Source organism: Microcoleus sp. S36a_B3 (genome assembly GCF_036700745.1).
GTDB lineage: Bacteria > Cyanobacteriota > Cyanobacteriia > Cyanobacteriales > Microcoleaceae > Microcoleus.
The window spans coordinates 1-43,459 of sequence record NZ_JAUBPN010000016.1; the positions used below are offsets into that span (position 1 = coordinate 1).

The 43,459-nt window shown below is 45.2% G+C and carries 43 protein-coding genes and 1 pseudogene; 24 read left to right on the forward strand and 20 right to left on the reverse strand.

What is annotated here, in order from left to right:
* Positions 1-75 precede the first annotated feature (75 nt).
* A complete protein-coding gene (locus QUA01_RS17770) occupies positions 76-423 on the reverse strand; it encodes a GAF domain-containing protein (RefSeq protein ID WP_228050361.1) in 348 nt (115 codons plus the stop codon).
* A 1,037-nt stretch (positions 424-1,460) separates the two neighbouring features.
* Positions 1,461-3,356, reverse strand: coding sequence for an ATP-binding protein (locus tag QUA01_RS17775; RefSeq protein WP_194070920.1), 1,896 nt, complete (start codon positions 3,354-3,356; stop codon positions 1,461-1,463).
* Positions 3,357-3,465: 109 nt separating this feature from the next.
* Between QUA01_RS17775 and QUA01_RS17780 the strand changes: the two genes are divergently transcribed.
* On the forward strand, positions 3,466-3,789 hold the full coding sequence (locus QUA01_RS17780) for a hypothetical protein (protein WP_333091357.1): 324 nt from the start codon (positions 3,466-3,468) through the stop codon (positions 3,787-3,789).
* A 573-nt stretch (positions 3,790-4,362) separates the two neighbouring features.
* Here the strand turns inward: QUA01_RS17780 and QUA01_RS17785 are convergent.
* Together QUA01_RS17785 and QUA01_RS17790 are read right to left on the reverse strand one after the other, a co-directional pair.
* Positions 4,363-4,590: a hypothetical protein gene (locus tag QUA01_RS17785; RefSeq protein WP_194011332.1), complete on the reverse strand. Its 228-nt coding sequence runs from the start codon at positions 4,588-4,590 to the stop codon at positions 4,363-4,365.
* Between the two features lie 25 nt (positions 4,591-4,615).
* Positions 4,616-4,978 (reverse strand): hypothetical protein, encoded by a 363-nt coding sequence (locus tag QUA01_RS17790; protein WP_333091359.1) that lies wholly within the window; start codon positions 4,976-4,978, stop codon positions 4,616-4,618.
* On the opposite strand from QUA01_RS17790, the gene lepA reads away from it, so the two are divergent.
* From lepA to QUA01_RS17810, 4 genes are all read left to right on the forward strand, one after another.
* Positions 4,953-6,767: a translation elongation factor 4 gene (gene lepA, locus QUA01_RS17795; protein WP_333091360.1), complete on the forward strand. Its 1,815-nt coding sequence runs from the start codon at positions 4,953-4,955 to the stop codon at positions 6,765-6,767. The genes QUA01_RS17790 and lepA overlap by 26 nt on opposite strands.
* A 118-nt stretch (positions 6,768-6,885) precedes the next feature.
* Positions 6,886-7,062, forward strand: coding sequence for a hypothetical protein (locus tag QUA01_RS17800; protein ID WP_333091361.1), 177 nt, complete (start codon positions 6,886-6,888; stop codon positions 7,060-7,062).
* A 403-nt stretch (positions 7,063-7,465) separates the two neighbouring features.
* On the forward strand, positions 7,466-8,404 hold the full coding sequence (locus tag QUA01_RS17805) for a UDP-glucuronic acid decarboxylase family protein (RefSeq protein ID WP_333091362.1): 939 nt from the start codon (positions 7,466-7,468) through the stop codon (positions 8,402-8,404).
* 332 nt (positions 8,405-8,736) lie between these two features.
* Positions 8,737-10,125 (forward strand): UDP-glucose dehydrogenase family protein, encoded by a 1,389-nt coding sequence (locus QUA01_RS17810; protein WP_333091365.1) that lies wholly within the window; start codon positions 8,737-8,739, stop codon positions 10,123-10,125.
* Between the two features lie 166 nt (positions 10,126-10,291).
* Here the strand turns inward: QUA01_RS17810 and QUA01_RS17815 are convergent, their stop codons facing one another.
* A complete protein-coding gene (locus QUA01_RS17815; protein ID WP_194011320.1) occupies positions 10,292-10,762 on the reverse strand; it encodes a hypothetical protein in 471 nt (156 codons plus the stop codon).
* Between the two features lie 281 nt (positions 10,763-11,043).
* Here QUA01_RS17815 and QUA01_RS17820 point away from each other — a divergent pair, with 281 nt between their 5' ends.
* The 3 genes and pseudogenes from QUA01_RS17820 to QUA01_RS27460 all read left to right on the forward strand — a co-directional run bounded on the left by QUA01_RS17820 (position 11,044) and on the right by QUA01_RS27460 (position 12,945).
* Positions 11,044-11,262 carry a helix-turn-helix domain-containing protein gene (locus tag QUA01_RS17820; RefSeq protein WP_194070913.1) on the forward strand — a complete coding sequence of 73 codons (219 nt, stop codon included), beginning with the start codon at positions 11,044-11,046 and terminating at the stop codon, positions 11,260-11,262.
* Between the two features lie 964 nt (positions 11,263-12,226).
* Positions 12,227-12,481 (forward strand): annotated as a pseudogene (locus QUA01_RS27455) (transposase).
* 305 nt (positions 12,482-12,786) lie between these two features.
* Positions 12,787-12,945, forward strand: a complete 159-nt coding sequence (locus QUA01_RS27460) for a transposase (protein WP_442921559.1) — start codon at positions 12,787-12,789, stop codon at positions 12,943-12,945.
* Between the two features lie 295 nt (positions 12,946-13,240).
* Here the strand turns inward: QUA01_RS27460 and QUA01_RS17825 are convergent, their stop codons facing one another.
* Positions 13,241-16,063, reverse strand: coding sequence for a diguanylate cyclase (locus tag QUA01_RS17825; protein WP_333091368.1), 2,823 nt, complete (start codon positions 16,061-16,063; stop codon positions 13,241-13,243).
* A 447-nt stretch (positions 16,064-16,510) separates the two neighbouring features.
* Here QUA01_RS17825 and QUA01_RS17830 point away from each other — a divergent pair, with 447 nt between their 5' ends.
* The 4 genes from QUA01_RS17830 to QUA01_RS17845 all read left to right on the forward strand — a co-directional run bounded on the left by QUA01_RS17830 (position 16,511) and on the right by QUA01_RS17845 (position 22,045).
* Positions 16,511-17,194, forward strand: coding sequence for a class I SAM-dependent methyltransferase (locus tag QUA01_RS17830; RefSeq protein ID WP_333091369.1), 684 nt, complete (start codon positions 16,511-16,513; stop codon positions 17,192-17,194).
* A 419-nt stretch (positions 17,195-17,613) separates the two neighbouring features.
* Positions 17,614-18,159, forward strand: coding sequence for an RNA 2'-phosphotransferase (locus QUA01_RS17835; RefSeq protein ID WP_333091370.1), 546 nt, complete (start codon positions 17,614-17,616; stop codon positions 18,157-18,159).
* Positions 18,160-18,229: 70 nt separating this feature from the next.
* Positions 18,230-19,438, forward strand: a complete 1,209-nt coding sequence (locus QUA01_RS17840; RefSeq protein WP_333091371.1) for an AAA family ATPase — start codon at positions 18,230-18,232, stop codon at positions 19,436-19,438.
* Positions 19,439-19,834: 396 nt separating this feature from the next.
* Complete coding sequence (locus QUA01_RS17845; protein WP_333091373.1) at positions 19,835-22,045, forward strand: PAS domain-containing sensor histidine kinase; 2,211 nt, start codon at positions 19,835-19,837, stop codon at positions 22,043-22,045.
* A gap of 204 nt (positions 22,046-22,249) precedes the next feature.
* On the opposite strand, the gene QUA01_RS17850 is transcribed toward QUA01_RS17845, so the two are convergent.
* Positions 22,250-22,384: a hypothetical protein gene (locus tag QUA01_RS17850; RefSeq protein WP_333091374.1), complete on the reverse strand. Its 135-nt coding sequence runs from the start codon at positions 22,382-22,384 to the stop codon at positions 22,250-22,252.
* Between the two features lie 41 nt (positions 22,385-22,425).
* Here QUA01_RS17850 and QUA01_RS17855 point away from each other — a divergent pair, with 41 nt between their 5' ends.
* Entirely contained in the window at positions 22,426-22,719 is a 294-nt protein-coding gene (locus QUA01_RS17855) for a TIGR03792 family protein (protein WP_333091375.1), read from the forward strand.
* A 100-nt stretch (positions 22,720-22,819) separates the two neighbouring features.
* On the opposite strand, the gene QUA01_RS17860 is transcribed toward QUA01_RS17855, so the two are convergent.
* Positions 22,820-22,954, reverse strand: coding sequence for a hypothetical protein (locus QUA01_RS17860; RefSeq protein WP_255512998.1), 135 nt, complete (start codon positions 22,952-22,954; stop codon positions 22,820-22,822).
* 421 nt (positions 22,955-23,375) lie between these two features.
* Here QUA01_RS17860 and QUA01_RS17865 point away from each other — a divergent pair, with 421 nt between their 5' ends.
* The 4 genes from QUA01_RS17865 to gmk all read left to right on the forward strand — a co-directional run bounded on the left by QUA01_RS17865 (position 23,376) and on the right by gmk (position 28,261).
* Positions 23,376-24,206 (forward strand): hypothetical protein, encoded by an 831-nt coding sequence (locus tag QUA01_RS17865; RefSeq protein WP_333133132.1) that lies wholly within the window; start codon positions 23,376-23,378, stop codon positions 24,204-24,206.
* Between the two features lie 288 nt (positions 24,207-24,494).
* Positions 24,495-26,597 (forward strand): M3 family metallopeptidase, encoded by a 2,103-nt coding sequence (locus QUA01_RS17870; RefSeq protein WP_333091380.1) that lies wholly within the window; start codon positions 24,495-24,497, stop codon positions 26,595-26,597.
* A 755-nt stretch (positions 26,598-27,352) separates the two neighbouring features.
* Positions 27,353-27,619 (forward strand): extracellular matrix/biofilm regulator RemA, encoded by a 267-nt coding sequence (gene remA, locus QUA01_RS17875; RefSeq protein WP_194011293.1) that lies wholly within the window; start codon positions 27,353-27,355, stop codon positions 27,617-27,619.
* A 78-nt stretch (positions 27,620-27,697) separates the two neighbouring features.
* Positions 27,698-28,261: a guanylate kinase gene (gene gmk / locus QUA01_RS17880; protein WP_194011294.1), complete on the forward strand. Its 564-nt coding sequence runs from the start codon at positions 27,698-27,700 to the stop codon at positions 28,259-28,261.
* Positions 28,262-28,387: 126 nt separating this feature from the next.
* On the opposite strand, the gene QUA01_RS17885 is transcribed toward gmk, so the two are convergent.
* On the reverse strand, positions 28,388-29,122 hold the full coding sequence (locus QUA01_RS17885; RefSeq protein WP_333091382.1) for a hypothetical protein: 735 nt from the start codon (positions 29,120-29,122) through the stop codon (positions 28,388-28,390).
* Positions 29,123-29,228: 106 nt separating this feature from the next.
* Between QUA01_RS17885 and xseA the strand changes: the two genes are divergently transcribed.
* Together xseA and xseB are read left to right on the forward strand one after the other, a co-directional pair.
* Positions 29,229-30,389 carry an exodeoxyribonuclease VII large subunit gene (gene xseA, locus QUA01_RS17890; RefSeq protein WP_333091383.1) on the forward strand — a complete coding sequence of 387 codons (1,161 nt, stop codon included), beginning with the start codon at positions 29,229-29,231 and terminating at the stop codon, positions 30,387-30,389.
* 5 nt (positions 30,390-30,394) lie between these two features.
* On the forward strand, positions 30,395-30,622 hold the full coding sequence (xseB, locus tag QUA01_RS17895; protein WP_106149016.1) for an exodeoxyribonuclease VII small subunit: 228 nt from the start codon (positions 30,395-30,397) through the stop codon (positions 30,620-30,622).
* Positions 30,623-31,069: 447 nt separating this feature from the next.
* Here xseB and QUA01_RS17900 read toward each other — a convergent pair whose 3' ends face one another.
* From QUA01_RS17900 to QUA01_RS17915, 4 genes are all read right to left on the reverse strand, one after another.
* A complete protein-coding gene (locus QUA01_RS17900) occupies positions 31,070-31,279 on the reverse strand; it encodes a CsbD family protein (protein ID WP_106149015.1) in 210 nt (69 codons plus the stop codon).
* Positions 31,280-31,542: 263 nt separating this feature from the next.
* Entirely contained in the window at positions 31,543-32,379 is an 837-nt protein-coding gene (locus QUA01_RS17905) for a PHP domain-containing protein (protein WP_333091384.1), read from the reverse strand.
* Between the two features lie 356 nt (positions 32,380-32,735).
* Positions 32,736-33,017: a hypothetical protein gene (locus QUA01_RS17910; RefSeq protein WP_194011298.1), complete on the reverse strand. Its 282-nt coding sequence runs from the start codon at positions 33,015-33,017 to the stop codon at positions 32,736-32,738.
* A 130-nt stretch (positions 33,018-33,147) separates the two neighbouring features.
* Complete coding sequence (locus QUA01_RS17915) at positions 33,148-33,309, reverse strand: hypothetical protein (protein WP_194068761.1); 162 nt, start codon at positions 33,307-33,309, stop codon at positions 33,148-33,150.
* A 191-nt stretch (positions 33,310-33,500) separates the two neighbouring features.
* Between QUA01_RS17915 and QUA01_RS17920 the strand changes: the two genes are divergently transcribed.
* Complete coding sequence (locus QUA01_RS17920) at positions 33,501-33,827, forward strand: hypothetical protein (RefSeq protein WP_333091387.1); 327 nt, start codon at positions 33,501-33,503, stop codon at positions 33,825-33,827.
* 319 nt (positions 33,828-34,146) lie between these two features.
* Here QUA01_RS17920 and QUA01_RS17925 read toward each other — a convergent pair whose 3' ends face one another.
* A complete protein-coding gene (locus QUA01_RS17925) occupies positions 34,147-34,611 on the reverse strand; it encodes a hypothetical protein (protein WP_333091389.1) in 465 nt (154 codons plus the stop codon).
* 55 nt (positions 34,612-34,666) lie between these two features.
* On the opposite strand from QUA01_RS17925, the gene QUA01_RS17930 reads away from it, so the two are divergent.
* Positions 34,667-35,287: a histidine phosphatase family protein gene (locus QUA01_RS17930; protein WP_333091391.1), complete on the forward strand. Its 621-nt coding sequence runs from the start codon at positions 34,667-34,669 to the stop codon at positions 35,285-35,287.
* A 53-nt stretch (positions 35,288-35,340) separates the two neighbouring features.
* Positions 35,341-35,712 (forward strand): VOC family protein, encoded by a 372-nt coding sequence (locus tag QUA01_RS17935; protein ID WP_333091538.1) that lies wholly within the window; start codon positions 35,341-35,343, stop codon positions 35,710-35,712.
* A 123-nt stretch (positions 35,713-35,835) separates the two neighbouring features.
* Here the strand turns inward: QUA01_RS17935 and QUA01_RS17940 are convergent, their stop codons facing one another.
* Both QUA01_RS17940 and QUA01_RS17945 read right to left on the reverse strand, forming a co-directional pair.
* Positions 35,836-36,126, reverse strand: a complete 291-nt coding sequence (locus QUA01_RS17940) for a hypothetical protein (RefSeq protein ID WP_194011304.1) — start codon at positions 36,124-36,126, stop codon at positions 35,836-35,838.
* A gap of 46 nt (positions 36,127-36,172) precedes the next feature.
* Positions 36,173-36,844 carry a phosphoribosyltransferase gene (locus QUA01_RS17945; protein ID WP_333091393.1) on the reverse strand — a complete coding sequence of 224 codons (672 nt, stop codon included), beginning with the start codon at positions 36,842-36,844 and terminating at the stop codon, positions 36,173-36,175.
* A gap of 260 nt (positions 36,845-37,104) precedes the next feature.
* Between QUA01_RS17945 and QUA01_RS17950 the strand changes: the two genes are divergently transcribed.
* Positions 37,105-37,782 (forward strand): uracil-DNA glycosylase, encoded by a 678-nt coding sequence (locus QUA01_RS17950; RefSeq protein ID WP_333091394.1) that lies wholly within the window; start codon positions 37,105-37,107, stop codon positions 37,780-37,782.
* Positions 37,783-37,889: 107 nt separating this feature from the next.
* On the opposite strand, the gene QUA01_RS17955 is transcribed toward QUA01_RS17950, so the two are convergent.
* The 3 genes from QUA01_RS17955 to tyrS are packed head-to-tail and all read right to left on the reverse strand — an operon-like array spanning position 37,890 to position 40,476.
* Positions 37,890-38,474 (reverse strand): hypothetical protein, encoded by a 585-nt coding sequence (locus QUA01_RS17955; RefSeq protein WP_333091396.1) that lies wholly within the window; start codon positions 38,472-38,474, stop codon positions 37,890-37,892.
* A gap of 37 nt (positions 38,475-38,511) precedes the next feature.
* Entirely contained in the window at positions 38,512-39,222 is a 711-nt protein-coding gene (pyrF, locus tag QUA01_RS17960) for an orotidine-5'-phosphate decarboxylase (RefSeq protein WP_333091397.1), read from the reverse strand.
* Between the two features lie 42 nt (positions 39,223-39,264).
* Positions 39,265-40,476: a tyrosine--tRNA ligase gene (gene tyrS, locus QUA01_RS17965; RefSeq protein ID WP_333091399.1), complete on the reverse strand. Its 1,212-nt coding sequence runs from the start codon at positions 40,474-40,476 to the stop codon at positions 39,265-39,267.
* Between the two features lie 334 nt (positions 40,477-40,810).
* Between tyrS and QUA01_RS17970 the strand changes: the two genes are divergently transcribed.
* A complete protein-coding gene (locus QUA01_RS17970; RefSeq protein WP_333091402.1) occupies positions 40,811-42,730 on the forward strand; it encodes a transglycosylase domain-containing protein in 1,920 nt (639 codons plus the stop codon).
* A 263-nt stretch (positions 42,731-42,993) separates the two neighbouring features.
* Here the strand turns inward: QUA01_RS17970 and QUA01_RS17975 are convergent, their stop codons facing one another.
* Entirely contained in the window at positions 42,994-43,317 is a 324-nt protein-coding gene (locus tag QUA01_RS17975) for a DUF1825 family protein (protein WP_194065282.1), read from the reverse strand.
* Between the last annotated feature and the right edge of the window lie 142 nt (positions 43,318-43,459).

A 43,459-nucleotide genomic window follows, 5' to 3' on the forward strand; every position in this document is an offset into this window, starting at 1 on the left:
TCGTGTGTTTTTTGAGCTTAACCTAAAAATTGCCTTTTTTTTGATTTTTGATTCAGATTCCAATAACTTTTGTAGCTAGGCGAGCCTCGCGTCCCTCTTCCAAAACTGTCCGAAGTATTGTTTAAAGGACTCTATTACCACCGGTTCGAGGGTGGCTAGAGATTGAATGAAATGAGGTGCTGACGTCAGCGAGATTTCCATTCCCAGCATGGGTAGAAATGGTTCTTGACAGTATTCAGTAGCTACTTTGACTTGCAGGCTAGAATTTGGGTAGGGACACATGATGCAACGGCTGACGCCTAGTGTTTGTCCCAGACTGTTAACTGTTTGCTGCCAAATAGTATCGAGATCCAAGCTTCGACGAATCTTTCTGCCAATTTGGAGTAAAAGTTTTTGCGATTGAGCTGATATTTGCTGATTCATAGCAACCCTTTTTGTACCAGACTAGCAACCAGTTTACCACTGCACCCATAGAGCAGGAATTTACTGAATTTGCCCGACTCCGGCTGTCCTACTTGGGACTTACGTAATTACACTCAAATTTTGACACAGGCAGTTAAAGATTACTACCTAGTCTCAGTTGCTTTACAGGGTCTTTATGATTCTCACATACAATTTGGAGTGCCAAGTTTTCTCGATGGTCGTTTGCATTAGAGGATTGGCAACCTTAATCAGTCCTATAGGTTGACATTAAGTTTTTGTAAGGTGGGCTATTTGAGGGGTATATTCGGCTGTGTAAATCCTCATGGAGACTGACACAGAGGAGCTTTGAGCCGTACCCATCGGATTCGGGTGATGGAAATTCTGGGTGAGACCCCTCATCGACGGGGGCGATCGATCTGAGTCCAAAACACCAAATGATATCAATTCCGGTTGCACTCGTTATGATGTTAACTGTTAACTGTTAACTGTTAACTGTTAACTGTTGACTGTTAACTCTTGACTGTTAACTCTTGACTGTTGACTGTGAATTTACTATTCCGATGAAAAGAGGATTTGATATGAGGGAGTTTGACTGCGGATAAAGTAAAAATTAATACTGCTGTTGGCAATATAGTTTGTGTGCGATAAAATCACCTAATATCGATAACTTTTATTGACGAGACGGAAGTAATATTAATTCCGGTTGTACTCATACATGATGTTCACTGTTCACTGTTCACAGTGAATTTACTATTCCGATGAAGAGATGATTTGATATAAACCATGCACGAATAGCTATATTTTACTTATTTCCTATTCCTGATTCCTGATTCTTAATTCCCTCAAGATCCATCCTTGAAACTTGTTAAATATCCGTAAGTTTGCTATTGCCTATCCTACAGATAAAGGTTTTGTATCCAAGACTATAAATCCTTCTGGCTTATTCCTGATTCTTCCTATCGATTACCTCCGTTAAATATTGTATACTTCGATTACGCTGAACTTCTTTCTTCCTTCAATGTGCCGATTGCCCCTAGTTAATTTTTAAAGAGTGGTTCTTGATAAAGCGGCACAGTAAAAGTAACAGTCGAACCTAGTCCTTCCCCCATACTGTAAAAATTTACTTTACCCCCCATTGCTTCTATTAGTCTTTGAGAAATAGCCAATCCTAAACCAGTGCCGCCGTACTGCCTGGTGCGATCGCCGTCCACTTGAAAAAACGACTCAAATAATTTATCTTGTTTGTCGAGAGAAACCCCAATTCCAGTATCAGCAACTCGGATTTTCACCATTCCGGGAAACTGCTGGTTGTAAAAAGTTACCTTTTTTTTGATAACTTCGACACTGATGCGAATTCCCCCTTCTCGGGTAAATTTAATTGCGTTGCCGCTGAGATTCAATATTACCTGAAGCAGGCGTTGGTAGTTGCCGTATACCACAATTTCGTCCTCGGCTGCGGGGATTTGAATTTGAAATTGCAATCGCTTTTGCTGCACTTGAACTTGTGTAAAATTCTCAACTTGCTGCAACAGTTCGCCGAGTTTGACGGGAGCGAAGTCTAACTCCATTTTGCCGGCTTCGATTTTAGCGATATCCAAAATATCGTTAATCACATTGAATAAGTGTAAGGCCGATCGATAAGCTTCTTCGATAAATTGGTGTGCTTCTTCGGGGTCATCGGCCATGCCGTCTAGAAGCAGTTTCAGGAAGCCGAGGATGCCGTTGAGGGGCGTGCGGAGTTCGTGGGAAGTATTGGCAAGAAATTGACTTTTAAGTTGAGAAAGAGCGACGGCTTCGGCGCGGGCTTGTTCTAATTCTTGGTAAAGTGTAGCGTGGGCGATCGCGCTGCCGACTTGAGCGACTAACTCGCGGGCGAATTCGAGCTCGATTGGACTCCAAGAAGGGGAACTGCCGCAGCGGTGCAAACATATCAGGGCATTGGGTTGTTCTTCATAGGAAGTAGCTGCTACGAGCGCGGAATGGCGATCGAACGGATCGGCGACGGGGGAGGCGTAATCGACTGCTACGGGTTTTAAAGTGGCTAAAGTTTGAATCCACCCAGGCTGTTCGGCGGCGCGGAGTTCTAATCCGAGCATCGAAGAGTAAGGTTCTTGCCGGTACTCAGCTACTACTTTAAAAGTTTTCGATTGGAGACTGTCGATTTGATTTCTCGAAAGCGGGGGCGAGCAATCGCTGGCAATTAATTCTTGTAATTCGGGGGTACAGACTGGAAAATTGTGTTGATTTTCTGAGGCTATGTATGGCGAAAATTCGATTATTTCACTTTGTTTGTGGGAGGAGCAGATGATGCAGCGACTTGCATTTAAAATTTGACCAAAACTGTTAGCTATTTGCTGCAAAATTGTCTCTAGATCGAGGGTTTTATGCAGATTTTTAGCGATTTCGGAGATAATTTTGCGGTCGATTTCCGAGTAGGAAGGGAGGCTGATACCGATGCGATTCGCTGAATACAGCATTTGTTCGCGATCGTCCGGGGTAGATGACAATGCTGGATCTGGGATGAATTCTGGGGCATCTGCCGACAATTCTGCGGGTTTGTCAGACAGCAGCCTTCCCATAACTAAGACTTTTGCAGCTTTACCGTTTGAGTCGATCGCCGGAGTGACTGTCAAATCGAACAGAAAATATTGTCCGGCGTGACAAAATGGATAGCTGAACCGTTGCGGTACAAGGGTTTCGATCGCCCGCTGCAGCAGATCGAGATAAGGTGCGGGGGTGATTGGTTGCAGGGTTTCGCTGAGGGGGCGATCGACAATTTGTTCTGCACTGAGGTTGTACTGTTCGGCTTTTTGCCAGTAAAAAGATAGATATCGACCCGTTGCGTCTTGGGTAAATACTAATTCTGCCCCTAACTCTTCAAAAAAGGCTGTAGAGGCGAGGCTCGATCGCCGGAAATCCGTGTTAGAGTCCATCAGATTAGGGATAAAAGTAATTCGGATTTTTGAGTATTGAGTTTTTATAGCAAGAAGCAGAAGGCAGAAGGCAGACTTCTGTTGCAATCGATCGCATGGGGAAAGTGCAATGCGAGAATGTCCTAACCGTCAGGGCGGTGGCGATCGTTTAAAACTCAAGACTCAAAATTGTTTTGGGCTTCGATCGTTAAGTTGTGAGTTATGGAAGAAGAAAGAAGGAAGTTCGGCAACGGATTGTGTAACGGATGTCAAGGATTTCAGTCCGATGGAAGTCGGAAGATGGAAGATGAATTCGCTTGTTTTGGATTTAACGGATGTAACGGATAGGAAGAATGAAAAAGCAATCTTCCTATCGTGTTTTAGTAATGGCAAAACCTCCTATTTTTCGGGCGCGTTTGCTATATCGAGCCAATACAAAAATGTTGGTTTTTAAATTAATTATTCATAGCTGGCAACTCACAATTTACAAATTTTTTAGGCTGATTCCATTGGGTTTTGAGGTATATCGTGTCCTGTCGATTGACCGAGCTAAAATTGGTTCATAGTGCGGACGACCGTCCGTTTTCTGGTTACGGACTCCCAGACGTACTACGAACCATTTTTGTTGCGATCGTAGACCTGACATGATATTATTAATGAGTTTACCAATAATATTTTTTTATTTCTAACTCAACTCAAAACTCAAAATTATTTGCGATCGGCAGTTTTGGGTAATTCAACTATAAAAATTAAGATTTAGGAATTAGTAGCGCGCACGGATTAACGATATAGTTGGAAAATTACGCCAAAATTTGAGGGTGCGAACAAATCAAGCCGGGGAATCGATCGCGCATTTTTTGCTTCATAAAAAAGAAAACTTCCGAGGTTGTGAGTTGGCCGGCGCGAGTTCGGAAAAACCTCTAGCTTTCGCGGCAAAATCTGCCGGTTCTCGAAGCCTGATTTTGGGCGGGCGAGATCTAATTTCACAGCCAGCAGATTTGCGGGCGCTGTCTCGGGCGAGAGAAACTCAGTCGTTCCACTCACCGCGGGGCGGGATTGGGGGGTTGCGGCGCAAGCTCATAGCGCGATCGTCTTCGCGGCGTTCGCCTCTGAGCCACTGCTTGATTGCTGTTTCAATTACTTTGTTGGGGTCATTGGTCAAGTGCTTAATTTGGTCTAGCAGTTCAGGATCGATATGGATGGACAGTTCCACTTTTTCTGATGAACTGTGGGAGGATATACTTGACTCGCTCATAGTTAAAAAATCCTAGTTTTAATTCTTAAGTTTCAATTCCTTCTAGGAATTTACGCTTTTTTGTTGTGAAGGAAGTGTTTTGAAGGAAGTGATGCGTTACTCCTAGTAGAGATTCGCAGCGGATCAAAACCTGTATTTTGTACACCCTGACCGTCCCGCTTCCATAATTTGACCAAATTATCTGGTTGTTGTCAACCGCCAGCTTGTTCTCACCAATGTTTTTGAGGTGGCGAAGGCCCGGGAGTAGAGCAACCTGACTGGATTGGAGGTTTGAGAGGGGATGTTGGCGATCGGCTTTTCCCCAACCGTTCAACAGCTTTCTGTACAATACAACAAAAGTCAATATTTTGCCGATAGGTTTTATGACTAACGTTCCTGTATCTCGCATTCGTAATTTTTCGATTATTGCTCACATCGACCACGGAAAATCCACTTTGGCCGATCGCCTGTTGCAGCAAACTGGGACTGTGCAGGCACGGCAGATGAAGGAGCAGTTTTTAGACAATATGGATCTCGAACGCGAACGCGGCATTACGATCAAGCTGCAAGCGGCTCGGATGAATTATACTGCCAAGGACGGTCAGGAGTACGTGCTCAATCTGATCGACACTCCCGGACACGTAGACTTCTCCTATGAGGTTTCGCGATCGCTGGCTGCTTGCGAAGGGGCGCTGCTGGTGGTTGACGCATCTCAAGGCGTAGAAGCACAAACCTTGGCAAATGTCTATCTTGCCTTGGGAAATAATTTGGAAATTATTCCGGTTTTAAATAAAATTGACCTGCCGGGGGCGGAACCGGAACGGGTAAAAGGGGAAATTGAAGAAATTATCGGTCTGGACTGTAGCGGGGCGATTGAGGCTTCTGCTAAGGAAGGAATTGGTATTGATGAGATTTTGGAGGCGATCGTCGAAAAGGTGCCGCCGCCGCAGGATACTGTTGATAAACCGCTGAGGGCGCTAATTTTTGACAGTTATTACGATGCTTATCGCGGGGTAATTGTGTATTTCCGGGTGATGGACGGAAGTGTTAAAAAGGGCGATCGGGTTTTGTTGATGGTTTCGGGGAAGGAATATGTCATTGATGAATTAGGAATCCTTTCACCGACTCAAGTTCAAGTAGACGAACTGCACGCGGGGGAAGTTGGTTATCTGGGTGCGGCAATTAAGGCAGTAGCTGATGCTCGCGTCGGCGATACGATTACTTTGGTCAAGAAGCCTGCACCGGAGCCTTGGCCGGGTTATACGGAGGCTAAGCCGATGGTTTTTTGCGGCTTGTTCCCGATCGATGCTGACCAATTTCCCGACTTGCGGGAAGCTTTAGAAAAACTCGAACTCAACGATGCGGCGCTTTCCTACGAACCGGAAACTTCAAGCGCGATGGGATTTGGTTTTCGCTGCGGTTTCTTGGGTTTGCTGCACATGGAAATTGTGCAGGAAAGACTGGAGAGAGAATACAATTTGGATTTGATTGTTACGGCTCCTTCTGTGGTTTATCAAGTCACAACAATTAAAGGAGAAGTGTTAACAATTGACAATCCGAGTCACTTGCCAGATCCTCAGTATCGGGAGAAGATTGAGGAACCTTATGTGCGGGTAGAAATGCTGTCGCCGGAAAACTATGTGGGGACGCTGATGGAGTTGTCTCAAAATCGGCGGGGCATTTTTATGGATATGAAGTATCTGAGTCAGGGGCGGACTACGCTGGTTTATGAGTTGCCTTTGGCGGAGGTGGTGACGGACTTTTTCGATCAGATGAAATCGCGATCGCGCGGTTATGCGAGTATGGAGTATCACATCATCGGTTATCGCGAAAATCCGTTGGTGAAGTTGGACATTTTAATTAATGGCGATCCGGTTGATGCTTTGGCGATGATTGTGCACCGGGATAAGGCTTATAATGTGGGCCGCGGTTTGACGGAAAAACTCAAGGAGTTGATTCCGCGCCATCAGTTTAAGGTGCCGATTCAAGCAACAATTGGTGCTAAGGTGATTGCTTCGGAACATATTCCGGCTTTGCGGAAGGATGTGTTGGCGAAGTGTTACGGCGGCGATATTTCGCGGAAGAAGAAGCTGCTGCAAAAGCAGGCGAAGGGTAAGAAGCGGATGAAGTCTGTTGGTACTGTGGATGTGCCACAGGAGGCTTTTATGGCTGTGCTGAAGCTCGATCGCGATTCGTAGTTTGTATGTAGGTATTTTGTTGGGGACAGGCCGTCGGGCCTGTTCCCAACGGGAGCATCTCAGTTTTGAATTTATAGTGCGATATTAAGAACTCGCACGCTCAATAAAAAAATGCTTTTTGCCAAACACCAGATGCTCCCATCGCATTGACGCAGGTGTCAAAGCAGCCATCGCTCAAGCAATTGAAAAACATCGCAGACTAGGACAATCAATTAGAATCTGGCGTGACGGTAAAATCGTGACTTTAACCGCTGCTGAGATTCCACCAAGAGCCGACAGCGACACTGCTTTTTAGCCTTGAGAAACCGGGTTGTTTACGGAAATACTTGATTTGACGCTTTAACAGTCGTCAAAAACCCGGTTTTTTGGGTATTTATGCGTAACTCCTTAGATAACTACACACAGAAGCGATCGCATAACAAACAACCAATAATCAATAACTTAAAACTGATTTATTGTCAACAGTATTTTCCCGAAAATATTCAAGCTTTAATAAAAATTGCTAGGTGACATTTGCGAATTATAGCACTTTGTTCAATATATTTGAAAATGCTAAGTTAATTAAAGATTTGATGAAAGAGACGCATAAGTGTTTACATAGGCGATCGCAATTTTGTTATTCTGTTAGCAAGTTTCATTCGATCGACTGAATTTTTGTACCACAGTCCTACCCCCTAAACAGAACGGCAGTTTCCACAATGAGAATTTTAGTCACAGGCGGTGCGGGTTTCCTCGGTTCCCACCTAATCGATCGCTTAATGGCCCAAGGAGACGAAGTAGTCTGCCTGGATAACTTTTACACCGGGACTAAACGCAATATCCTCAAATGGCTGGACAACCCCTACTTTGAGCTGATCCGCCACGACATCACCGAACCGATTAGGTTAGAGGTAGATCAGATTTACCATCTCGCCTGTCCAGCTTCCCCTATACACTATCAGTACAATCCTGTCAAGACAATTAAAACAAACGTCATCGGCACGATGAATATGTTGGGATTGGCCAAACGGGTAAAAGCAAGATTCTTTCTCGCTTCCACTTCCGAAGTGTACGGAGATCCTGACGTACATCCACAAACAGAAGATTATCGCGGCAACGTTAATTGTATCGGAATTCGCAGTTGTTACGACGAAGGCAAACGAGTAGCTGAAACCTTATCTTTTGATTACCACCGTCAAAATGGGGTAGACATTCGAGTTGTGCGAATCTTCAATACCTACGGCCCCCGGATGTTGGAAAATGACGGCAGAGTTGTCAGCAATTTTATTGCTCAAGCTTTACGAAATCAGCCGCTGACTGTTTATGGCGACGGTTCCCAAACCCGGAGTTTTTGCTACGTTTCTGATTTGGTAGAAGGATTTATTCGCTTGATGAATAGCGACAAAATTGGGCCGATGAATTTGGGGAATCCAGGCGAATACACTATCTTGGAGTTGGCACAAAAAATTCAAAACATGATTAATCCAGGGGCAGAAATTATCTTCAAACCTCTGCCGGAAGACGATCCAAAACAGCGACAACCGGATATTACTCGTGCTAAAACTTGGTTGGGGTGGGAGCCAACCGTGCCCCTGGATCGAGGTTTAGAATTGACTGTGAAAGATTTTCGCGATCGCATCGAGGGAAACCAACAGTAGAGATAGGGAGAGGGGGAGAGGGGAAGAGGGGGAGAGGGGGAGAGGGGAAGATGAAAATATAGGGTACAAGAATTTTCTACTTATCTCTTCCTTCTTATCTCTTCCTTCTTATCTCTTCCTTCTTCCTTCGTCCTTCTTCCGACGGACTTACATCCGTTACATCCGTTACATCCGTTACATCCGTTACATCCGTTACATCCCGTACATTGCTCGTTGCCGAACTTCCTTCTTCCTTCTTCCTTCTTATCTCTTCCTTCTTCCTTCTTCCTTCTTCCTTCTTCCTTCTTCCTTCATTTCCATCTGATTAATTCACTAACTTTGAGGACATTTATATGCGTGTTTGCGTCATCGGTACAGGATACGTCGGCTTAGTTACCGGCACTTGCTTAGCACACATCGGACATCACGTTATTTGCGTAGACAACAACGAAGAAAAAGTTAAATTAATGAAGTCTGGACAGTCGCCAATTTTTGAACCCGGACTGTCTGAATTAATGCACTCTGCCTCTCAATCTGGCAACCTAGAATTTACTTCAGATTTAGCAGCAGGAGTGGCTCACGGGGACATTTTATTCATTGCCGTGGGAACCCCTCCTTTGCCTACGGGGGAAAGCGATACTCGCTACGTAGAAGCGGTGGCGCGCGGCATTGGAGCTCACCTCGACGGCGATTACAAAGTGCTTGTCAATAAATCCACGGTGCCCATCGGTTCGGGGGATTGGGTGCGGAGGATTGTATTAGATGGTTTGGCTGAACGTCAAAAACCTCAAAGCGGTGATGGGGCTACTGGTGAGGAAGTAGCAGCAAAAACTGGCGTGCAATTTGATGTGGTTAGCAATCCAGAGTTTTTGCGGGAGGGCTGCGCTGTTCACGATACGTTTAATCCCGATCGCATTGTTCTCGGCAGCAACTCTCAGCGAGCTATTGATATGATGCTAGAGTTGTACAAGCCGATTGTCGATCGCAAGTTTGCCGAAAATCAGTCATTGGCGGCAGTACCTGTCGTGACAACAGATATCAGTTCGGCGGAGATGATTAAGTACGCAGCTAATGCTTTTTTGGCTACGAAGATTAGCTTTATTAATGAAGTAGCTAATATTTGCGATCGCGTTGGTGCAGATGTTACCCAAGTAGCCAAAGGTATCGGTTTAGATTCGCGAATTGGCGGCAAGTTTCTGCAAGCCGGCATCGGTTGGGGCGGTTCTTGTTTCCCCAAAGATGTTTCAGCTTTAGTTCACACTGCTGAGGATTACGGCTACGAGGCACATTTGCTCAGGGCGGCGGTGGAAGTTAACGAACGCCAGCGCTTGATTGCTATTGAGAAATTGCAGCAAGTTTTGAAGATTCTTAAAGGTAAAACAGTCGGACTTTTGGGTTTGACTTTTAAGCCGGATACTGACGATTTGCGGGATGCTCCTTCGCTGAATTTAATCGACAATTTGAACCGATTGGGAGCGAAAGTTAAAGCTTACGATCCGATTGTTTCTCAGACTGGAATGCGTCACGGTTTGTCGGGAGTTTTGGTAGAAACAGATCCCGAAAGATTGGCTGACGGTTGCGATGCTTTGGTGTTGGTGACTGATTGGGAACAGTTTCGCAGTTTAGATTATGAAAAAATGGCGAAGTTGATGGATCATGCGGTGATGATTGATGGCCGCAATTTCTTAGATAAGAAGGTTTTAGAAGCGGCTGGTTTCCAATATGTGGGAATTGGAAGGTAAGAAAGAGTTTTGAGGATCATCTAAATCCTGTAGGGGGCGCCGCAGCGCACCTTACATTTACTCGAAGATCGGAAAGAGAACAATAGAAGAGGGCGGGCACTCTTGACACCGCCCCTACAGAAATCAAAGGTGTCGAACAATCGCGGGTTTACTCGACGCGCCTGCTTTAAAAACTTTCCATTAATGTTTTTTCTTGAGCGTAAACATCGCGTAGTTGTTGCAGTGCTGAGGCTGAAATTACCGATTTAACTGTAGCGACTAATTTACCCCATTCCAGCAAGCTGTCAACTGAAACAGCCGCTTTGAAGTTGTACGTATAAAATTTAGTCCAAAATTCTGGTGCTTGGGTGCGTTTCCAGCGTTTGTACCATCCGAGAAAATCTTGAGCGCAGGCTGGTTTTACTTCTAAGATTGGGGGGAAATCGGCGTAGCTGACGAATCTACTGAGGCCTTTGGCGTGTACGTACACCATGTTGTGACAGCATTCGATCCGGTAAATTTGGTCTGGTGTGATGTTGAATAAAAGCGCTACTGTTTCTTCGGTGACAAATCTCGATCGCGGATTGACGACTGACGATTTGTGAATAATTTTTGATGTGCCGATCGCTAACGATCTTAACTGATTGTCTGATATCATTGTAGCTGCGTATCCTAGTGGTAGGTAAATCTATCTGTTAGGTGCGAGTGACAGAAATTATCTGTCGGAATTAATTTTAACTGGCGATCGACTTTAGTTTCGCTGACTCAGCCACAAAATGGATACAAGCCCCGACTCCCGCAGCTAACAGCCCCAAATTTTAGATGCTTGTTCCCGATCGTAGATTCCTGTGTGAAATCAATCTAAAATCTAAAATTGACTGACTGACCGATCGCCTTTTGATACAATATACTAAATCCAAAATTTTGTAAATACTGAATATGAGCAAAGGCTTAGTCAGGTTGCGGGTTAGAGAGTTGGCCGCCGAGAAGGGATGGACGCTCAAGGAGGTTGCGGAGCGATCGGGCGTGGGCTACAGTACGATTAGCAATTATGCCCGATCTCAGGGCATGGCGATGGTTGATTTTGCGGCAGTCTACAAGTTGGCTCGCACCTTTGATGTGATGATTGAAGATTTTGTGGAAATCATGGAAAAATAGGTGCTGTTGGGCGATCGAGCATTTGGTAGAGATTGTAGCAGTTTTAAATCGGATAAACAACAGTCCCCTAATTAGGAATATACAGTGCCGTTTGCCTACCATAAAAACATCCCAAAAACTTGTCGGGGATGGCTCGCCGACATCTCACAAATCCACGTAAAATCTCACAAATTGGCCCCCAGCACACGATCAATTCATATCAACATCTTACCCAATTAATTAATCGTACATTTTAATTACTTGTGGGTGGGTGCGGGTTTTTCAGATGATTCATTTTTAGGTTCTTCCTTACTTACTATGCTAAATCAATAGCTAAACAAGTGAAAATATCTGAACAAATATATAGAAAAGTAAATCAAGTCCTTGTCAAGCTTGACCTGCAGGGCTAGTTTAATTGTTAATTCTCAAAGAGCCACAAGAGTTTTTGAGAGCGAATTACAGTCATGACCACAAAAAAGGGTACTAAAGTTCTAACAGAACTTCTGAATATACAAGGAATTAAAGTAACTCAAATAAGTCAACTAACAGGAATTAGAATAATATTACAGGTGGAGTCAATCTATAGAGAAAGTCATTGTCATCATTGCGGACAAAAAGTAATAGATTACATCAAAATCATCGATATGTAGTAAAAGATTTATCGTGGGGAGAGCAGCCTCTATTTTTAGAAATAAACAGGCGACAGTTTAAATATAAAAAATGTGGCCAACCATTTAGCGAAAAATTGGACTTTATGAACAACCAAAGAACTTATACAAAACGACTAGCAAATACAACAATCAAGTCAGTGTTGTCGAGTGATATTCACAGTGCAGCAAAACAACGAGTAGTCACAACAGAAGAAATAGAAAGAATGTTGTCAAATGCTTTATAAAAATTATCATCAAAACCATCAAATTAAAAAAAACTAGGAATTGATGAAATAGCTTCAATCAAAGGTCAAGGAAATTACTGTACCGTATTAATCGATTTAGAAACATCTAAATTAATTACAATTGTCAAAGGAAGAACACAAGCTGAAATAGAGCCAGTCATTAATTCATGGTATTCAGAGGTTTTAGAACAAATATAAGAAGTGAGTATAGATTTGTGGGAATGTTACCAAACCCTAGAACAAAAACTTATGCCAAATACTCAAGTAGTAGCGGATAGATTTTATGTAATGGTACAAGTTAACAAGGAGTTAGACACACAAATAAAGCGCGAAAAAAGGCAATAATAGATTTAACTAAAAAATCAAAATTCTCCCCAAAAACAGCAGAATGTCAACAAGCATTAGAGAGAATAAACGACAGTAAATATTCATTATTAAAAAATGAAGACGATTTAAATGAAAAGCAAAATATCAAATTAATGGAGATCAAGAAATTTGTTTTAATATGGCATAAATGCAAAATTAAAAGAAAATTTCAGACAAATATTTGAAAAGAAAAGAACAAATTGGTTGAGCGGATTGTTGAGGATTGGGATCGGGCATCAAAGAGCCAAACAATATTTTCCTGATAGTGTGAAGACTATTACCAATTGGCTTTACGGAAGATAAATGCTTACTTTAATAATAGGACGACAAGTAGTTTTGTTGAGGGCATTAACAACAAGCTTAAGTTAATAAAGCGTTATGCATATGGCTTTAGAAATTTTAAAAACTACAAAAATAGATGTTTGCTGTCCTGGGCATTTTAATTGTTAATTTGGCATAGTAAGGAAGGAAGGAAGGAAGGAAGAAAGAGCCAGTAAAAACCACCATTAATCAGTTCCTATTTTATCTAAAAAGTCATTACAAAGCGTGTCTATAGCTTCTAAGAACGGTGAATTTATCTCAAAATATAGTCACCACTGATGAACAGTGTTCAATAAAATGCGTTCCCCCTGCACTCAATCGCAGACAAAATTGAATTATCTGCGTCCATCGGTGTTAATCCGCTGGAAATCTGCGGTTGACAGAGCGAATATTTATGCAGCCCAACTCTAATAACTATTATGCTTCAAATGTGGCAACCGAAACCCGATCGCGCCCTGCAGCTTTCGCCCGATAAAGCGCCTCATCGGCGATCGCAATTAACGCCCCCGGCTGCGACATCGGTGCTGGAATGCAGCAAGCCACACCCAAACTCAGCGTCACGTATTCGCTGACACTAGACTTGGCGTGAAGTATCTCTAAATCTCTCACCTGTTGGTTGATAATTTCAGCTACGCAAGCGGCACCATCAATATCCGTATTCGGCAAAACTATGGCAAATTCTTCTCCACCGTAACGCGCAACTAAATCAGCCGATCGCTTTACCGAACGCTGGAGAACCGCAGCCACCTGTCGCAAACATTCATCCCCCGCTTGGTGCCCGTAAGTATCGTTATAAAGTTTGAAATAATCGATATCGCACATAATCAAAGACAGCGGTGCTTCTTCCCTCGCCAAACGTCGCCATTCCGTATCGAGATAGTCATTAAAAAAGCGACGGTTTCTTACTTCAGTCAAACTGTCGTAAGTTGCCAAATATTGCAAGGATCTATTCACCGTTTCTAACTGCCGTTTTTGCTGCAGCAACTGACGATTGAGCACCGTTAATTGCTGTTCGGCTGCGTGGGTTCTGAGCAAATTTCTTACCCTCGCCAGCAATTCCCTCTCGTCAAAAGGCTTTGCAATATAATCGTCAGCACCCGCATCCAAACTTTCGATCCGAGCTTCCATCCCCGATCGCGCTGTCAAAAAGATTACCGGAGTCGAATTCAATTCTGGCGTATTCCGAATCTCCTTGAGCAGATCGAGTCCATTTTGTCGGGGCATGATTTGGTCGCTCAAAATCAAATTTGGGCGCAATTGTTTAGCTTTTTCTAAACCTTCAATTCCATCCACAGCCACGGCAACTCGATAGTACGGCATTAATAAATTTTGAAGGTAATCTAGTAAAAAATTGTTATCTTCTACTACGAGCAACAGGGGTAATTCTTGTCTATTATTTGTTGATTTATTTGGATAAATTGTGCGGTCAAAATTCTTAGAATCCGGCGGCGAGGACGGAGGCGCGATCGCCCGGACATTTCCCGCGCCGCAATCTTGGCAGCTAAATCCATTCTGTCCAGCCAATTGGACGATCGCGCTCACCAACTGATGCGGGGACACAGGCTTCGACAAATACCTCTGAAACCCCGCAGAGAGCGCCGATCCATCGTCATCCCCCAGGTCTTCCGTGAGCGCCAACGCCGGCAGCAGTTCCCTGTGCTGGGACATTTCCATTGCTCTGACGCGACGGATCAAATCGCAGCCGTCGGCTTCCGACACCGCCATATCGCTCACCAACACGTCTGGCCGCGACTGTTCCAACTCGGCGATCGCTTCGCCGGCGCTAGCCACCGCCGTTACCTTAGCTCCAAATGCTTCCAGACCAGTTTTCATACATTCGCGGATCTCGGCGCTGCTTTCAACCACCAACACTTGCTTTCCCGCTAGGGGTTTGGAACCCTGTCCAGATATACTTTCCATTGCGCCCAGCGCAGCATTGTGAGCGATCGCATTGTTGCTGTTCGGCACCGGTAGCTGCACCTCAAATGTAGCCCCCTGTCCGATTCCGGGACTCTGGCCACAAACATTTCCCCCGTGCAGTTCCACCAACTGCCGCACAATGGAGAGTCCCAAGCCGAGCCGGTTTTGTTCCTTGGTTTGGAAGCTATCTGTGGGGCGGAAGTAGTCAAAGATGTACGGCAGATATTTGGGGTCAATCCCGCAACCGCTGTCGCTGACGCGAATCAGCGCGCCCGACACAGTAGACTCGATCTGTATTTGGACTAGACCGGGGGCGGAATCCGGGGTAAATTTGATGGCGTTAGCAAGTAAATTCCAGACTACTTGCTGCAAGCGTTCTGCATCTCCCAAAATGTAGGTGACAGCGGGGTCAAAATCTGTTTCAATGCGGATGTTTTTGGCTTCGGCGGCGGGGCTGAGGGTGTCGATCGCCGATTCCACGACAGACGGGAGGTGAACCCTGCCGACGTTGAGGTGTATTTTTCCGCGCAGCAGCCGCGAAAGATCCAGGAGATTATCTATTTGCAGGTTCTGCAGTCTGGCGTTGCGCTCGATGATTTCCAAAGCGCGGCTGGTAGTGGCTTCGTTTAACTTGCGCGATCGGGCTAGCTGTACCCATCCCAAAATCGCGCTCAGGGGCGATCGCAGTTCGTGGGAGGCGACTGCCAAAAATTCGTCTTTTGCCCGGTGGGCTTGGACTTGGGCTGCTTCAACAGCTTTGCGATCGGTGATGTCGAATCCGATCGCCAAATACTGACAGGGTTTTCCCTGAAAATCCAACAGCGGAACTACTGCTGCATAAACCCAATAATCGCTGCCATTCTTAGCTTGGTTCTTAATTTCTCCTTGCCAAACTTCACTTTTGGCAACAGTTGACCGCAAATTTTTGATCAATTCCGAAGATTTATATTCCGAGTAGAGAATTCCGAAATGGCGACCGATCAGTTCGGCGCGCGAATAGTTAGATATGCTACAAACTCGATCGCTGACGTAGTTGATAATTCCTCGGGCGTTTGTCCTCACCGCCAGTGCCGAGCGGTCGATCGCTCCTTTAAAATCTAAACATTCTTGTAGCGATAATTCTACTTCTTTTGTCATATAATTTTGGTTTTGGCGATCGGGCGCGTTTGGTTGCTGGCGATCGGTCTTATTCTTGCTCCGCTGTTGGATTTCCATTGCTTCTATTTTTCCCTGACGGCTGATAGCTAATCTACTCACATCCTGATTCATTATCACTGTTTTGTTCCCCGCAAATGGGTGCAATATTTTGTATCTGTTCATGATTAAAATTCGGCCGTCCGCACATCCAATAAGGAGTCACTTCAGATTTTATTGATTGTTGGGCAAAATTTTGTCAATCTGAGGGCATATTTTCTCGAATTTTACCGAATCGTGCCATCTGTAACAATTCTCAACTTTTTTCTCACAATTTGCCTGTCGCATCTACCTTAAAATTTCTTCTTCCCGAGGCTTCTGGGTTTCCCGCATTCTGCCTCACCTTTACTCAAGCATATCGATGTCGGAGCTTAACATTTCTCAAAGAACTGGCAGGGAAAAAGCTAACAAAATCCGTGTCTGGCGATCGTCGGGAACTTCTGTTAAATTATTTTCTTCTACATCTTGACAGTCCTGTAAATATTATGTATTATCAAATGTAGTATATTTAACAATAGACCAGACCAACTGCATTAACGCACTCAAGTATTAACAGGTAGAGAAAAATTGTCTGTGAATTTAAACTATGTACGCGAGGAATTTGAACAAAGAGCATTTGATTATGACAGTTTAATTCCCCGCCTCATTCCGCACTATCGCGAGCAACACGATTTAATACTGCAGTTAATACCTTTTGAAACCAATGCTAACATACAAATTCTGGATTTAGGCGCGGGGACTGGCATACTGTCGGCTCTGATTATGCAAGCATTTCCTCAAGCGAAAGTCCTAGCCTTTGACATGGCGGAAAATATGCTGAAAATTTGTCAAACTAACTTGTCAGCTTTCGGAAAACGCCTGAGATTGCAGCAGGGAAATTTCGCAGAAGCTGATTTCGGCAGCGGTTACGATTTGGTAGTTTCAGGGTTAGCAATCCACCACCTAGACAGCGCCGGGAAACAACAGCTATTTCACCAGCTTTTCCAGTCAATGAATCCAGAGGGAATCTTGCTAATTCGAGACATTGTGACAGGTGCTACTCCCAAGCTGACGGAGCAATACGAAAAGTTGTGGCGGCAGTACATGAAAGCCAGCGGAGAAGATGATGCAGCCTGGTTTCAAAACTATTTAAAAGAAGATATTCCTTCCTCTGTGGAAGAGCAAACAAAGTGGCTTGCAGAAGCAGGTTTTGCCGACGCAGCCTGTCACTGGCGCTATCTAAATTTTGCTATTTTTGGCGGAGTTGTCCGAAAGTAGTTTTTGTAGGGTGCGCCGAGGCACATCAGTTGAGAGTATGAGTAACTTTTGTTACTAATTTTGAGTATGGTAATTTTGAAACCAAGCTGCGTCAAAGAATTTTGCTTGCTTGAAATTTGAAAAATTGGAACGTTAATCGGAAGCTTTGGTTCAGAATTCAAACGCTGAAACTTAGTCAATCGGTGTGCCGAGACGCACCCTACAAACTAGCCCCCTTCTTAAGGATGGAACCGGAAATGCAATCAAAATCTCTTGATTAAGGAGGATTTAGGAAGATAAAGATTCGCGTATAAACTAGAAATACCAAGGATCTAAGACGAGAGTCAATACGCTTTTGTTCGCTCAATCTCTTTCGCAACACTAACAGCTCAAATAAACCAGATAGATCCAGAAAATTACTCAATAAATCAAGTAAAATTATGCACGATTCGCGATCGCTCAAAATCAGCAAATATCTCAGCAGACACCTGCGCCACGCGCCCTCGCGCATTGGCATTCAACTCGGGCCGGGGGGCTGGGTTCCGGTGAGCGAACTCCTCGATGCGTGCCAAAAGAATAACTTCCCCCTTCAGCTTGCAGAACTCAAACAAGTAGTCGCAGAAAATGACAAACAGCGCTTTTCCTTCGACTCCACAGGTACTCTAATTCGTGCCAACCAAGGACACAGCGTAGAGGTTGACTTGCAGTTAGAACCTGCTGTTTCCCCAGATATTTTGTATCACGGAACAGGTAGCACTGCGGTCGAGTCTATTCTCAGTCAAGGAATTAGGAAAATGTCGCGCCATCACGTTCATTTGTCGGCGGATATTCAGACAGCGCGTAAAGTAGGTGCCCGACACGGCATCCCGGCAGTCTTTGCTGTAGATGCCGCAGCAATGCAGCTTGACGGCTGTACATTTTACTGCTCGGATAACCAAGTTTGGTTAGTAGATTTTGTGCCTCCGAATTATCTCAAAGTCAATTGATAAATCTAGTATTTTTGTGGAAGATGGGCGCGGAAGCTTTTAAAATAAAAGTAAGTAGGAGTTGCAATAAGTGAGTGCTGAAGATATGAGCGATCGCCAAAACAATTTTACTCAAAATAATCCTCAAAATCGAGGGTTGCTCGGCTCTGGCTGGCGACCTCTCTACCGTCAATTTGATTTGGAACACCTGCTGCATTTAGCATCTAGCGATCCGGTAGAATTAGCTCAAAAAACTTTGGATGCAGCTAGCGATATTGCGGACGCAATGGGGCGGCATCAATATACCTGGTGGGCAAATATCTTAAATGTATTCTCGGAAAATACTCGCTACGAAATTGATGAATTTTGGGATTACATTACTCCGCAGCCAGTTTACCCGGATTACCGCTCCAAAGACGTTTTAGTTACTGAAACTCCGGTGGTGCAATTGGTCAGCCGCGCTAGCATTCCCATCGACTACGTTCTGAACAAACTCCAGGAGACTACTGTTTTCAAAGTTCTGGATTTGTTGGGGAAACCGGATGCGATTACTCAGTCTTGTAGGGAGCGGCATTTTTCTTATCCGCCGGAGCGGTTTGTAAGCTGGGAACGCTTGGAAGTTTTGGGTACTGTTTATGCTTATTGGGAGCGATGGGGCTGTTGGCTGCAAATTGACAGCTACGATAGGGGAAGACGCTGCTACACTCTGATTTGTAAAGATATTGCGCCGCTCGTTAGCAAGGCTACTTACAATTTGGCGGTGATTTTGAGCGGGTACAAAAGCCGCGTGGGACAGGTTCACAGTCAGTTCCCTATTCGGACTTTTTCTGCGGATGTTCAAAGTTTTACGGATACGGTTCAGCAGGCAATTCTCGACCAAAATCAGTTGGCTGTTTTGGTTAGCGGTGAACCGGGGACTGGCAAAACTGCTTGGACGCAAGCGGTAGCAAAGGAGATTTTGGTGCCGCTGGGTTATGTGATTTTTATTTTAGATCACGATGCTGTGGAAAATTTTGTGCCGCCGAGTTATTTGGAGCGGATTTGTATCATTATTAACGAGGCTGATAATTTGGCTCAAGATCGATCGACCGATGCGGCCCAACGCACTAACAAAACTGAACATATTTTGAGTTTGCTGGATGGAACTTTGTATCAAAGTGTTATGGATGAACACGGCATTCAATTTCAGCAAAAACTCGTAGTGTTGATGACTTGCAATACAACTGAAAGATTTGATCCTGCAATGTTGCGGAAGGGGAGAGTGGATTTTACCAGTGAATTTACGCAAAAATTTGTGTAATTTAATACAAAATACTGACAAAAAAATTAAATAATTGCACGAGCTGGACTTATTACCAAACCTCACAATTCTGAAGAAATCTTCAGAATTGAAAAATTAAGGTAAAATTTTTTTGAGTACCTATAGACACATTTCGTGAAAAATGATATGAATGATGGGTGATACCCTCCAAGGGTATCACCCGAGAGAGCAAATCAGGGAAACAGCATTTTTAATCAAAAACAGAATTTTTCTAACTTGACCGTCCTAAAAACGATACAGGCTGCGGCAGGGCTGTCGCGGCATCCCAAATTTTAGAAGCAAGTTCAAGCTCCAGTGATTCATCTGTGGAGTTTATCCAAAATCTCAAAATTCAAAACTCAAATTGACTGACAGTTATGGAGGAAATCCGAAACCGTGCAAACACTCGCCAGTTCAGCAACAAAGTCGGAGGCTGGGAAGGTCTGCCGACGGGAAAATTTCGATCGCCCACCAGCAACCCCAGAGGCAGACGTATTGGAGAGTAAAGAGCGATTTCGGCGGTTGGTGGAGCGCTCCGCCGACTCCGTAGCAATGGTAGATTGTGAAATGCGCTACCTGTCGGTTTCTAGTCGCTGGGAAACAGATGGCGCGATCGGCTGCGGTGAGGCGATCGGCCGCTCTCATTGGGAACTGTTCCCGAATCTCCCGGAATATTGGCAACAAAATGCTCGAGCTTGTTTGACTGGAGTTTTGGAATACAGCGAGTTTGTCACAGGACGATCGCCCGTATGTGAAGCAGAACAAATCGAAGGCTGTGGCAGCGGACGGGTAAAATGGGTATTTTTGCCCTGGAAAAATTGCTCTGGTGCGATCGGCGGTTTGCTCCTGTTTGCCGAAAAGATAGCTGAGGAACTCGCCCCAAAAAATGGCTACCATAAATTAACCTCAAATGTCAAAACCCCGCAGTTAGAAATCAAACGAAAACTAACTCCAATTGCCCTCGAAAATGCTGCGGATACAGTTTTTTTCACAAGTGCCGAAGGTCAAATTTGCTACGCGAACAAAGCCGCTTGTAATCTGTTTGGTTACTCGGAATCGGAACTGCTAAACCTGACAGTTAGCGACATCGATTCGCAGTTTTCAGTATCGGATTGGCCGGAACTCTGGGAGAAACTCAAACAGCAAAGCAACTTCACTTTTAAAGCCACTTACAAAACCCGAAATGGTGCCTGTTTTCCCGTCGAAGTTAAAGTCAATTATTTAGAATACGGCGGTTGTGAATACTGCTGCGCGATCGCCAGAGACATTTCGGCTCGTATCGCAGCCGAATCAGCGCTTTTAGAAGCAAAAGAGCAACTTCAAGCTGTCTTGGATGCCGTACCCGGATTAGTTTCTTGGGTAAGTTCCGATTTGCGTTACTTGGGAGTAAATCGACATTTAGCTACTGCTTACCAAATGCCGGCTGAAATATTTTCTGGTCAGAAAGTTGGTTTTTTAGATACAAGCCCTAAATTTAACGATTTAGTATACGATTTTTTTGCCAGTCCCCAAAAGAAGACATCTCAAGAAGTAATAACAAACATCAGAGGAGAAGATAAAACTTATTTAATAGTCGCTCAAAAATATCATAAAAATACGGCGGCGGTATTTGTGGGATTGGACATTACAGAAAGCAAACAATCTCTATTCGCTTTGCAAGAGTCGGAAGAACGCCTGCGACAGCAAGCGGCGAAATTAGAGCAAACTTTGTTAGTTTTGCAGCGAACTCAAACTCAACTGATCCAAACTGAAAAGATGTCTAGTCTGGGGCAGTTGGTAGCAGGAATAGCGCACGAAATAAACAATCCAGTGAGTTTTATTTCCGGGAATGTCAGCCACGCCACGGGCTATATTCAAGAACTCTTGAAGTCGATTGAGCTTTACCAAAAGCATTATCCCGATCCGGTGGCAGAAATTCAAGATTGGATGGAAGACTTAGACTTAGATTTCATCAAAAAAGACTTGCCAAAACTGCTAAATTCAATGAAAGTAGGTTCCCAAAGGATTCGGGATGTTGTGCGATCGCTCCGGTTGTTCTCGCGTACTGACGCAGCCCAAATGAAGCCTGTAGATATCCACGAAGGTTTGGACAGCACTGTACTAATTTTGCAAAATCGTCTGCAAGCTAAAGGCGGACGACCGGGAATTTCTCTAGTTAAGGAATACGCAGATTTGCCGCGAATCCGCTGCTATCCGGGACAGTTAAATCAAGTGTTCATGCACTTGTTGACAAATGCGATCGACGCTTTGGAAGAAGGAGGAAGAAATCCGCAAAGGTGTGGTACAATTCAAAGTCAGTCTTTGTTGTCTGCGGGCGGTTCGGAAACTGAAATATTCAATCCCGAAATTCGGATTCGGACGTTTTTGGTAAGTTCAAGCGAAGTTGCGATCGCAATTAGCGACAACGGCCCAGGGATGACGGAAGAAGTTCTCGACTGCATCTTTGATCCTTTATTTACCACTAAATGTCCAGAGACGAGCACAGGTTTGGGTCTGGCAATATCGCAGCATTTAGTAGTAGAAAAGCATGGCGGCCAGTTGCAGTGTGTTTCTCGTCCGGGACAGGGAACTGAGTTAATCGTTAAAATTGCGATCGGTAACGATTAATTTGCCTAACCCAAAGCTGGACTTATTGTACCGGTTATAAATAGTGCGTCAAAGATTTCTGGGCGTAACTCATATTTAACCATTTGGAGAATCTGGGTTTGGCATTTAATAGTGCTGTTCCCCGATTTTTGGCAATAGACTAGCAATTGCATAAATCAGAAAATACCCTAAAATCATCTGCGTCAATCAGTGTTGCATCTGCCTTTAATCTGCGGTTTCTGGATTGAGAGAAGACTTCTGCAACTCAAGTCTATTGCACCGCTGACTAACTCCATAAAACATCTTTTTCTTCCAAGCCGGAGATGCTCCATAAGCGCCCCGTGTGACGGTATAGTCCATGCTAAAATCTAAAATCGGTTGATTTATAAGGGAAAAATAATATGGTAATTGAGTGGCTGAAATTTAAAGTACCTCCCGAAAAGTGGGAGCAGTTTATCCTGCGAGATGAAGAAGTTTGGACAGCAGGACTAAAAAATTTCCCCGGTTTTTTGGGTAAGGAAATTTGGGTGGATGCGGTGGAAAATGAGGTGGTGATGTTGATCCGCTGGGAAACTAGGGAGAAGTGGAAGTCGGTGTCACAAAGCACAATCGAGGAGTTGGATGCCCAAATGGGCGATTTGCAAATTGCGATCGCCGAAAGTCGCGAATATCAAGTTCCCCACTTCTTGGCTTAGTTCCGAAGTTCGGCGGGGAACAATGTAGGGGTGGCAGCGGATGTAACGGATGGAAAATGGAATAATTTCCTATTCTCAATTCTCCAAGATGGTGGTTATTTTAAGCAAATTTTGCATAGAGAGCTAAAATAAAATTCACGCTTAAAAAGCCGACTGCGAGTACGAGAATGATAAAGATTGCGATACTGAAAATAGACTTTAGCCGATCGCCAATTTCTGGTTTTTCTGAGTTCATCGGTCAATTTTTGCTGTAAATTGGTTCCGGGAAATTGAGCAAGAATATATTATACCAATGCAGGAACAAAAATGCAACTTCAGAACGGCTCAAAACTCCGATCGCCCTCATGAGGTGGCATTTTTCATCTAAAATCTAAAAATCGACTGGCTTTTGTAGCGATGGTCGATCACCCAAACCAGATCGCACCCGCCTCCTGTAAAATAGAGGGCGCGCTGGGTTTTACCGTTTAACAGCCCCAATGGCGGGCGATCGCGCCTAGGTATCCCAAATACATAATAATATACCAGTTATCCTTAACCTACTCAATAAGGTAAAAATAGAAGAGTGTCACGAAATAATCTAAAACATATAACTGAAAAAAGGATATAAATCAATGCTTCACCCAGTCTCGCAACCTTACCAACAACGAGAAAATACTATGACCCAAAGAGCCGTGCGGAAGCCAAACCCCTCTGCTAGAAACCACTTAAGGCCAAGTTTTCCTCAAAGACACTGGCTGGAACTAGCAGAATACGCCTCTCTGGCGGCCTCTGGAGTCGGTTCCCTGGCGGTAGCACTGTCGGGTCAAGCTTTTTACGGAGTAGCGCCCCTCACTTTGGCTTTGTCGCTGAATGTTGCTAACCGATATCGATTCGAGCAACAAGTGCGGGTTCACCAAAATTCCGAACTAGCCAGCGTCCAAAACTCGGTAAATAAAGTCGAAAAAACGGCGGTGACGGTAATTGTAAAATTGCGGAAGCAGTTGTCAGGAGATATTGCAACGCTGCGCCAGCAAATGGCTGCATTACCTAGAACAGAAGGCTTTGACGAGTCTCTAGACATTGAGATGCAGTTGCTGAGTTTGGGAGAATCGGTAGCTTCTTTGCAAGAAATCGTAGCATCTGCCGTGCTCAATGTCCGCGAGCAAGTAAGCCAACAACTGCAAGATTTATCCGTTGGCCAACCTGCAAATCTCGAAGCCGTGGAAGACGCGATAGAGAAACTGCAAACCGCAACAAAATGCTTGACAGAAACTGCTATCACCCAAGACGAATGGGAAGCAGTAAATAGTCGATTCTTGGAAATCCAGAAAGTTATGGCAAATCTGCAAAGCCAACTGCAATCTACCCCGCACCAATCGACTCCCGATTTGTCTGCAGTCCAAGCTCAAATCTACCGTTTGGAACACGAGCAACAAGAAGTTGTGAAACCTCACCTCAAGCGTTTAATCTCGGTAGTAAAGCAGTTGCAGCATACGCAAGAAAGTTAGTTGGCAGTTGACTGTTGACAGTTAGCAGTTGTTAGGAAAGCAGTTGTTAGGAAAGCAGTTGTTAGTTGTTAGTTGAGAGGAAAGCAGTTGTTAGTTGTCGGGAGTCGGGAGAATATAAGGAAGATTTTCCTAATTCTCCCCCTCTCCCCCTCTCCCCCTCTCCCACTCTCCCACTCTCCTCTTCTCCCCATCTCCCGGCTGGAGTCCAAATTTTTCGACAATTGTGTTACAAAATTAAAAGCGAATCTGTCTAGTTCACCTGTTTTCAGCCTCTTACAATAAAATTAAATGACTGCAACCGTAAATATTCCTGATAACCCATTACTAATTGGCCAAGGATTGCCGACCTTTGACGCGATCGCCCCAGAGCACGTAATCCCAGCCATTACCGAACTGCTGACCGAGCTAGAAGGCTCGCTAGCTGCCTTAGAAGCCTCTGTAGAACCGACTTGGAGCGGTTTAGTAGAACCCTTACAACAGCTTGGAGAGCGCTTAAATTGGAGCTGGAGCATTGTCGGACATTTGATGGGGGTGAAAAATAGCCCGGAATTGCGATCGGCCCACGAAACAGTGCAGCCGGAAGTAGTAAAATTTTGGAGCAAAGTCAGTCAAAGCAAACCGCTTTACGAAGCTTTTAAAGCGCTGCGGGCCAACAAAAATTGGGACAACTTAGAGTCAGCTCAACAGCGAATTGTCGAAGCCGCTCTCCGAGATGCACAACTCTCCGGCGTGGGTTTAGAAGGCGAACAAAAAGAGCGTTTTAATGCCATTCAATTAGAATTGGCCGAAATTACTACTCAATTTTCCAATCACGTCCTCGACGCTACCAAAGCTTTCAGCATCACCCTCACAAACAAAGAGGAAATTGACGGTTTACCGCCGAGTTTGTTGAGTTTAGCAGCCCAAGCCGCTCGCAGTGCCGGTGCAGAAAATGCCGATGCCGAAAACGGCCCTTGGCGGATTACTTTAGACTTCCCCAGTTACGGCCCTTTCATGCAGCACAGCACTCGCCGCGAGTTGCGCGAAAAGTTGTACAAAGCTTTTATCAGCAGAGCCAGCAGTGGAGAGTTGAATAACTGGCCTTTGACCGATCGCATTTTAGCACTGCGCCAGGAAAAAGCAGCCTTGCTCGGCTTTAACAGTTATGCCGAATTGAGTCTGGCGACCAAAATGGCTCCCGACGTTGCAGCAGTCGAAGCTTTGTTAGAAGAATTGCGTCAAGCTAGTTACAGTGCTGCTGTCAAAGATTTAGAAGAGTTAAAAGCGTTTGCGGCGGCCAAAGGTGCGCCGGAATCCGGGGATTTGAAGCACTGGGATATGGGTTTTTGGTCGGAACGGCAGCGGGAAGAAAAGTTTGCTTTTAGTGCAGAAGAATTGCGCCCTTATTTTGCTCTGCCACAGGTATTGGATGGCTTATTTGGATTAGTAAAGCGGCTGTTTGGCGTGACAGTAACGGCGGCGGACGGTCAAGCTCCTGTGTGGCACAAAGATGTGCGCTATTTCCAAATAGATGATGAAGCCGGAAATACGATCGCCAATTTCTATTTAGACCCCTACAGTCGCCCAGAAGAAAAGCGCGGCGGTGCTTGGATGAACGATTGCGTGGTGCGCGCTAAATTTGTGGAAGCGGGAAAAACCATCACGCGGTTGCCGGTGGCTTATTTGGTGTGCAACCAAAGTCCTCCGGTGGACGGAAAACCGAGTTTAATGACTTTTCTGGAAGTCGAAACTTTGTTTCACGAATTCGGTCACGGTTTGCAGCATATGCTGACAACGGTGGACTATGCGGGGGCTTCTGGAATCAATAATGTTGAGTGGGATGCGGTGGAATTGCCCAGTCAATTTATGGAAAATTGGTGTTACGATCGGGCTACTTTGTTTGGGATGGCAAAGCATTACCAAACCGGGGAAACTTTACCGGAACACTATTACCAAAAACTGCTAGCAGCGCGCCACTACATGAGCGGTAGCGTCATGCTTAGACAAGTACATTTTAGCAGTATCGATATCGAATTGCACCACCGCTACCAGTCGGGCGGTAGCGAAACTGTGGCGGATGTCCGCAATCGCATCGCTAAAACTACGACTGTTTTACCTCCTCTGAAAGAAGACGCATTTTTGTGCGCTTTCGGACACATTTTTGCGGGCGGTTATGCGGCGGGCTATTACAGTTATAAATGGGCGGAAGTTCTCAGCGCTGATGCTTTTGCGGCGTTTGAGGAGGCTGGTTTGGAAGATGAAGATGCGATCGCCTCTACGGGTAAACGCTTCCGCGAGACTGTGTTGGGATTGGGCGGCAGTTTGCACCCGATGGAAGTGTTTAAAACTTTCCGGGGGCGCGAACCTAGCACTAAGGCTTTGTTAAGACACAGCGGTTTAGTTGCGGCTTAATCGACTGTGGAATATCAATCCTGGTTGTACCGTCAGGTGATTGTTGACTGTTGACTGTTGACTGTTGACTCGCGGTCGAAAAACTGAATGGTTGAGTGTTAACTGCTGACTCGATTTTATTATTTCGATGCAGCCGGAAACGATATAAAAACCGGGATTAATACGGGTGAATGTATCTGGATTAATCCCGGTTTTTTCCTGAATTCAAAGGTTTGTAGTCAGGACTTCATCAGCTAACCGGCATTTAATTTGCACGCTCCGAAAGCTCCAACCCTACACCCGACACCCCACACTCCTTTCGACAATTTCAATATGCAATTTAGAGGCGCAGCTATCCCTCTTGAGAAATCGCCAGCCGACTTTAGCTTAGGTTGAAGGCTCATCAAAGCAGCATCAGTGTTAATACTTTCAGTATAAACTGCCCTTTCCAAATATTTGCTGTAATCTATCAGTGATTATACTTAATTTCCATCAACTAGAAGTTAACTTTATATTTTGCAATATTTACGGGCTGTTTTTTCGATACAGCTAAGGCTTTTATTGGCAACTAAAAAACCTGGATTTTACCAAATCTTTAATATAAGCGGTTAACAGCGCTAGTTTTTTAAAGTTTTGATAAAGACGGTGGGACGGCGACTCAAAAAACAGAAAGAAAGCAGGTAAAAATTCAAAAATTGTATTGTCAAAAAACTTTGATATATATGATAATAAGTAAAGATTGATGGTTACTCGTTCACCCAAAATTTAAGATTTTCATGGATATTCAATTAATTAATATCGGTTTTGGTAATATTGTGTCGGCTAACCGAGTGATTGCCATTGTCAGTCCCGAATCGGCACCAATTAAGCGTATAATTACTGATGCGCGGGAGCGCGGACAATTGGTTGATGCTACCTATGGCCGTCGCACGAGGGCGGTAATTATTACAGATTCGAGTCATGTCATCCTCTCGGCGATTCAGCCGGAAACGGTGGCTAATCGTTTTGCGATCGGTAAAGACAGTCAAGTTCGGGATGATTGATGTTTATCAGTTGCAATTTGAGCACTTACAGTATACAGTAACCGAAAGCTTAAATTGTTACGAGTTTCTATTCTAAAAATGAAATCCGGTAAATTAATTGTTCTGACTGGGCCTAGCGGTGTGGGGAAAGGCACCTTAGTCCGATCGCTCCTCAATCGCCATCCCGAATTATGTCTTTCGGTATCCGTCACAACTCGTACACCGCGCGAGGGAGAAATTGAGGGAAAACACTACTATTTTGTCAGCCGCAGCCGTTTTGAACAAATGGTTGAGGCTGACGAGTTAGCAGAATGGGCCGAGTTTGCCGGCAATCTTTACGGTACTCCCTATTTTGCTCTAACACAGGGCATTGGTGAGGGAAAATGGGTAATCTTAGAAATTGAACTCGAAGGAGCAAGGCAAATTAGAAATAAGTTTCCAGAGGCTTTGCGACTTTTTATTTTACCTCCTTCTTGGGAAGAATTGGAACGGCGGCTGCGGAGTCGGGGTCAAGATTCTGAAAGTGCGATCGCCCGGAGATTGCTGCGGGCCAAGGAGGAAATTGAAGCGGCGGGAGAATTCGATTTTCAGGTTGTTAATGACGATTTAGAATTTGCTTTAAAAGGACTAGAATCCGTATTGTTTGTCAGCGATAGGAAATGATTTGATATAGCGGTTATCAAGCGTGGTGAGGTATGCCCGGTTTTGCCGGTTGGGCCTATGCCGCATAGTACCTCATCGAGTTTATGAAAAAGGCTATATTACCAATTACCAATTACCAATTACCAATTACCAATTACCAATTACCCATTTTTCTGTACGCGCTAAAACTTCGGTACTTTTTTTGACAGCAACACAAATTTTTAAATTAATTTCCAGAATATTAAAGGAAGAGGAAAAGTTTCGCAGAGGTTCTATTTCGCGAGCAGAACAGCCCAACATTTCCATATAAGCTAGTGTCCAGCCAATAGCTGCAATATCGCTTATATAGCCTTCTCCGTCGCACAGGTGACAACCCGATTCAACCTCTGGATAGCACTCAGGACAAACCCAATTGCTGACTTGTGAATTAATCTGAATTGTGCGAGATGTTGAGGCAATTGTTAAGGCTTTAATGTGGTTTTGAACTACTTGTTTAAAGCCTCGGTTTTGGTGGCTGAGGCGGTCGGAATTGTTGGGCTGTCCGATCGCGCTTCCTGACTGTGGTGGCGAAGCCAGAGGTGATGTGCGGTTCTCAATTTTGAATGGAGATTCGCCCAGATTCGCCGTTAGCTGAATACCGCAGTCTTTGAACTCAAGGGGCTGAGAGTCTTTGATGGCGCGGGAAGAATCGGATTCTGCGCGATCCTCTTCGAGGGCTTCGCCAACGGCAAAATCTTGCATCGAGAGATGATGTTCGATCGCCAAAGACCAAGTTCTTTTATGGCGGAGATCGCCATATTTTCTCGCTTCGGCATCGGTAATGCCGATCGCCGCAGCCTCTTGCCGCAGCACATTCATCGAAGTCATGACATCTGATATCATTAATTTATTTACAACTAATATACGATCGCCAAATCAACCCGCACAAATTACCTTAAATATAGTAGCCTAAATCTAAAATCTAGAATCTAAAATCTCAAATTGTTAGATGAATTCAATTTTTCCTGAGACAACGTTGTCGGTGGGCGGACTAACATCATACCTGCAAGAGTTGCTGGAGGGCGATCGCCACCTGCGATCGGTTTGGCTGATCGGCGAGGTGTCCAACGTTTCGCAGCACGCCAGCGGCTGCTTTTTCACTCTCTGCGACAGTGACAAAAGCGCTGCGATTCGCTGCGTGGCGTGGAATTCTCAGCGGCAAAAATTATTGAAGTTACCCGTAAAAGGTGAGCAATTGCTGGTTTTTGGAAGCATCCGGGTTTACAAAAATCGTGGCGAGTATCAGTTGACAGTTGTGCAATCGCTACCGGCTGGGGAAGGATTGGATGCTTTGCGGTTGCAGCAATTGCGATCGCGCTTGGAAGCTGAGGGCTTCTTCGATCCCGCCAGAAAGCGCCCGATTCCGGCACACCCGCAAATTGTGGCGGTGGTGACATCGGATAGCGCTGCTGCGTGGGGGGACATTCAGCGCACTCTAGCGCAGAGATATCCGGGTTTGCGGGTGTTGCTGTCGCCGACTTTGGTGCAGGGAGATTTGGCTCCGGCTGCGATTGCTAGGGCGATCGCGCGTGTAGAATTGGACGGTAGGGCCGAGGCGATCATTTTAGCGCGGGGCGGCGGTTCTGCTGAGGATTTGGCTTGTTTTAATGATGAAAGAGTTGTCAGGGCGATCGCCAATTGTGCAATTCCAATTATTACAGGAATCGGACACGAAAGAGACGAATCTCTCGCCGATTTAGTAGCAGATAAACGAGCCCACACTCCGACAGCCGCAGCGGCCCAAGCCGTACCAATTTTAGCAGATATTTACTCGGAACACCAGCAAAGAATGCTGAATTTAGCAAGTGTTGTAAAAGCCAGATTTCAGACAGAATCACAACATTTGCAACAGTTACAAAACCGACTAAAACGGTTGCCTGCGACATCGCGAACTTTGCGGCAAGCAACTGGTAAACTGGAAATATTGCAAGAAAAGTTAGCAGCCCTAAATCCGGCGGCGGTTTTGGAAAGGGGTTATGCGGCGGTAATGCAAACTGACGGTAGGATTGTCCGCGAAACTGGCGGTTTAGAATTGGGAGACGAATTGACCGTGAGGTTGAGTCGGGGCGTGCTGAAAGTTAAGATTGTAGAAGTGTTGGATGCAGAATAAATGCTATGGTTAAGTCGAAGTTGCGCCAGTCTGACTGGAATTATGAGGAAACGGTCGATCGCATAGAAGCGATTATCGATCGGGTGGAATCTGGAGAATTGCCACTAGAGGAGGTTTTCGAGCAGTTTGCGGTGGCTGTCGAGTGTTTGCAGGAGTGCGAAGGTTTTCTAGCGCGGGGGAAGGATCGGATGGAATTGGCGATCGAGCTTTTAGCCAAAGAACCAGACTTTTAAGCGCAGGCGAACGCCGATAAATGTGGATGAAATATGTTGATTCGTTATTGGATAAGTAATATCAAATCCGGTTGCATCGGAATGATTCAGATATATATTCTCGGACTCTGTGTACTCTGTGTTCTAGCGCCGATTAAATCATTCCGATGCCAGCGGAAACGATATAATTACTATAAAATTTTGTAGTTTTACAACACCCTGTTTGCGATACTGAGATAGCGGTTCTCACAAAAGTGAGGTGTGCCCTATGCCCGGTTTGGCCTACGCCCTATCCCGGATAGTACCTCATATGAGATCACAGAAAGGCTATACCTAAGTTCGGAAAACTTGTTAGCACAGGATCTTACGGTTACTGAACGGAGTCGAAGGACATTCAAGTTTGATAAAAATTCTTGTGGGGTAGACCAGAAAGCCTGCCCCAAAAATACAATCTAGATGCCCGACAGCTTACAATTTGTCGATCGCTCTTTTAGCTTTATCTGCGATATTTTTTACAGCATCTTTAGCATCTTCTGCTGCGTGGCGGGCGGCGGATTCCGCTTGTTTTGCTTGGCCTTCAGCTTGGTCTTTTTTGTTCCCGGTGATGTTTCCGAAAATTTCCTGAGCTTTGCCTTCTACGTTTTTGCCGATCGCCTTTGCCCTGTCTTCTACACTCATAATCAGCTCCGCTGGGTAGTTAAACGTTATTGCTATCCTAACATTAGCTCAACTGAAGTCCATCGCTAACTTCACATTAATTTATATTGGGTTTGATGGCGAGCGGTTTTTAGTAGGGTGCGTCATAATGACTTAATTATTTCGATTGACTGGCTATATAAACTGACGCACCCTACAGAACGATAGCGAGGTCTTATAAGGTGCGTTATAATGACTTGATTATTCCCATCTGCTCCGGTTTAAACTGACGCAGCCTACAGTTATTACTTCAAACTCGCCGCAGCAACCTTAATCGGTTCCAGCAAGTCTAACGGTATGTGCAGCATATTCAATTGTGTAGTTTCAACACCTTTTCTTTCATTTCTTTCGGGTTCTGGGCCGTGATAATCGCTGCCACCAGTTACCAGCAAACCGTATTCAAGACACAAATCTTTTAATTTTTTCATTTGGCTGGAACTGTGGCTGGGATGGTATACTTCGACTCCCATTAAACCCGCATCTACTAATTCTTTCAACACTTCTTCAACAGCGCCGCCGCGAAATAAATAAGGGTGCGCCCACACCGGTACTGCGCCGCAACTCTTGAGTAAATCTATGCCTTGGGCGATCGAGAATTTCTCGTAATGCACGTAGGCGGGGCCGTCGTCTCGCAGCCAGCGATCGAAGGCTTCCCGCGATGATTTGGCGTGACCAGCTTTTACCAGCGCAGAGGCAATGTGAGGCCTTCCCGGTGCCATTCCTGGGGATGTTGTTGGTAGTTCGATCGCATATCCCAGTGCTGCTAATTTTTCTACCATTTCTTGCGATCGCCTCAATCTTCCTTTTATGCGATCGTTCAAAGGAACGCGCAACTTATTTGCATCGGGATAAAAACCTAGAATGTGCAGCGATCGACCGTTGTGCACTGTACTGAGTTCGAGTCCGGGGACTATTTCGATACCGTGCAAAGCAGCGGCGGCGAAGGCTTCATCCCAACCCGACATCGTATCGTGATCGGTGACGGCCAAGGCGCGAACCCCCGAAGAAGCGGCGGCTGCTACGAGTTCGGCTGGGGTGAGAGTACCGTCGGAATAAGTTGTGTGACAGTGGAGTTCTAGCATTTTTTTAGGGTATGTTAAAGTCGGCAAAACCTGCAATTATTCTCATCATTCATCGAACATATATCCTCACTTCAAACAATACAATAAATTATTTTAATTTAAATTTAGCTGGTTGTAATAAATTCCAGCCTCTTTAAGATAGTATCCAGTCGATCGCCATCACAAAAACGGTTTGTAGTGCGGACTCGCATTCCGCTTTCATGCTGCAGAATCGCATTCCGCACTGCGTGCGAACTAATATTAGGTTAATCGCTCGAACATCATCTAACTGGGATATTTCTGTTGATTAAAACTCTACTTTCTGGTAAGTGGGTAAGCCCCCCATAAAATTTAAATTTGCAGGCTCAACAGCTTAACTATTTCTGGATTTCTCGCATTGAGTGAAAGACACCATCTGGCAATTTGGAAGGAATCGGCGATATTTCAAGACTTTCTATGTTGTGAATAGGGATAACTACAAGTTTATCTGCTAATTCGATAATTATTGGATCGGCAGTCAAGAATTTGTGCAGGCGAGTGCCTAAATTTGCTTGCTCTCCTACCCTTTCTGCTGACGAAATAAACTCGAACTCTTGCTGTTTGCCGTTGGTATAGTTGAGTGTCAGAGTGATAATTCTGTCTTGGTTGGTTGCTTCCATAATTTTTTCCCCTAGCGGTCGATCGGGCTTCTCGTCAAATTAACAATAAATCAAAAGTTGCGATCGCACCACCGTCCTTAGCTTTTGAGAACGCCGCGCTGTGGTTGCGAAAGTCCGGTAACAGCTAATTTTACCACAAAAACTGTACGGAAACTCCCCAACCTACCAAGTATACAGTTACCAATCGTGCTGTCTGCGCTTCGGGTCGGGCGATCGCCTTTGCCAGAAATCTTCGGGCGATTCCCCACCGGATAGCTTCGCAGCGCGTGCTTTGTGCTGTGCTAGTTAGCAAATTGGCTCAAATCAGCCTCTGCAGCCACTTCACCCAAAGCGCCCTAAAGTTATACACCATCAACACTTGAGCGTTTTGGCGATCGAGATTTTTTGAGGTACAAACTGTGGAGGTTCCGATAGTGGCATTGTGCGATCCCTACCGTTAAGGATTTTTTTATAAATTAATAACATAACATTCAGGTACAGCGTATGAAATCCACACTTTGCTATCCCGAAACCTCTGTTGAATCTCCGGCAGTTACTTTTGATAATAGTGCTATAGAATCTTGTATCGTAGCGGCTTGGATTGACTTAGTAGGAGGAGATTTTGAGAGTCTGGGAGGAGATGATTGGCTTAATTTGTGCGGCGACATTGACGACGGCGAAATTTACCGGGAATGGTTTTTGTGGCAAGATAGCGAAGTCACTCAAGAGTGGGAAGCTTACGATCCAATTACTAATTATCGAGTTGTGGCATCTAGCCGAGAAATGCTGATTTCTCAAATCGACAAAATCGAAGATACCAGAAAAATTTAGCCTTTCGCGAGAATGTTACATCTTGATGTTAGAAATTAAGAATTCTGTCAAACTCGGTTTCTTCTCAACATTTTGGATCGAACGCGATACATCGCAAAACCGGGTTTTTCAGACGCAAAACATAGGTTTAGTTTCATTAGAATGGCTCCACCCACTAATTTAAAACTTGCGCGTCAATACCGAAGAAACCGGATTTATCACCGAGAGTTAAAGCCACAATCGAATATTTTGTTACTCGTTACCAGGTTCTGCCTAGTAACGAGCAAAGCACAATTGAATATTTTTGTAAAAAACCGGGTTTCTGCGTAATTCCCGCAATTTATGTCGCTACAGATTTTTGTTTTTCTCGTTCTAATTTGCGCTGCTTCAAAGCTGCAAGATTTTGTTTGATCGTGTCGATCGCGGGGATATTCCCCTGCTGTTGGTATAATTCGCTGGCACGGATCAAATCTGCCACCGCTTCGCCGTCCGATCGCAAATTCGCAAAAATCAAACCGCGATTGTGGTAAACTTCTGCCGTTGCTACCTGTTGTATGGCGCTAGTAAATTCATCTTCAGCTTTGCGATAATTTCCTAATTGATATGCCTCAATTCCTGCTTGAAAATAAACCGCAGCTTTGCTACCTGCGTCAGTATCTGGAAATTCTGGCGAGTTTAAAATTGGTTCTTTAAACAGTACAGAAATGCTGCCCTTACCGAAGTAAGCCCAAGTCATTGTTCCTATGCCAATCCCCAGCGCAGCGACAACAATGACAGACAGAGCAATAAAATTTGTGAGTTCCATAGAGAAATATTTGTTGTATTACAATATGATAAGATAATTTCTAAGTTCTGGAACAATGGCATCACAGATTTACCTCAACGGTCAATGTTTTTTTGGTTCGCTAGCTTTAGTATTGTCGATCGGCATAATGACTCAAACTGCCACTTCTGACGCAGCAACCAAAGCCCAAACTCAAGCGGGATGGCAATTGTTGCAGCGGGGGGATACAGGGTTGGTGGTGGTAATGCGACACGCGATCGCCCCAGGCACCGGAGATCCTGCTAACTTTAAGTTAGGCGACTGTTCCAGCCAGCGCAATTTATCAGGACAAGGAAGAACCCAAGCCCAGCAAATTGGAGCCGAATTTCGCAAGCGCAACATCAAAATTGTTAGAGTTGTATCGAGTCAGTGGTGCCGGTGTTTGGAAACCGCAAAACTGATAAATTTAAGCAAAGTCGAACCCTTTCCAGCACTGAACTCGTTCTTTAGCGACAGCAGCCAAGAAGCCAGACAAACAGCAACAATTCGCAAATTAATTGTTGATAATCGCAACACAAAAGGTGCTATTATTATGGTAACGCATCAAGTCAATATTACAGCAATCGCAGATATTGTACCCCAAAGTGGCGAAGCTGTGATTCTCAAAGGCAATGCACGAGGCAAAATTCAAATAATGGGACGAATTGGAGGATTTTAGATTTTTTTTGTTGCAATTTTTCCTTGTTAATTACAGTTATCCATCTAATTTACATGACTTTCCAATACAGCGCCGCCCTAGTAACTTTAGCAGACCTTGACAACGAAGTTCTGGTCAAATTCTACACCAAATTTCTCGACATAGAACCAAATCCTTACACTCCCAATACTTATGCCGAATTTCAACTTCCCGGCTTACGACTCGGCATATTCAAACCCAAAGATTTCCACAAATCCGAATTTGCAAATCGAGCAAAAACAGGCATGAGTTTGTGTTTGGAAGTCAGCGATATCGAAACTGCGATCGCCCGAATTTGGGCATTAGGATATCCGCCTGCCGGAGAAATTATCAAAGCCTCACACGGTTTAGAAATCTATGCTTTCGATCCCGCCGGCAACCGCATAATTTTGCATCAACCGCATTAGAATATAGGATAATCGCGAATAATTAGTGAACTCTCGATCATCTCTCCTCTTCCTTTGCATCCTAGCGCTGACGCGCGGCGAAAGCCTAAAGCGTCTTGGCGGTTAGTTCAAAAAAAATATCAACTATCTAATCATTTCAGCAAAGCTATAAAAACTAATAATTAATAATAGCAAAGCAGTCAAATGAGTTAATTGAAATTGAGGTTGCGGGCCCATATATTCCCGCACCAAAATTGAGAAAGACGAACCAATTATATAACTCAAAGAAAGCGTTAAATACTGCCACTGCAACGTTACACTCCACAGCCCCAACAAAATCATCGCCAAAGTCAACATCACCAACTCAACAAACCGAGGCGGATTGTGCTGAGTAGAGAGAATCACAGTGTTCAACCAATATTCCCAAGGTCTCATGTGTTAGCTAGCGATCGAGCTTTTAGATTTAGCCTTCTAGCTTAACCTACGATCGCCACTCAATCTGTCCCTGCAAACAGCCCAAAGCCTCCGCCGTCTCCACCTGCGGAAACTGCGCGTAAAAGCGACTGACACTGTAAAAAGGGTGAGGAGTCTCCAGAATAATCGACTTATCGCCTATTTGCGCCAAAAATCTCATCAAATCATGGGGGGCCACGGGCGAACAAATCCACAAAGCAGCCGGTTGCTGCGACTGCAGAGCCTGCGCCGCCACAGCCACCGTCATCCCCGTAGCAATGCCATCGTCCACCAAAATCGCCAAAGCCCCCGCCGCGCTGACATTTGGTCGTCCCGAAGCCAAATCTGCCAGCAGAGATTGAGCGCTATTTTCAGCTTGCTGGAGTGCTGATTTTTGCCAGCGTAAACTTGGCTGTTTTTGATTTTGCCAGAGAAGATGGCCGTCAGCAGTTGCAGCGCCGATCGCCAATTCTAAATTATCTGGGCGAGTAATTTTCTTCGCAACAACCACATCCAAAGGACAGCCCAAGCGACGTGCAATCGGCACAGCAACGGGCAAACCCCCGCGCGGCAAGGCATAAACAATCGGTTTCACAGCATTTTGTGCCGTTAAATTCAACTTGCCGAGCTCGTTTTCAACAGCAGCAGCCAGTTTTTCGCCTGCATCGGCGCGATCGTCAAAAAACGGGTTAGACAACATATTTCTGCCTGTACGAACTCAACAAAAAATGTGAAATTTACGAGTCAGAAACTCGGTTTATTCGCAGATACTTCGTGGCTAAACCAATATTTTTCCAAAAAACCGGGTTTCTGTGTCGCTAGTCCTGTGAGATTTGCGAGTGTTAAATTGAAATTGTGCCCGATCGCATCGCATAAAAGCATCTAGCCAATCTCAAATCACAAAACCCGATCTAAACTATAAACTCTAGACTCAACAAAATCTCTGTAATTGTAAAATATATGTCCAGCGACTTGCAACTCAGTCTTTTTGACAGCAATCAAAGTGCCGCCTTCCAAAACGACTCAATCCCAGTAAATGCCAAAATTCCCATTCCTCCGGGTACTTATCAGAATATGGAACAAATCGGCGAGCACTGCAACCGCTGTCACCGCTGCGAATTGGGCAACACCCGCACTCACGCCGTCATCGGGCGCGGCAATCCTCAAGCCTCAATTTTGATTGTGGGAGAAGCGCCCGGACAAAACGAAGATGAAACCGGATTGCCCTTCGTCGGGCGATCGGGCAAACTACTAGATAAGATTTTAGAATCCGTAGAATTGAGTGCAGAAACCGACGTATTCATAGCCAACGTCATCAAATGTCGCCCACCCAAAAACCGCCCTCCCACAGCCAAAGAAATCGAAGCTTGCAAACCATACTTGCTCGAACAAATTCGCATTTTAGATCCCAAAATCATTTTATTAACCGGTGCAACAGCCCTCAAAGGATTGTTAAGCGACAAGCGGCCAATTAGTAAAATCAGAGGTCAATGGATTCAATGGGAAGGACGGCTGTGTATGCCGATTTTCCACCCCTCATACTTGTTACGAAATCCTTCCCGCGAACCGGAAAGTCCGAAATGGTTTATGTGGCAAGATATGCAGGCTATAAAGGCTAAATTGGATGAATTAAAATAGCAATAGCAATAAATTTTTGTTGTTGATTGATAAGGGCGGGTTTCACCAACAATCTCTGATATTTACCCACAATCTCAAAAACCCGCCCCCTTTGCTTGAAACTCAAGTTATGGCTTTGCAGGACAATCTCGCAACCACAAACGAATCGCCTCAGCAATTGCGCTTGTCTCCCCCTCTGGCGCTAACAACGGGCTAACATCCGCCGCTGTACCAAACCGAGAAACAATTTTTACTAATTCCCAACCCTTCGGGGTTTTAGCTAAAAACAGCCAGTGATATTGCTGAATTTCGACTCGCTTTCCCCCCAGATACTGCGTTTCTAAAGTAGTAATAAAAGCTTGATTGGTATTTTCAGGAAGCGCATCTTCAAAATTTAAAGGTAGCGGTTGAAACTCCGGGCGACCTGCTACAATTATTTGACGGGACACGTAACCGGGCGGTGTAGAAGTGTTAGGAGAAAAGTACGATCGTACAATTACGCGATTAGCATAACTCGGCAAATCTTGCAACAGGCGATCGACCAAAGTTTCTAAATCAGCGGGACAGGGCGATCGCGCTAACAAACCATACCGACTGGCATTTATACTGTTAGCATGATTTGTCACAAAATTAACTGCCAAATTCGGGGTTGCAACCGCAGATATCAGCAGATAAACACAGATGAACGCAGATAAAATTCTATTGGCGTTCATCGGCGTTCATCGGCGGTAAAAAACAACATTCATATTGTTATTCAATCTCTTCACAAATACGCGCAAAAGCCGCCACCGGATCGTCCGAAGCAGTAATTGGCCGCCCAATCACCAGATAATCCGCACCAGCTTTCAAAGCCGCCTTCGGAGTCATCGATCGCTTTTGATCGCCTCCATCAGCCCATTTCGGACGCACACCGGGACAAACTAACAGAAAATCATCCCCGCAACTCATTCTTAACTGTTCCACTTCTTGCGGAGAACAAACAGCACCAGCTAAACCCGTTTCCTTAGCCAACAATGCCATGTGCAAAGCAAATTCCGGCAACTCCAAAGGTATTTTCAACTCAAAAGCCAACTGTCTGGAATTCAAACTTGTTAACAGCGTAATTGCAATCAACTTAGGACTCGGTTTATCCACAGTCGCCGCCCCTTCAGTCAAAGCCAACTGTGCCGCTTTCAAAGCATCTTTACCGCAAGTAGAATGGATAGTCAATAAATCCACATTATACTTAGCAGCAGCCCGACAAGCACCAGCCACAGTATTCGGGATATCGTGAAACTTCAAATCGAGAAAAATCCGCTTTTCCCGCTGTTTTAAAATTTCCAAAATCCCAGGCCCGGAGCTCACAAATAGCTCTAAACCGACTTTCCAGAAAGATACATCGGGGAGTTTGTCCAGAAGGGCGATCGCCTCTTCTTGACTCGAAACATCCAAAGCAACAATAATTCGATTATCAGCGTTCATCAGCGTTCATCTTCAGTATTCATCTGCGGTCAAAAAAGAGATTCAAGACACCAATCGCACAAACTTATTCTTCCCAACTTGCAAAACTTTACCGCATAATTCTGCAGGTGATTCAAAGGTAAAGTTAACATCCGAAACTTTGTCGCCCTCCAACTTCACCCCGCCGCCCTGCATCAACTTCCGCGCCTCACCGCTGCTCTTGCAAAGCCCGCTAGCACTAAGGATATAAAACAACTTAGCCGGAAACTGCACGTTTGCCAAGGAAAACTCGGCCACAGCATCAGCTTGTCCCGCAGCACCTTTAACCAGCGCGATCGCATCTTGTTGGGCCCGATCGCCCGCTGCTTTCCCCCAATACTGACTTACCACATCCACAGCTAAAAGTTTCTGTTTTTCGCGCGGATTTTCGGGCAACTCATCAAGCGGCAAATTTGTCAAGAGTTCAAAATACTGGGCGATCGAACTATCCGCAATTTTCTCCAACTTAGAATACATCGTCAGCGGGTCTTCCGACAAACCCACATAATTATGCAAAGACTTCGACATCTTCTGCACCCCGTCAGTCCCCAGCAAAATCGGCATCAGCAAACCAAACTGCGGTTTCATCCCAAAATGCCGCTGCAAATCTCTCCCCACAGCAATATTAAACTTTTGGTCAGTTCCCCCCAACTCAAGATCCGCTTCCAAAGCCACGGAATCGTAACCCTGCATTAGCGGGTACAGAAACTCGTGCAGGTAAATCGCATTTTCCTGCTGTATCCTGTTGTCAAATCCCTCTTTAGCGAGCATCTGCTGCACTGTCATCGTCCCCAGCAGTTCCAAAATCTTCGCCAAGTCCAATTTGGACAACCACTCGGAGTTATAGCGAATTTCCAAGCGTCCGGGCGTGTCAAAATCGAGAATCGGACGCACTTGGTCTAAATAAGTCTTGGCATTTTCCGCCACTTGTTCCTCTGTCAACTGCGATCGAACTTCAGATTTCCCTGTCGGATCGCCAATTCTTGCGGTAAAATCTCCGATGAGCAGTACCGCTGTATGTCCTGCGTCCTGAAAAGCTCTCAGCTTGCGGACGCAAATGCTGTGTCCCAGGTGAATTTCGCTCCCTGTGGGGTCAATTCCGAGTTTGACTCGCAACGGGCGATCGACTTTTGCCAGCAATTGGGCCAGATTTTCGTCAGGGTTGCTAGAATCAGGTCGATCGGGAAAAATCTCGCTGATGCCGCGGTAAAGCGCTGAAAGGTTAGGAGTTATCATAGGGGAGCGATCGGAAACCATAATATTGTGCCGGTCTTAGCGGAATCAGTTAAACTCACTGATTCACGCATACAAACACACTTATCAAGCTACCATAATCCCAAAGCGACCCAGCTTTTCTTGGCTAACCCCGCCCAAAAACACCTACCAAGCCCCCGACAACAGTAGCGGCGAACCCCAAATTTTAGACAAAGAGTTCAAACCCCCAAATTCATCTGCAGCAAGTAAATCTAAAATCTAAAATCTAAAATCTAAAATCGACTGACAGCCTCCAGAGTTCGCATCTAAAATTACAAATCTTAAGCCCAAAATCGAGTGAGGAAGTGAAATCCACGTGTCAACTAACGCAGTCCGCAAACATACGGAAAACTCAGCCCCTGTATTCGAGTTTGTTCAGTCAGTCAGCAAAGTGACCGCCGGAACCATACTCAGCATCACAATGCTAGCCAGTTCCGTAGTCGCTGGCGGACTGGTTGGCCTAGCGATCAGTTTCCGTAATTTGCCAGATGTTCGCATCTTGCAAACCTACTCTCCTACAGAAACTACCCACATTTACGACATCAACGGTAAGCCCCTAGCCAGCATCCACGACGAAGCTAACCGGGATGTCGTACCCCTCGACCAAATCTCTCCGAACTTGAAACGAGCTGTAATGGCGATCGAAGATAGCAACTTCTTCACCCACAAAGGCATCAACCCCGGCGGCATAGCCCGAGCTCTCATAGTCAACCTAGAGAAAGGTAGAACCGTTGAAGGCGGCTCGACTATGACAATGCAGCTAGTCAAAAACTTGTTTCTCTCTCCCCAGTCAAAATTTAGTCGCAAGATAGCTGAAGCGGTAATGTCCATCCGCTTGGAGCAAATTCTCAACAAAGACCAAATTCTGCAACTATACCTGAATCAAATCTACTTAGGTCACAACTTATACGGCGTAGAGACAGCCTCTCGAAGCTATTTCAACAAGTCAGCCAATAATTTGACCCTTGCAGAAGCAGCCATGCTCGCCGGCTTAATTTCCGCCCCAGAAGAATACAGTCCTTTTGTCAATTACAAGTTGTCAAAAGAACGGCAGGAAACGGTTTTAAACCGGATGAAAGATCTCAAATGGATTACGGCGGCGGAAGCCGATACCGCCCGATCGCAAAAAATTAAGCTCGGCAAAATTACCTCCTTTGGCGGCTCTAAAGTTCCTTACGTCACGCAAGCCGTAGTCCAGGAACTGACCAGGCGTTTCGGGCGAGATGCAGTCGTCAAGGGAGGAATGCGCGTTCAAACCACGATCGACCTCAAAATGCAGCGCATAGCCGAAGAAACCGTCAAAGCGTGGCACGATAGACTTTCTTACCAAGGACTTTTTTACAGCCGCGAGGAAGGTCAAATTGCCCTAGCCGCCGTCGATCCCCGCACCCACTTCGTCAAAGCAATGGTTGGCGGCGTCGATTACGAAAAGAGTCAGTTCAACCGCGCCATTCAAGCACGCCGCCAGCCCGGATCTTCTTTTAAACCTTTTGTCTACTACGCTGCCTTTGCTAGCGGCAAATACACCCCCGATTCAATTGTCTACGACTCCCCTGTCGGCTACCGCGACGGCGACGGCTACTACTACCCTCAAAACTACGGCGGCGGCTTCTCCGGTGCCGTCAGCATCCGCAGAGCTTTGGAATCATCGCTCAACGTTCCCGCCGTCAAGCTCGGCCAAGAAGTAGGATTGAATAAAGTCATTGAGATTTGCCGGACACTCGGCATCAGAAGTCCGATGGAACCGGTGATTTCTTTGCCGCTAGGTGCCGTTGACTTGACTCCCTTAGAAATGGCCGGAGCTTTTGCTACCTTCGCCAACAACGGCTGGCATTCTGACACCACGTTTATCGTCCAAGTCACTGACAGCAGCGGCAACGTCTTGCTCGACAATACACCCAAACCAAAACCAGTTCTCAACGCCTGGGCCGCAGCATCTGTCAACAGCGCTCTGCAAGGGGTGATTAACAACGGAACCGCAAGGGCCGCCCAACTCGGGCGTCCGGCTGCTGGGAAAACTGGTACAACTTCCTCAGAACGGGATATCTGGTTTGTGGGTTACGTGCCGCAGTTGTCGGTTGCAGTCTGGATGGGCAACGACAATTACGCACCGATGAGCTACGGTGCTACGGGCGGTGGGATTGTTGCCCCTGTTTGGCGAGATTTTATGAGCCAAGCTTTGCAAGGCGTTCCCGCAGAAAGTTTTAAACCTGCGTCAGCTTTTGAGCGGCCTTAATTATTAGTTGGCAGTTGGTAGTTGGTAGTTGGCAGTTGGTAGTTGGCAGTTGACCGTTGGCAGTTGACCGTTGGCAGTTGACCGTTGGCAGTTGACCGTTGAACATGAGTCAAAAACTAGGTCTATAAGCATTCTCCCTTCTTCCTTCTTCCTTCTTACATCTTCCATCTTCCATCTTCCGACGGACTTACATCCGTTACATCCGTTACATCCGTTACATCCGTTACATCCCGTACATTGCTCGTTACCGAACTTCCATCTTTCTATGATTGTTTTTCCAGCTCAGATTTCATCCGCTCCAGCGTTGAGTTCATTTGCTCAAACATCTGCTGGGGCGTGATGCCAAATTGATTGAGCTGTGTTTTTAACTGCTCTACAGTCATCTGAGCCATGAAGTCCTCAGACAGCTCGAAGCGCTTCATAAAAATCCGGTAGCGCTCCATCATGGATTCCATCTGCGCGATAAACATTTTCTTGCCTTCGCGATCGAATTTGCCGTAATTCCCGCCTAGTTGGATGAGAGATTGATAGTCTTCAAACAACAGCTTGGCTTCTTGCTGAACAATTTCTGAATCAAAAAATCCCATAGCTTTCCTAATTTTTAATATGAACTAATTTTGATGTAGACGAAAAATCCCGCTGCTTTTTATACTATTTTATCAGTTGCCGGAGGAAGTCCCTACCCCTCAAGGCACAAGAATCAGTAGAAATTTCCGTACAGCAGACGGG

What these genes read in the sequence shown, in the direction of transcription:
- QUA01_RS17770 (WP_228050361.1), bottom strand. Translation starts at nt 423, where the DNA reads ATGAATCAGCAAATATCAGCTCAATCGCAAAAACTTTTACTCCAAATT.
- QUA01_RS17775 (WP_194070920.1), bottom strand. Translation starts at nt 3,356, where the DNA reads ATGGACTCTAACACGGATTTCCGGCGATCGAGCCTCGCCTCTACAGCC.
- QUA01_RS17780 (WP_333091357.1), top strand. Translation starts at nt 3,466, where the DNA reads ATGCGAGAATGTCCTAACCGTCAGGGCGGTGGCGATCGTTTAAAACTC.
- QUA01_RS17785 (WP_194011332.1), bottom strand. Translation starts at nt 4,590, where the DNA reads ATGAGCGAGTCAAGTATATCCTCCCACAGTTCATCAGAAAAAGTGGAA.
- lepA (WP_333091360.1), top strand. Translation starts at nt 4,953, where the DNA reads ATGACTAACGTTCCTGTATCTCGCATTCGTAATTTTTCGATTATTGCT.
- QUA01_RS17790 (WP_333091359.1), bottom strand. Translation starts at nt 4,978, where the DNA reads ATGCGAGATACAGGAACGTTAGTCATAAAACCTATCGGCAAAATATTG.
- QUA01_RS17805 (WP_333091362.1), top strand. Translation starts at nt 7,466, where the DNA reads ATGAGAATTTTAGTCACAGGCGGTGCGGGTTTCCTCGGTTCCCACCTA.
- QUA01_RS17810 (WP_333091365.1), top strand. Translation starts at nt 8,737, where the DNA reads ATGCGTGTTTGCGTCATCGGTACAGGATACGTCGGCTTAGTTACCGGC.
- QUA01_RS17815 (WP_194011320.1), bottom strand. Translation starts at nt 10,762, where the DNA reads ATGATATCAGACAATCAGTTAAGATCGTTAGCGATCGGCACATCAAAA.
- QUA01_RS17820 (WP_194070913.1), top strand. Translation starts at nt 11,044, where the DNA reads ATGAGCAAAGGCTTAGTCAGGTTGCGGGTTAGAGAGTTGGCCGCCGAG.
- QUA01_RS17825 (WP_333091368.1), bottom strand. Translation starts at nt 16,063, where the DNA reads ATGAACAGATACAAAATATTGCACCCATTTGCGGGGAACAAAACAGTG.
- QUA01_RS17835 (WP_333091370.1), top strand. Translation starts at nt 17,614, where the DNA reads ATGCACGATTCGCGATCGCTCAAAATCAGCAAATATCTCAGCAGACAC.
- QUA01_RS17850 (WP_333091374.1), bottom strand. Translation starts at nt 22,384, where the DNA reads ATGGACTATACCGTCACACGGGGCGCTTATGGAGCATCTCCGGCTTGG.
- QUA01_RS17855 (WP_333091375.1), top strand. Translation starts at nt 22,426, where the DNA reads ATGGTAATTGAGTGGCTGAAATTTAAAGTACCTCCCGAAAAGTGGGAG.
- QUA01_RS17860 (WP_255512998.1), bottom strand. Translation starts at nt 22,954, where the DNA reads ATGAACTCAGAAAAACCAGAAATTGGCGATCGGCTAAAGTCTATTTTC.
- QUA01_RS17865 (WP_333133132.1), top strand. Translation starts at nt 23,376, where the DNA reads ATGACCCAAAGAGCCGTGCGGAAGCCAAACCCCTCTGCTAGAAACCAC.
- QUA01_RS17870 (WP_333091380.1), top strand. Translation starts at nt 24,495, where the DNA reads ATGACTGCAACCGTAAATATTCCTGATAACCCATTACTAATTGGCCAA.
- remA (WP_194011293.1), top strand. Translation starts at nt 27,353, where the DNA reads ATGGATATTCAATTAATTAATATCGGTTTTGGTAATATTGTGTCGGCT.
- gmk (WP_194011294.1), top strand. Translation starts at nt 27,698, where the DNA reads ATGAAATCCGGTAAATTAATTGTTCTGACTGGGCCTAGCGGTGTGGGG.
- QUA01_RS17885 (WP_333091382.1), bottom strand. Translation starts at nt 29,122, where the DNA reads ATGATATCAGATGTCATGACTTCGATGAATGTGCTGCGGCAAGAGGCT.
- xseA (WP_333091383.1), top strand. Translation starts at nt 29,229, where the DNA reads ATGAATTCAATTTTTCCTGAGACAACGTTGTCGGTGGGCGGACTAACA.
- xseB (WP_106149016.1), top strand. Translation starts at nt 30,395, where the DNA reads ATGGTTAAGTCGAAGTTGCGCCAGTCTGACTGGAATTATGAGGAAACG.
- QUA01_RS17900 (WP_106149015.1), bottom strand. Translation starts at nt 31,279, where the DNA reads ATGAGTGTAGAAGACAGGGCAAAGGCGATCGGCAAAAACGTAGAAGGC.
- QUA01_RS17905 (WP_333091384.1), bottom strand. Translation starts at nt 32,379, where the DNA reads ATGCTAGAACTCCACTGTCACACAACTTATTCCGACGGTACTCTCACC.
- QUA01_RS17910 (WP_194011298.1), bottom strand. Translation starts at nt 33,017, where the DNA reads ATGGAAGCAACCAACCAAGACAGAATTATCACTCTGACACTCAACTAT.
- QUA01_RS17920 (WP_333091387.1), top strand. Translation starts at nt 33,501, where the DNA reads ATGAAATCCACACTTTGCTATCCCGAAACCTCTGTTGAATCTCCGGCA.
- QUA01_RS17925 (WP_333091389.1), bottom strand. Translation starts at nt 34,611, where the DNA reads ATGGAACTCACAAATTTTATTGCTCTGTCTGTCATTGTTGTCGCTGCG.
- QUA01_RS17930 (WP_333091391.1), top strand. Translation starts at nt 34,667, where the DNA reads ATGGCATCACAGATTTACCTCAACGGTCAATGTTTTTTTGGTTCGCTA.
- QUA01_RS17935 (WP_333091538.1), top strand. Translation starts at nt 35,341, where the DNA reads ATGACTTTCCAATACAGCGCCGCCCTAGTAACTTTAGCAGACCTTGAC.
- QUA01_RS17940 (WP_194011304.1), bottom strand. Translation starts at nt 36,126, where the DNA reads ATGAGACCTTGGGAATATTGGTTGAACACTGTGATTCTCTCTACTCAG.
- QUA01_RS17945 (WP_333091393.1), bottom strand. Translation starts at nt 36,844, where the DNA reads ATGTTGTCTAACCCGTTTTTTGACGATCGCGCCGATGCAGGCGAAAAA.
- QUA01_RS17950 (WP_333091394.1), top strand. Translation starts at nt 37,105, where the DNA reads ATGTCCAGCGACTTGCAACTCAGTCTTTTTGACAGCAATCAAAGTGCC.
- QUA01_RS17955 (WP_333091396.1), bottom strand. Translation starts at nt 38,474, where the DNA reads ATGAACGCCAATAGAATTTTATCTGCGTTCATCTGTGTTTATCTGCTG.
- pyrF (WP_333091397.1), bottom strand. Translation starts at nt 39,222, where the DNA reads ATGAACGCTGATAATCGAATTATTGTTGCTTTGGATGTTTCGAGTCAA.
- tyrS (WP_333091399.1), bottom strand. Translation starts at nt 40,476, where the DNA reads ATGATAACTCCTAACCTTTCAGCGCTTTACCGCGGCATCAGCGAGATT.
- QUA01_RS17975 (WP_194065282.1), bottom strand. Translation starts at nt 43,317, where the DNA reads ATGGGATTTTTTGATTCAGAAATTGTTCAGCAAGAAGCCAAGCTGTTG.